The sequence below is a fragment of the Paenibacillus sp. IHB B 3084 genome (genome assembly GCF_001447315.1).
GTDB lineage: Bacteria > Bacillota > Bacilli > Paenibacillales > Paenibacillaceae > Paenibacillus.
Window position 1 is genome coordinate 5146063 of sequence record NZ_CP013203.1, and the last position, 57671, is coordinate 5203733.

Annotated in this window: 47 protein-coding genes and 7 pseudogenes (2 of these 54 only partly in view); 32 read left to right on the plus strand and 22 right to left on the minus strand. The window is 49.1% G+C overall.

The annotated features are described in order from the left end of the window. A protein-coding gene (gene thiD / locus ASL14_RS24145; protein WP_134913948.1) for a bifunctional hydroxymethylpyrimidine kinase/phosphomethylpyrimidine kinase crosses the window boundary here: on the plus strand, positions 1–374 show its end. The gene continues 496 nt to the left of window position 1, outside the view; 374 of the gene's 870 nt are visible here — the last part of the coding sequence; the start codon falls outside the window, past its left edge; it ends in the stop codon at positions 372–374. Further along, a complete protein-coding gene (gene thiE / locus ASL14_RS24150) occupies positions 361–1023 on the plus strand; it encodes a thiamine phosphate synthase (protein WP_134913950.1) in 663 nt (220 codons plus the stop codon). Before thiD ends, thiE begins: the two co-directional genes overlap by 14 nt. Before the next feature lie 360 nt (positions 1024–1383). On the opposite strand, the gene ASL14_RS24160 is transcribed toward thiE, so the two are convergent. The 7 genes from ASL14_RS24160 to ASL14_RS24190 all read right to left on the minus strand — a co-directional run bounded on the left by ASL14_RS24160 (position 1384) and on the right by ASL14_RS24190 (position 8758). Next, entirely contained in the window at positions 1384–2034 is a 651-nt protein-coding gene (locus tag ASL14_RS24160) for a methylthioribulose 1-phosphate dehydratase (protein WP_134913952.1), read from the minus strand. Then, positions 2035–2712, minus strand: a complete 678-nt coding sequence (locus ASL14_RS24165; protein ID WP_134913954.1) for a 2-hydroxy-3-keto-5-methylthiopentenyl-1-phosphate phosphatase — start codon at positions 2710–2712, stop codon at positions 2035–2037. It abuts the gene before it with no gap. Next, positions 2709–3920 (minus strand): 2,3-diketo-5-methylthiopentyl-1-phosphate enolase, encoded by a 1212-nt coding sequence (locus ASL14_RS24170; RefSeq protein ID WP_134913956.1) that lies wholly within the window; start codon positions 3918–3920, stop codon positions 2709–2711. Before ASL14_RS24170 ends, ASL14_RS24165 begins: the two co-directional genes overlap by 4 nt. Continuing rightward, positions 3917–4783 (minus strand): pyrroline-5-carboxylate reductase, encoded by an 867-nt coding sequence (gene proC, locus ASL14_RS24175; RefSeq protein ID WP_134913958.1) that lies wholly within the window; start codon positions 4781–4783, stop codon positions 3917–3919. The genes ASL14_RS24170 and proC overlap by 4 nt, the downstream gene beginning before the upstream one ends. A 39-nt stretch (positions 4784–4822) precedes the next feature. Further along, positions 4823–6115, minus strand: a complete 1293-nt coding sequence (locus ASL14_RS24180; protein ID WP_134913959.1) for a glutamate-5-semialdehyde dehydrogenase — start codon at positions 6113–6115, stop codon at positions 4823–4825. Positions 6116–6133: 18 nt separating this feature from the next. After that, complete coding sequence (proB, locus tag ASL14_RS24185; protein WP_134913961.1) at positions 6134–7234, minus strand: glutamate 5-kinase; 1101 nt, start codon at positions 7232–7234, stop codon at positions 6134–6136. Between the two features lie 342 nt (positions 7235–7576). Then, positions 7577–8758, minus strand: coding sequence for a pyridoxal phosphate-dependent aminotransferase (locus ASL14_RS24190; protein WP_134914623.1), 1182 nt, complete (start codon positions 8756–8758; stop codon positions 7577–7579). A 176-nt stretch (positions 8759–8934) separates the two neighbouring features. Between ASL14_RS24190 and ASL14_RS24195 the strand changes: the two genes are divergently transcribed. Beyond that, complete coding sequence (locus ASL14_RS24195) at positions 8935–9753, plus strand: carbon-nitrogen family hydrolase (RefSeq protein WP_134913963.1); 819 nt, start codon at positions 8935–8937, stop codon at positions 9751–9753. Between the two features lie 79 nt (positions 9754–9832). Continuing rightward, on the plus strand, positions 9833–9973 hold the full coding sequence (locus ASL14_RS27535; protein WP_162833909.1) for a hypothetical protein: 141 nt from the start codon (positions 9833–9835) through the stop codon (positions 9971–9973). 341 nt (positions 9974–10314) lie between these two features. On the opposite strand, the pseudogene ASL14_RS24200 reads toward ASL14_RS27535, so the two are convergent. Then, positions 10315–11228, minus strand: a pseudogene (locus tag ASL14_RS24200) (LysR family transcriptional regulator). A gap of 257 nt (positions 11229–11485) precedes the next feature. On the opposite strand from ASL14_RS24200, the gene ASL14_RS24205 reads away from it, so the two are divergent. The 10 genes from ASL14_RS24205 to hydG all read left to right on the plus strand — a co-directional run bounded on the left by ASL14_RS24205 (position 11486) and on the right by hydG (position 23179). Beyond that, a complete protein-coding gene (locus ASL14_RS24205) occupies positions 11486–13087 on the plus strand; it encodes an ABC transporter substrate-binding protein (RefSeq protein ID WP_134913965.1) in 1602 nt (533 codons plus the stop codon). A 40-nt stretch (positions 13088–13127) separates the two neighbouring features. After that, positions 13128–14090, plus strand: coding sequence for an ABC transporter permease (locus ASL14_RS24210; protein WP_257721134.1), 963 nt, complete (start codon positions 13128–13130; stop codon positions 14088–14090). After that, positions 14087–14953 carry an ABC transporter permease gene (locus tag ASL14_RS24215; protein WP_134913967.1) on the plus strand — a complete coding sequence of 289 codons (867 nt, stop codon included), beginning with the start codon at positions 14087–14089 and terminating at the stop codon, positions 14951–14953. The genes ASL14_RS24210 and ASL14_RS24215 overlap by 4 nt, the downstream gene beginning before the upstream one ends. After that, positions 14938–15711 carry an ABC transporter ATP-binding protein gene (locus tag ASL14_RS24220; RefSeq protein WP_223264106.1) on the plus strand — a complete coding sequence of 258 codons (774 nt, stop codon included), beginning with the start codon at positions 14938–14940 and terminating at the stop codon, positions 15709–15711. The genes ASL14_RS24215 and ASL14_RS24220 overlap by 16 nt, the downstream gene beginning before the upstream one ends. Next, on the plus strand, positions 15708–16490 hold the full coding sequence (locus ASL14_RS24225; RefSeq protein WP_134913969.1) for an ABC transporter ATP-binding protein: 783 nt from the start codon (positions 15708–15710) through the stop codon (positions 16488–16490). Before ASL14_RS24220 ends, ASL14_RS24225 begins: the two co-directional genes overlap by 4 nt. Continuing rightward, positions 16477–17547 (plus strand): pyridoxal-phosphate-dependent aminotransferase family protein, encoded by a 1071-nt coding sequence (locus ASL14_RS24230; RefSeq protein WP_134913971.1) that lies wholly within the window; start codon positions 16477–16479, stop codon positions 17545–17547. Before ASL14_RS24225 ends, ASL14_RS24230 begins: the two co-directional genes overlap by 14 nt. Further along, the gene (locus tag ASL14_RS24235) at positions 17537–18673 is read left to right on the plus strand and encodes an amidohydrolase family protein (protein ID WP_134913973.1); all 1137 of its coding nucleotides are present in this window, start codon (positions 17537–17539) and stop codon (positions 18671–18673) included. Before ASL14_RS24230 ends, ASL14_RS24235 begins: the two co-directional genes overlap by 11 nt. Positions 18674–18794: 121 nt before the next feature. Further along, entirely contained in the window at positions 18795–20414 is a 1620-nt protein-coding gene (locus ASL14_RS24240) for an alkaline phosphatase (protein ID WP_134913975.1), read from the plus strand. 244 nt (positions 20415–20658) lie between these two features. Continuing rightward, the gene (gene hydE / locus ASL14_RS24245; RefSeq protein ID WP_223264385.1) at positions 20659–21702 is read left to right on the plus strand and encodes a [FeFe] hydrogenase H-cluster radical SAM maturase HydE; all 1044 of its coding nucleotides are present in this window, start codon (positions 20659–20661) and stop codon (positions 21700–21702) included. 64 nt (positions 21703–21766) lie between these two features. After that, the gene (gene hydG / locus ASL14_RS24250) at positions 21767–23179 is read left to right on the plus strand and encodes a [FeFe] hydrogenase H-cluster radical SAM maturase HydG (protein ID WP_134913979.1); all 1413 of its coding nucleotides are present in this window, start codon (positions 21767–21769) and stop codon (positions 23177–23179) included. 112 nt (positions 23180–23291) lie between these two features. Here the strand turns inward: hydG and hydF are convergent. From hydF to ASL14_RS24305, 14 genes and pseudogenes are all read right to left on the minus strand, one after another. Next, positions 23292–24543: pseudogene (hydF, locus tag ASL14_RS24255) on the minus strand ([FeFe] hydrogenase H-cluster maturation GTPase HydF). Continuing rightward, the gene (locus tag ASL14_RS24260) at positions 24530–25918 is read right to left on the minus strand and encodes an aspartate ammonia-lyase (RefSeq protein ID WP_134913981.1); all 1389 of its coding nucleotides are present in this window, start codon (positions 25916–25918) and stop codon (positions 24530–24532) included. The pseudogene hydF and the gene ASL14_RS24260 overlap by 14 nt, the downstream one beginning before the upstream one ends. 60 nt (positions 25919–25978) lie before the next feature. Beyond that, positions 25979–26569: a 4Fe-4S dicluster domain-containing protein gene (locus ASL14_RS24265; protein WP_134913983.1), complete on the minus strand. Its 591-nt coding sequence runs from the start codon at positions 26567–26569 to the stop codon at positions 25979–25981. 187 nt (positions 26570–26756) lie between these two features. Beyond that, entirely contained in the window at positions 26757–27278 is a 522-nt protein-coding gene (locus ASL14_RS28950; RefSeq protein ID WP_241270787.1) for a [Fe-Fe] hydrogenase large subunit C-terminal domain-containing protein, read from the minus strand. Between the two features lie 11 nt (positions 27279–27289). Continuing rightward, entirely contained in the window at positions 27290–28261 is a 972-nt protein-coding gene (locus tag ASL14_RS28955; RefSeq protein ID WP_241270788.1) for a [Fe-Fe] hydrogenase large subunit C-terminal domain-containing protein, read from the minus strand. Positions 28262–28294: 33 nt separating this feature from the next. Continuing rightward, complete coding sequence (locus ASL14_RS24275; protein ID WP_134913985.1) at positions 28295–28945, minus strand: 4Fe-4S dicluster domain-containing protein; 651 nt, start codon at positions 28943–28945, stop codon at positions 28295–28297. Continuing rightward, a pseudogene (fdhF, locus tag ASL14_RS28960) lies at positions 28942–31103 on the minus strand (formate dehydrogenase subunit alpha). Before fdhF ends, ASL14_RS24275 begins: the two are co-directional and overlap by 4 nt. A gap of 128 nt (positions 31104–31231) precedes the next feature. Next, complete coding sequence (locus ASL14_RS24285; RefSeq protein ID WP_223264109.1) at positions 31232–31714, minus strand: DUF2294 domain-containing protein; 483 nt, start codon at positions 31712–31714, stop codon at positions 31232–31234. A gap of 232 nt (positions 31715–31946) precedes the next feature. Further along, a pseudogene (locus tag ASL14_RS24290) lies at positions 31947–32327 on the minus strand (VOC family protein). A 151-nt stretch (positions 32328–32478) separates the two neighbouring features. After that, positions 32479–32863: pseudogene (locus tag ASL14_RS24295) on the minus strand (MerR family transcriptional regulator). Positions 32864–32961: 98 nt separating this feature from the next. After that, a complete protein-coding gene (locus tag ASL14_RS29385; RefSeq protein ID WP_335338605.1) occupies positions 32962–33411 on the minus strand; it encodes an aldo/keto reductase in 450 nt (149 codons plus the stop codon). Next, positions 33378–33736: pseudogene (locus ASL14_RS29395) on the minus strand (aldo/keto reductase). Before ASL14_RS29395 ends, ASL14_RS29385 begins: the two are co-directional and overlap by 34 nt. Beyond that, on the minus strand, positions 33718–33939 hold the full coding sequence (locus ASL14_RS29400; protein WP_237171590.1) for a hypothetical protein: 222 nt from the start codon (positions 33937–33939) through the stop codon (positions 33718–33720). Before ASL14_RS29400 ends, ASL14_RS29395 begins: the two are co-directional and overlap by 19 nt. A 487-nt stretch (positions 33940–34426) precedes the next feature. Beyond that, the gene (locus ASL14_RS24305; RefSeq protein ID WP_442953272.1) at positions 34427–35401 is read right to left on the minus strand and encodes a copper amine oxidase N-terminal domain-containing protein; all 975 of its coding nucleotides are present in this window, start codon (positions 35399–35401) and stop codon (positions 34427–34429) included. A gap of 356 nt (positions 35402–35757) precedes the next feature. Between ASL14_RS24305 and leuC the strand changes: the two genes are divergently transcribed. The 18 genes and pseudogenes from leuC to ASL14_RS24395 form a co-directional block, all read left to right on the plus strand. Then, positions 35758–37182 carry a 3-isopropylmalate dehydratase large subunit gene (gene leuC, locus ASL14_RS24310; protein WP_134914627.1) on the plus strand — a complete coding sequence of 475 codons (1425 nt, stop codon included), beginning with the start codon at positions 35758–35760 and terminating at the stop codon, positions 37180–37182. A gap of 21 nt (positions 37183–37203) precedes the next feature. Continuing rightward, positions 37204–37806, plus strand: coding sequence for a 3-isopropylmalate dehydratase small subunit (gene leuD / locus ASL14_RS24315; RefSeq protein ID WP_134913989.1), 603 nt, complete (start codon positions 37204–37206; stop codon positions 37804–37806). A 224-nt stretch (positions 37807–38030) separates the two neighbouring features. Further along, the gene (locus ASL14_RS24320) at positions 38031–39605 is read left to right on the plus strand and encodes an N-acetylmuramoyl-L-alanine amidase family protein (RefSeq protein ID WP_134913991.1); all 1575 of its coding nucleotides are present in this window, start codon (positions 38031–38033) and stop codon (positions 39603–39605) included. A gap of 312 nt (positions 39606–39917) precedes the next feature. Continuing rightward, on the plus strand, positions 39918–41417 hold the full coding sequence (locus ASL14_RS24325; RefSeq protein WP_134913993.1) for an N-acetylmuramoyl-L-alanine amidase family protein: 1500 nt from the start codon (positions 39918–39920) through the stop codon (positions 41415–41417). A gap of 45 nt (positions 41418–41462) precedes the next feature. Then, complete coding sequence (locus tag ASL14_RS24330) at positions 41463–42113, plus strand: GerMN domain-containing protein (RefSeq protein ID WP_134913994.1); 651 nt, start codon at positions 41463–41465, stop codon at positions 42111–42113. Positions 42114–42324: 211 nt separating this feature from the next. After that, on the plus strand, positions 42325–42999 hold the full coding sequence (gene nth, locus ASL14_RS24335; protein ID WP_025683283.1) for an endonuclease III: 675 nt from the start codon (positions 42325–42327) through the stop codon (positions 42997–42999). Between the two features lie 57 nt (positions 43000–43056). Continuing rightward, entirely contained in the window at positions 43057–43329 is a 273-nt protein-coding gene (locus tag ASL14_RS24340; protein WP_025683282.1) for a hypothetical protein, read from the plus strand. Positions 43330–43431: 102 nt separating this feature from the next. Next, positions 43432–43977, plus strand: a complete 546-nt coding sequence (locus ASL14_RS24345) for a glutathione peroxidase (RefSeq protein ID WP_134913996.1) — start codon at positions 43432–43434, stop codon at positions 43975–43977. Between the two features lie 189 nt (positions 43978–44166). Next, positions 44167–47838: a dynamin family protein gene (locus ASL14_RS24350; protein ID WP_134913998.1), complete on the plus strand. Its 3672-nt coding sequence runs from the start codon at positions 44167–44169 to the stop codon at positions 47836–47838. A 266-nt stretch (positions 47839–48104) separates the two neighbouring features. After that, positions 48105–49880 (plus strand): ABC transporter ATP-binding protein, encoded by a 1776-nt coding sequence (locus tag ASL14_RS24355; protein ID WP_134913999.1) that lies wholly within the window; start codon positions 48105–48107, stop codon positions 49878–49880. Then, positions 49877–51714 (plus strand): annotated as a pseudogene (locus tag ASL14_RS24360) (ABC transporter ATP-binding protein). The gene ASL14_RS24355 and the pseudogene ASL14_RS24360 overlap by 4 nt, the downstream one beginning before the upstream one ends. Positions 51715–51843: 129 nt before the next feature. Then, positions 51844–53028, plus strand: coding sequence for a formate-dependent phosphoribosylglycinamide formyltransferase (purT, locus tag ASL14_RS24365; protein WP_134914001.1), 1185 nt, complete (start codon positions 51844–51846; stop codon positions 53026–53028). Beyond that, positions 53021–53482 (plus strand): GNAT family N-acetyltransferase, encoded by a 462-nt coding sequence (locus ASL14_RS24370; protein ID WP_134914003.1) that lies wholly within the window; start codon positions 53021–53023, stop codon positions 53480–53482. The genes purT and ASL14_RS24370 overlap by 8 nt, the downstream gene beginning before the upstream one ends. Positions 53483–53688: 206 nt before the next feature. Continuing rightward, positions 53689–54426 (plus strand): CAP domain-containing protein, encoded by a 738-nt coding sequence (locus ASL14_RS24375; RefSeq protein ID WP_134914005.1) that lies wholly within the window; start codon positions 53689–53691, stop codon positions 54424–54426. A gap of 249 nt (positions 54427–54675) precedes the next feature. Beyond that, positions 54676–55356: a TIGR00266 family protein gene (locus tag ASL14_RS24380; protein WP_134914007.1), complete on the plus strand. Its 681-nt coding sequence runs from the start codon at positions 54676–54678 to the stop codon at positions 55354–55356. Positions 55357–55596: 240 nt separating this feature from the next. Continuing rightward, the gene (locus tag ASL14_RS24385) at positions 55597–56544 is read left to right on the plus strand and encodes a GDSL-type esterase/lipase family protein (protein ID WP_134914009.1); all 948 of its coding nucleotides are present in this window, start codon (positions 55597–55599) and stop codon (positions 56542–56544) included. Further along, entirely contained in the window at positions 56544–57620 is a 1077-nt protein-coding gene (locus ASL14_RS24390) for an ABC transporter ATP-binding protein (protein ID WP_134914011.1), read from the plus strand. Before ASL14_RS24385 ends, ASL14_RS24390 begins: the two co-directional genes overlap by 1 nt. After that, positions 57613–57671, plus strand: the 5' end (the start) of a protein-coding gene (locus tag ASL14_RS24395; protein ID WP_134914013.1) for an ABC transporter permease. It continues 931 nt past the right edge of the window; only the first 59 of its 990 coding nucleotides appear in the window; its start codon is at positions 57613–57615; its stop codon lies beyond the right edge, outside the window. The genes ASL14_RS24390 and ASL14_RS24395 overlap by 8 nt, the downstream gene beginning before the upstream one ends.

The following is a 57671-nucleotide window of genomic DNA, read 5'->3' on the forward strand; positions in this document are numbered from 1 at the left end:
TGGCTGATTTGGGGACCAGCTACGTGATCATCAAGGGAGGGCACAGCGCGGAAGCGGATCGGTCGGTGGATTTGGTGTTCGACGGCCGCAATTTTACCGAACTGGACGGCCCCCGAATTCATACCCCGCATACCCATGGAACGGGCTGCACCTTTTCGGCGGCGCTGGCGGCTGGATTGGCGGCAGGACGAAGTATACCCGTGGCGGCGCAGACGGCCAAGGCTTTTATACAGGCGGCGATTGAGCAGGGCTTAGGTATCGGCAGTGGGCATGGACCGACGAACCATTGGGCATGGAATGCACGCTGGACAGGAGAAGGAGCGTCTGTATGGAGCAGGGCAATGAGGGAGGAACAAAGCGATGCCGAGAGTTGATATAGGGCGTATGCGGGAGCATCTGCGTCTTTATTTGGTCATGGGGAGTGCGAATTGCGGCCGTGATCCGCTGGTGGTTTTGGAGAAAGCGTTGCAGGGAGGTGTGACCCTTTTTCAATTGCGTGAAAAGGGTGCGGGCTGTCTGACGGGAAGTCGCTTGCACGAATTTGCCCAAGCCGCCCGGAGGCTGTGTCATCAGTATGACGTTCCATTTCTCGTCAATGATGATGTCGAGCTTGCTTTGGCTGTGGATGCAGACGGCGTCCATCTTGGACAAGATGACGAGCCTGCAGCCCACGTGCGCTCCCGAATGAGCGATAAAATCATCGGCGTATCGGTACACAGTCTAACAGAAGCGGAGCAGGCGGTACGCGCTGGCGCTGATTATGCGGGCGCAGGGCCAATGTTCCCGACTCGTTCCAAGCCGGATGCACATCCTGTGCAGGGACCGGAGCTGGTCCGCAGGCTACGTGCAGGTGGTGCAAGCCTTCCGCTGGTAGGCATTGGCGGCATTACAGCGGACAATGCCGCCAGCGTCCTACAGGCTGGCGCGGACGGCATAGCGGTCATTTCAGCCATTTCATGGGCAGAAGCCCCCCGTGAGGCTGCACAAAGCCTGAAGAGCATCCTTTCTCGCAGCGTGCTATAATGACGTGAAATGATCAGAGTTTATTAATAGCAGTGCAAAATAATATGCCGGGATTGTGACAGGATATGGTTGTCTGCGACGGCTACCATGCTGGCGTGCTTTTTAATGAGTTACAGCTACGAGCGGATACTTGTGAGCAATGGTTACTAAATAAATAACTAGAGACTCTATCCCGCATGTATAATCAGGTTGATTCCATAATGATACAAAGGCAGTCCGGGACTTTATTTACACGTCCAAGGCTGCCTTTGCATTTAAAAAAGAGCACGCTCCCCCGCTCTCGCTGGGGCTACGTACTCTGTATTCACTTTGCACTTTCTAATTAAAACAGGCGCGCATGTAGCAAGTTGTTCTTCATTATTAAGGTCTCAGCAGGAGGGAGCGGTACGTCGCTTCAAACAAAAATTCAAACGCCTCCAGATGCTTTTTAGCCTCGAACACATCACGCCCCCACGCATAAATGCCGTGGTTGCGCAGCAAGATCCCCGGTACCTGATCATTCAGCACACCCGGCACCAGTTTGGCAATCGCAGCAATATCCGTGTAATTCGGCAGCACGGGAATGTCAATCGCGGCATTTTCCTCCCAAATGTTAAAAGCCTTAATGAGTTCAATGCCTTGCACAGGTACAGAGCCTTGTTCCCCGTAATATTCGGAAATCAGATTGTTGAACACCGTATGCACATGGAAAACGGCTCCGCAGCCTGTCCGGCGGTAAATTTCGCAATGAATCAGCGTTTCGGCGCTCGGCTTGAGGTTCGTGGCTTCTGCCGCTTTTCCGAATTGGTCCACAAACAGAAAATCTTCCGGTGTCCGCTTGGTTTTATCCTTACCGCTGGCAGTAACTGCAAAATAAAATTGTTCAGGATGAAAATCCCCGATCCGTATCGACAAATTGCCGCTCGTGCCGGGGAACCAGTTGCGAGATGCGAATAACTCCTTGACATCAGCGAGTTCTTCCAGTGCGCGGCGTTTTTCTTCCAACGTAATGTCTGCCAGGCTATAGCTCATTTACAGCACCCCTTGCTCCTGTTTTTGCTTTAAATCCTTAATAATGTCGTCAAATGTTTCAAAGGGCACATGGGGTACGCCCAACTCCTGACACTTTAAAGTCAGGTGCGAACGGGAGTACACGAGGTCAGCAATTTTGGCTCCTTCAAAATCCGTCAGGCTGTCCCCGATCAAAATTCGATCGTACTGTTCGGCAGGATATTGGCGAATCACGGTTGTTTTGCACATACCGCAGTCGTTCGTACACGGCTCCTGACAGGGATGAGGCCACGTAATTTCAATATGATCGCCGGAAAAATCGGCTCCATTGCAGTAAACGTGATCCTGTGGAATGTCGAAAGGCTCCAGCAGGGGATCAATAAAGAAATCAATACCGCCGCTGGTGACAAAAAATTCAATACCCTGTTCACGTACATAGTCCAAAAAACGGGCAAAGCCCTCGCGTATACCAGCTTGTCCAAGTACATAAGAGATGATTTCATCTTTTTGCGTCGAGGGCATCAGAGCGAACATCGCACCCACGCCTTCACGAATGGACGTCTGCCCGTTCACAATATTATGCATAATCGGCTCATAGCCCGCAGGCTGAAAATGCTTCATAATGGCGACAATATTGTCGCTGTTCGTAATCGTCCCGTCAAAATCGCAAAAAATGACAGGTTTCTTCGGTGTACTCATCGGTCGCCTCCCCACGTGTCGAGCGCGGATTGCAGCTCGGGGTGCGTGCGGGCGTATTCCGCCAGCGGCACAGCCTGACGCACAGCTTCAATCGCCTGCACAAAGGCGCGCCCACCTGCTTCGGTGCCGAGCGGATGGCCGTGAATGCCGCCCCCGGCGTTCACGACAACATCTGTGCCGAAATCACGCACAATTAACGGCACCAGGCCGGGGTGAATCCCTGCGGATGGCACAGGCATGCTGGCCTTCAGCGGCAGCTCAGGGGTGATCAGCTCATCGCGGATCGCCATGTTTTCCTCCCGTGGCATCGTAACCGAGCCGTAAGGAGAAGGGAAGAGGACGAGGTCGGCTCCTGCCAGTCGCATGAGCTGACCGAGCAGCACCGATGCCGAAATACCATAATGCGGCGAAGGATAAGAAGCACCCGCCAACGAAGGGTGGGCTGCAATCGGCACCGAGATAGCAGGATCGCTGCTCAGTTCATGCAGCACATCGTAGCCGTAGGCCAACACGTTGAACAGCAGGGCATTTGCGCCTGCGTCGATGGCCTTGAGGGCTTGCGCTTTGAGCTGTGAGGTTGGTCCAGTTAAATTAGCGGCGTACAGCAGCTTTTTACCGGTTTCACGCTCAGCAGCTTCGGCGGCTCTGATGCAGACTTCGACGCGTTTTTCAATCGGCGTCAGCGTATTTTCAAATAAAATCTCGTCGTCCTTGATCAGATCGACGCCGCCCAGGGCTTGTCGGGTAAACTGCTCGCTCAACTCGTCCAGATTAAGACCAATCACTGACTTGAAAATGCTCATTAGCAGTGGACGGTCATTTACGCCGAGCTGCTCACGCAAGCCGCTGATACCAAATTTCGGCCCCGGAAAAGCGGAACGGAATGCTTCCGAGAAGCCCAGCTTCGTCAGCTTGATACGGCCGTCCATCGAAATTTTGCCGAAGACCGTCACCAGCAGTGCGGGAATGTCCCGGCTGAAATTGACATCCGGGTAAGCGATGGTCAGGTCGGCATACCGTTCACCGGGCCCTCCATCGTGAATGTCCACGGATTGAACCGAGCCGAGATGCTTTTGCATTGCGTCCCGCTTGGCTTGCGGAAGCTCGGTCCAGCTGCCCACCGTCATGCCGATGGCAATGGATTGGGCCTTTTTGTTAAAATCGGCTTTGTCATCGTATACCCGGTAGGTCGCCAAGCAATAGCTCATTCAATTCCCTCCTTTAGTACAGCTCCCATCTCACGGGATCGTACAGCACAACGCTGTACCGCTGCAATTACCGTTTCGTAGAAATCGCCTTTGTCCAGCGTTTCCAACGCAGCTACCGTGGAGCCGTTGGGTGACATGATTTTGTGGCGCAGGGCAGAAGGCTCCTCCCCGGTTTGCTGTACCATGCGTGCCGCTCCAAGCGCGGTTTGCACCGTCAGTTCGTGCGCTTGCTCAGGAGTCAAGCCGCCACGGATTCCTCCGGCAATCATGGCTTCCATCAAGTAGTAGACATAGGCAGGGCCGCTTCCGGAAATCCCGGTCAAAACATCCATTTTCTCTTCTTCTATAACCGTCACCGTACCCACAGATTCGAATATCGTAAGCACGTTTTTACGCTGGTCTTCGCTAATCTCCTTGGAAAAGCTGATGCCTGTGGCTCCCAATCCAATTGAGCTGGATGTGTTCGGCATCGTCCGGGCGATGGGCTGCTTGCGGCCAAGCAACGTCTGCATCGTACGAATGGATAGTCCTGCGATCACCGAAATGATCAGTTGTCCATCGGACAGGAGCGGACCGAGCTGTCCAAGGGCTTGTGCAGCATCCTTGGGCTTCATAGCAAGCACAATCACCGGAGAACGGCGCAGCAGCTCGGTTTTGGCGGCATCCTCGGTTTGGAACAACACCCCATATTGCTGTTGAAGTTCCTCCAGGCGTGCCTGATTGCTACGGTTGATGACGGTAATACCACCACGTTTGACAACGGAACGGGCCATCATCCCGCGAATAATAGCCTCTGCCATCGAGCCTGCTCCGAAAAACGTAATTTGCTCTTGAATTAAAGCCTTTGTTTGTGATTCACACATGGTTTCATAACCTCCAAGGATACGGATTGATAAATGATATTATTCCCTGATTTGTCCAGTGCCGTACACGCGATACTTGGTTGAAGTTAGCGCAGGCAGTCCCATCGGACCACGGGCATGTAATTTTTGCGTACTGATCCCAATCTCGGCACCAAATCCAAACTCAAAGCCATCCGTGAAACGGGTGGAGGCATTGTGATACACGGCTGCCGCGTCCACTTCTTGCAGAAAACGTTCGGCATGGGCTTCATCTGCGGTCACAATACACTCCGAGTGCATCGTACCGTACCGGGCAATATGCTCCAGCACTTCGTCCAAATGGTCTACTACCTTGACGTTCATAATGTAATCATTATACTCGGTGCCATAATCCTCTTCCGTGGCTGGAACAGCCCAGGGAGCCAGTTTCCGTGTCCGTGCGCAGCCGCGCAGCTCGACCCCGGTCTCACGGAAGTGTTCTGCCAAACTCGTCAGATGTGCCTGTGCATAATCCGAGTGAACGAGCAGGGTTTCCATGGAGTTACATACGGACGGTCTTTGCACCTTGGCGTTCAGCGTAATCGCCTCAGCCATTTGTGTATCTGCCGTAGTGTCCAAATAGATGTGGCACACACCAGCTCCGGTTTCAATGACAGGTACAGTGGAATTCTGAACAACATTTTGAATAAGCGAGCGCCCGCCGCGTGGAATGATCACATCCAGCAAGCCGTTCAGCGTGAGCATTTCATTGACAGAGGCGCGGTCTGAATCTTCAATGAGCTGAAGCGCATCGCGCGGTACAGCAGTTGTATCCAATGCCTGTTGAAGGACTTCAATGATTTTGCGGTTGGAAAATAGAGCAGCCGAGCCACCGCGCAGCACAACCGGATTTCCTGTTTTCAGACATAGGCCTGCAGCATCCACCGTCACATTCGGACGCGCTTCATAGATGATGCCGATGACACCCAGCGGCACGCGTATTTTTTCAATACGAAGGCCGTTTGGACGTTCGATATGCTCCAGCGTGTCACCGACCGGATCAGGCAGCTCCACAATTTGGCGTAAGCCTTCGGCGATGGACCCGATTCGGTCCTCGGTCAGCTTGAGGCGGTCGAGCAGCGATTCCGACGTTCCTAGTTCCCGTCCACGCTCTAAGTCGTTTTTGTTCGCTGCAATCAGCTCTTCCGTATGATGTACCAGTGCTTCAGCCATGGCGAGCAGCGCTTCGTTTTTTTGTGCTGTCGTCAGTCGGTTCATGACCCCGGCGCTTTTTTTGGCCAGAGTCGCTTTGGCGCGTACTTCACTGAACTGGCTTTCATCTGTTGTGGCTGTGTTCGTCGTTAATTCACTCATGTTACGGCCTCCCCGCATTTATAATGTAATCCATTCATCCCTGTGAATCACCTCAAGCCGGTGAATGGGGCCGATCTTGCCCACAACCTCGCCGCTTGGTAATCCTTGTACGCTTCGAAGCTGCCCATCGTCATAATTGACGATGCCGCGCCCCAATACCTTATTTTCCGGACCCAGCACCTCAACGACATCTCCGGCATGAAAGCTGCCTTCCACGCGCCGTACGCCAACGGGAAGCAAGCTATGACCGCCATTCACCAGGGCTTCCTCAGCTCCCTGGTCTACATGCACCGTACCGAGCGGCGTCGACATGAAGCCAAGCCATTGTTTTTTCATCGGCAGGGAAGAGAGGTGGGTGTCAAAATAAGTCCCCGGCCCGTGTCCCTCCACGGCTGCACCTAAATCGCCGTCTGCGTTAACGCGTCCTACAAACACAGGTACACCGCCGCGTGTGGCGACTTTGGCAGCTTCGATCTTGGATCGCATACCGCCAGTCCCTACGGCTGACCCGGAACCTCCAGCCAATGCATAAATTTCCTCGGTAATCTCGTCGATGCGTTCAAAACGTACGGCGTTCGGATGCTTGCGCGGATCTGCCGTATATACGCCATCGGTGTCCGTAATGATAATCAGATGCTGCGCTTTGACCAGATTGGCAACCAGCGCGGACAGCATATCGTTATCGCCGAATTTCAATTCGTCAATCGATACAGTGTCATTTTCGTTAAAGATCGGGATAACCTGCTGGCGCAACAATTCTTCTACGGTCATTCCGGCATTGTTCATTCGTTTGCGGCTCAAAAAGTCACTACGGGTTAGCAGAACCTGCGCGATCACTAGGTCAAAATCTTTAAAAGCCTGCTCATAGGCTTGCATAAGCAGCGCCTGACCTACGGCTGCCGCCGCTTGTTTCTCATGCAGCAGTTTGGGGCGAAACGGGTACCCAATCTCCCGAAACCCGGCGGCGACTGCCCCTGATGTAACCAGCAGCACTTCATGGCCCTTTGAACGAAGTCCGGCGATTTCGCGGGCAAAATAAGCAATGGCTTCCCGATTCAAGCCCCCCTCGACTCCGGTTAAGGAGCTGCTTCCGATTTTAATGACGATTCGTGTTGACAAGACGTCCACTTCCTTAATTTGTACTCTTTTTAATATACAAAAAAACTTTCATCCTTTGTATGCAAAGGACGAAAGTTTGTGCTTCCGCGGTACCACCTTCATTGATGATTCATGATCATCCCACTTGAAACCTGTTAACGGCAGGAACCGCCTGACTGCGCAGGGCGCTCGGGGATAGGAGTTGGGAGAGGGTCCAGGTAAATTCTTGCAGCCTATCGGAATTTACTCTCTGAACAGGACGGGTCTCTCTTAATAGTCCCTTCAACACGCTAAATGATATTGGTAACAGAATACCATGAAAAGGCCAGGTTTGGCAAAGAAGTTGTAGCTGGAAAATACGGCTTAACCAAACAGGCTCAGCTTGCCAATTCGTTCAACCGCCTCGGTCAGTCGAGCTTCCGAGCTTAGCAACCCCGCCCGCACATATCCTTCGCCGCCGTTACCGAAGCCAATCCCTGGAGCAACAGCCACCTTGGCTTCCCGCAGCAGCAGATCGGCAAAGGAAGCTGAGGTATAACCCTGCGGCACGCGCAACCAGCTAAAAAAGGAACCGCTCGGACGCATCGCCTTCCAGCCTATTTGCCCAAGTGCATCATAAAAAGCGTTGCGGCGCGATTCATAACGTGCAACCAGCTCGCCCACGCAGTCCTGCGAGGATGTCAGAGCGGTTGCCGCCGCTGCCTGAATGCCGCCAAACAGGCTTACATAAATATGATCCTGTAGCAGATTAATCATCGAGATTATTTCGGCATTGCCGAGCGCGAAACCGACGCGCCAGCCCGCCATATTGTACGTTTTGGACAGGGTATAAAACTCAATCCCTACGTCCTTGGCACCCTCGGCCTGAAGGAAGCTTACCGGACGTTCGCCGTCAAAACCTATAGCGCCATAGGCAAAATCACTGGCCACCACAATGCCATTACGCTTCGCAAATTCAACCGTTTCCTCATAGAAGGAAAGAGGCGCGGTGGCCGAGGTCGGATTATTCGGATAATTGAGGAACATCAGCTTGGCTCGGCGGCGGTCTTCCTCGGAAATAGCCTCATAATCGGGCAGAAAACGGTTCTCTTCCTTTAATGGGAGAAAGGACATTTCCGCTTTAGCCAGGGCTACGCCAGACCAGTAATCCGGATAGCCAGGATCAGGCACGAGACACACATCGCCGGGATTGAGTAAAATTTGCGGTAGCTGCACCAAGCCTGTTTTTCCGCCAAACAGGATGGCGACCTCAGTTTCCGGGTCAAGTGTCACACCGTAATCCTCCTGATAGCGCTGGGCCACGGCTTCCTTGAGAAAGCTGTAACCGCGAAAAGGCGAATATTTATGATACAGCGGGTTATCCGCTGATTCTTGCAAAGCTTTTACAATATGAGGTGGGGTAGGTGTATCCGGGTTCCCTTGCCCGAGATTAATGACATCATGCCCTGCCGCAATTTCACGGTTTACATTTTGTACGAGTGTGGCAAAAAATTGAGTGGGTAACTGTTTCATCACATCAGCGGAGGGGATGGAAAACTTACTCATCATTTCACACGACCTTTTGGAATAGTTTGAGGATTAATTTATCACGATTTAACCAAGTTGTATAGAGGGGATTGGTCTTATGCGGTTGCGTGGCCGAGCCTGATCGGGCTATGATGGGAGAAAATGCCGGACAAGCGATCACCGGAAGCTCCGGTTCACAGGGAGGATGAACGATTTTGACATATCATGAAGCTCAGCCGTTCAGTGTTGCACTCATACAAGCTCATATTGAGCTGGGGAATCCCCCGGAGAACCGCAGTCATATTCGTACGTTAATGGAACAAGCGATGACAGCCGAATTAAAGCCGGACCTGATTGTACTGCCGGAAATGTGGAACACGGGGTATGCGCTGGACCGCATTCATGAGCTGGCGGACCAGGAAGGAGCGGAAACCCGCGAATGGATATCGGCATTCGCTTCTACTCATCAGGTGAACGTGGTAGCCGGATCTATCGCGGAGAAGAAAAGCGACGGTCATGTGTACAATACGATGCTCGTTTTTGACCGATCCGGTGCAGAGGTTGCTTCGTATTCCAAGATTCATTTGTTCCGGCTTATGGATGAAGAAAAATATTTGCAGCCTGGCGAGGAAAAGGTTTTATTCACGCTGGATGGAGGGATTCAGGCGGGTGCATCAATCTGCTACGACATCCGTTTTCCCGAACTAGCCCGCAGTCTGGCCCTGTCTGGCGCAAATCTGCTTATCGTACCTGCGGAATGGCCACATCCCCGTCTTCATCACTGGCGCACGTTGCTGACTGCACGGGCCATTGAAAATCAAATGTACGTCATCGCCTGTAACCGGGTAGGACGCAGTGGAGATACGGATTTCTTCGGGCATTCTTTCATTATTGATCCGTGGGGAGAAATCATTGCCGAGGGCGGAGAGCAGGAAGACATCATCACAGGAACAATTGAGTCGGCCTTGGTGCAGGACGTGCGTGGGCGTATACCGGTGTTCGAGGACCGTCGTCCTTCTCTGTATGACCGTTAAAAAAATATTACCGTTCCTGTTTCAGATACAGCCCATAGGTGTATTATAATAGTATCCCGACACCAGGAGGTTGATAACGATGGATAACCAAAGTAGATCCGAACTGGCGAATAGGGATGGCCTGTCACGGCCGAGAGGCTTAAATAGACAGGTTGTCGGCAATAATCACGAAATGGGCTATGATCAGGATAAAAGTCCACCAGATTCAGGACGACCCTGATCACGATAAGGCGAGGACAGGCACTTTGGGATCACACAGCACATTGGAACTGAGGTAGGGCATTCTTGGGAAACCAGGGCATGAGACCTTATGGAAAGAAGTGATGCGGGATGGATAAAGTGGAGTTTCCGAGCAAGGTTAAGGTAATCAGGCGAGGCTGACATGGAATTCAAGGGAACATGAAATAAGGTTCGTTGAAACCAGGTGGAGCAGCATAGCAACATTGTAATCGAACCTAATGGAACTGAACATTAAATGTGTAATGTATAGGGGTGTAGCCCCGGGACCGTCTTCTTCTCTGGCTTTGGCTGGGAGGAAGACGGTCCTTTTCACATTCGAAGCTACTTTTGAGAAAGTTGTTTGACCGTTTCTCGGAAGGTATCAATAAAAGCTTCGGCAGCTTTAGACAAATAACGTCCGTTTCGGTAAGCAATGGCCAGGGTACGGCTTGGCGTCGGTTCCGCTAGAGGCAGTAAAGCCGGAACAAACTCGCTGCTGGCGGCCCGGGCGATAAAACGGGGACGAGCGTCACCCCATACCTGTCGCTACGAGCGATTGGAGCGTCTCCATATTAGTGCTCTCAAACACCACATTGGGTTCAAACCCTGCTTGATGACACAAATCCATCGTCAGCTTGCGAAAGCCTTGCCCTTTTTTCAGAACGACAAATGGCTCGTCTTTCAGTTCCTCCATATGCACAGGCTGCGGCTGGTCACCGATTTTGCGCAGAGCCAGCGGGTGACCCGGGGGAACAGCGAGATCAATCCATTCTTCACCGATAGGCACATAGGAAAGTGTCGGCTCTACTAACGGGAGAGAAAGCAGGCTGAGGTCAGTATCGCCGCTGGCTGTTTTTTCTCCAGATTCATGGATGAATCCTCAACCAAAACAATTTCAATGTCCGGATGAGCTTTTTTAAATACAGGCAACACATGTGGCAGCAAATGGGAACCCGTGATAGGCATACTGCCGACGACGACCTTACCTTTGCGCAGCTGAGAAATATCGTCCATTTCCTGCCGGAGCTGCTCGACTGCATCGACGATCTTTTTCGCTTGTTCCACAAAGCTTGCTCCTGCATGCGTTAATTCCACCGCACTTGTATTGCGTTGAAATAACAGGACCCTAGCTCTTTCTCCAGCTTGGACAATTGCTGGCTCAGGGAAGGCTGAGCAATGTGCAGTTTTTCTGCTGCACGTGAGAAGTTTTTTTCCGCTGCAATTTGCAGGGTGTATTGAAGCTGTCTGAATTCCATCGAGTTTCGGACTCCTTTTATCATCGTATCTTATAAGATTTACCTATTACATCATAGAGTGATTATACAATATTTCAATCAAAATCCCAATCCCAATGAACTCCATGTGTTCACAAGCTGGAAAATCCCTATGCTTACTTTTATCTATGAATTTTTAAATTATGGTATTTAATTCTGTTTGACATGGCAAATGGGTTCATCCATAATACTATTCATATTAAAACAATATGTTTTATTGGGGAAAAGGGGAAAATGGGATGTCCAAACTTATTGTATCTTTTAGGAAGCCGTTTTTGGTTGGATCTTTAGTATTTCTTTTATTGGTTCTCGTGGCAGGATGCTCCGGCTCCAAAAATGATGCAGGTAAAAATACAAACGCAACTAACCCAAGCACAACCGCTGATCAACCCGCGGAAGGGGGAACCTTTACATATGGCCGCCCGGCTTCCGTAACCTCGTTTGATTTGCATAATCAGATTACATCCAATAATGCTTTTGCTATCGACAAAGTATTTGAGCCGCTGGTCGCCTTTAACAGTGATGGAAAGATTGTGGATTGGCTTGCAGAGTCGCACAGTATAAGCGCAGATGGTTTAACCTATACTTTTGTTTTGCGCGATGGCTTGAAATTTTCAAACGGAACCGGAGTTACTGCCAAGGACGCGGTTTTTTCAATTCAGCGCCATTTGAATGTAGGAGGTCCTCTTGCAATAGCGGCAAAGGTGGCTTCGCTTTCGGCTAAAGATGAAAAAACACTCGTAATTAAGCTTAAAGCGCCGTATACGCCGTTTATTTCTGAACTTTCAAACTTTTCCAATGGTATCCTTCCAAAGGATTTCGGCGGTGTCTCGGAAAAAGAATTCTTCAAGAATCCGGTCGGTACCGGTCCCTTCGTCGTTAAGAAATGGGATTCTGCCGGTGATCTTACTTTCAGTAAAAATAAATACTATTGGCAGAAAGGTAAGCCCTATATCAATGAACTTGTCTACAAGCTCATTGAAGATGACAGCCAAGCGATTAATCAGTTGAAGGCTGGCGCGATTGATGCTATTGAGTCTGTAGCTCTTGAAAATGTAAATGAATTAAAACAAGGTACGGATACCAAGGTGGCGACCAATGGAAGCTGGGTGACAGAGCAATTGTTCTTCAATACCCTGGACAAACATTTTTCGGATGTGCACGTTCGCCGTGCGCTGGCGTTGGCACTTGACCGTAATGGATTGACCAATGCGGTTACCTTTGGTTTCGCAAAGCCAGCCAATTCGCTTTTGCCGCCAGCCATTCCATACAACACGAACGATACGATTAAAGCGCTCAGCTTTGATACGAACGCTGCCAAAGCAGAGCTTGCAAAATCAAAGTTCCCTAATGGGTTTTCTACAAAATTGCTCATTGCCTCTGGAAACAACTCAAGAACTCAGGAGGCACAGATTATTCAGGCGGCCGCCAAAACGATCGGCATAGACATCCAGATCGAATCTGTTGAGTTGGCCTCATTCCGCGAGCGTTTCTTTGCCTATGATTTTTCGGCAATGATCAACAGCGGACAAGCGGATTCTCCAGAAGCCAACTCGATCCTCGCTTTCCAGACAGACCCGGAAGGCTTTAGCAAGTCGTACTGGACTCATTACACGAACAATGAAGTTACCAAGCTCCTGCACGAGGGGCAAAAAACACCTGATGGGGAAGAACGTGCAGGAATTTACGCCAAGCTTCAACAAATCCTTGCAGATGAAGTGCCTTACATCCCACTTTATTATCCGGATATTCTGAAAGGTGTTCGTTCTTCTATTGATGGCCTGGTCGTGCTTCCCAATAACAGCGTTCGTTTTGAAGATGTACGTGTGAAAGGTAATTAGATCCTTGGCGGCCCACAATATATTTAAAAAGTCCGCCGGATTGTCTGCAAATCTAACTTCCCCACACAGATGGCTTGTGCGCGCTATGATAAGAGCGGCATCAGTAGTCATCTGTGTGGTGGTGGCAGTCTTCTTCATCATAAGGCTGGTGCCGGGAGACCCCGCCAAAATGATTCTGGGGGAATACGCCACAGCTGAGGCTATTGAGAGTATGCGTCATAGGTTGGGGCTGGATCGTTCTCTTTGGGAGCAGTTTATAGGCTTTGTGCACAATTTCTTTACACACGGTGATACCGGGGTTTCGATTGTTTTTGAGACTTCTTCAAGAGAGTTGATTGCAGAGCGGGCCCCCGTGACGCTGCTGCTCATTGCAATGACCTGTCTTTTTGCCATCATTGTTTCGCTGGTGCTGGCCACCCTTGCGGCAACACATAAAGACGGACTGCTTGATCATATGATACGCATCTTGCCTGCTGTAACGCTTGGTATGCCGATTTTTTGGGTTGGACTGCTTCTGATTCTGGTATTTAGCGTTCGGCTTCGCTGGTTTCCCGTCGGGGGAGTCGGCGAGGGTTGGCTTGGAATCTTATACAGTCTCGCGCTACCTGCGATCACTGTCGGATTGTCGCAAATTCCCTCCCTTGTTCGTTCTTTAAGAGCGCAGATGCTGGAAGTGCTGGAATCGGATTTTGTTGTGACCTTGAAGGCTGCGGGAATCCCCGCCCGGGTCATACTGGTGAAGCATGTCCTGCGCAATTCCGCTCTTCCCGCGCTTATGCTTCTTGGCGTAAATATTGCCTACCTGATGGGCGGCACGTTGGTAATTGAACAGGTTTTTGGCCTCAAGGGTATCGGAAGCCTGTTATTCTCAGCCATTTCAAACCGGGATTTTCCTGTGATACAGGGGATTGCTCTTTATTGTGCGATATCTGTGGTCATCATCGGCTTCGTGATTGAGGTTGCTTCTGGGTATCTTGATCCCAGGACGAAAGGAGAACAATGAAACGCACGCAATTAGATCTTCAGATTCAGAAGGCCGGCAGGAGCAACAGCTCATGGGGAAAGATACTAAATACTCCATCTCTTCTATGGGGCGGTATTATGTTTGCGTTACTCATAGGCATTGCAGTGTTTGCACCGGTTATTAGCCCCTACCAGCCTTCTGATCAAAATATTTCGGCAACTTTACAACCCCCGTCCTTCGAACACTGGCTGGGAACCGATCAACTGGGGCGTGATTTGTTTACACGACTGATCTATGCCGCACGGACTGATTTGAAGATCATGGTGCTGGCGGAGATCATCCCTTTTTGTATGGGGGTGTTTCTGGGAATGCTTGCCGGGTATTATGGTAAATGGGTAGACACGGTTATCACGCTTTTGACCGATACGTTTATTGCGTTCCCTTTTTATTTGATTGTCATTATCGTGGCGTTTGCAAGCGGTACGGGTGAACAGGGGATATATATTACGTTTGCTCTCGTTGGCTGGATCGTATACGCTCGTGTGGTCAAGGGTCTTAGCGCATCCTTTCGCAAGCAGGAATGGATAGCCGCTGCCAAGACACTGGGAATCCCGAATATTAAAATCATACTGCGGCATCTTCTGCCGAACGTGTTGCCACAAGCCGTGGTAGTACTTATGACGGATATGGCTGTTCTGCTTGTAGCTATTGTTACGCTAGGTTATCTCGGTATCGGCATTGCACCGCCAACTCCGGATTGGGGAACCATGATTTCTGATGGGCAGCCCTTTATCTCTACAAAGTGGTGGCTTTCAGCCATCCCGGGCTTTGCGGTGGTATATACGGGGATAGCCTTATCCCTTGTGGGCGATGGGCTGGCAGATATATGGAGAAGAAAATGAATGCTATGAATCCAATTTTAGAAGTGGAAAATTTGTCGCTCAGGACGCGGTCGAATCATCAATTGGTCACCGATGTGAGTATTACAGTTGAAGCGGGCGAAAGCATAGGCCTTGTGGGGGAATCCGGATCGGGAAAATCACTCACCCTGCGCTCCATCATAGGGTTGCTTCCCTCCGGTATTGAACAAGTTGGCGGGAATATCAGGAGCAATGGCAGATGTGCAATGATTTTTCAAGACCCGATAGGGGCGCTTGACCCTCTTTGCCCGGTTGCCCGGCAGCTTGCCGAGGTTGTGTACTACAGGCAGAAGGTGAGCCGGAAGGTCGCGCGTACAATAGCTTTGGAATTGCTTGAAATGCTTGGTCTTCCCGATTCCTTAAAGCATACTGACCGTTACCCCCGCCAGCTTTCAGGCGGTCAGTGTCAACGTATTGTTATTGCGATGGCTTTGGCGTGCAAGCCGGGCATCCTTCTTTGTGATGAGCCAACAACAGCGCTTGACGTAACGGTTCAACGGCAAATACTTGACGTTATTTCAAGTCTTCAAAAGGAGCTGGGTTTTGCCATGGTATTTGTTACGCACAATCTTGCCGTAGCTTCCTCGATGTGCTCAAAGCTTTGCGTTATGAAAGAGGGAAGAATCGTAGAGCAGGGAGACACTTTGCCCCTTTTACAAAACCCGCAAAATCCGTATACGCAGATGCTGATAAACTCAGTGCTTCCTCTCCCGGATCTTGAAAGGAGCGTTGATTTATGAAAACAGCCATGCGGATAGAAAATATAACGGTTGCTTATGGTAAGTTTACCGCGCTTGATCAAGTAAGCCTGGAGTTGCAGGAGCGTAGCACGCTTGGTCTTGTGGGAGAATCGGGTTCAGGAAAGTCTACCCTCGCGCGGGTAATAGCCGGGCTGATCGCCCCGGATGAGGGCCGGATCATGCTGGGTTCTCAGGTGCTGGGCAAGCGACGAAGCCGGGAGCAGCATAAAAGAATACAAATGGTTTTTCAAAACCCGGATTCCTCGCTTAATCCAAAGCATACGATCAGGCAAATCCTTGCCGAAGCCTTGCTTTTTCACAAGATTGTTGACCGCGCTCAAGTGGACAAGAGATGTAGGGAACTTCTTACACGTGTTCACATCGATGAAAGAGCCCTTGGCAGATTCCCTCACGAATTTTCCGGTGGTCAACGTCAGCGGATAGCGATTGCCCGCGCATTAAGCGTTGAGCCAAGCATACTTATCGCAGATGAACCAACGAGCGCACTGGATGTTTCGGTACAACGGAGTATGCTGGAACTCTTGAACACGCTCAAATCGGAGCTTAATCTTACGATGCTTTTTATCTCTCATGACCTGGGTGTTATCAATGCGATAAGCGATATTGTTGCTGTAATGCGGCAGGGAAAGCTGGTTGAGATCAGCCCTAAGGAGAAATTCTTTTCTCATCCTGAAACGCCCTATAGCCGTGAGCTTTTGTCCGCTGTACCCAAGATGCCAATATCCAATTCTGCAGGAGGTATTTATGAGTCAAAATAATAAAGGATTTGTGCCTCTTACAATATCGGAGTTTGATACGCTAACTAACTTGCTCTCCAAACTCCTGTCCACCCAAGAATCCCCGGTAATCATACCGGGCGAGGCGATCCTGGGAATTGAAGCCATAGCAGCAGGCATAGCTGCGCCCAACCGTACAATTCTAAACATTGTGACAGGTCCCTATGGAACGATTTTTGGTAACTGGCTTGCGCGTGGCGGAGCAGAAGTCATCGAACTCAAAACATCTTTTGATGAAGTGGTAACCGTAGATGAAGTCGCCGAAGCGATTGAACGATATAACCCATGCGCGCTTTCTTTCGTGCAGGCAGAAGTAGTCACAGGAGGCTCCAATCCAACAAGGGAAATATTGGAGCTTGCGCGCCGGTCAAACCTCATAACCGTGATAGATTCAGTGTCGGCAATCGGGGGCGAACCGGTGCTTATGGACGAGTGGGGAATTGATTTTGTAGCTGTGGGCGCGCAAAAAGCACTATCCGGGCCTAACGGGATCAGCGCTGTGGGGATTTCTCCCCGTGGCTGGGAGTTTCTGGCCTCCAACGAAAATGCGCCGCGCAATTCCATTCTGTCTTTGCTTGACCAAAAGCGTCCTCATGATAGTGCGACTCCCTTACGGGTTCCTCCCAACATCCCTGTTTTGGAAGCCCGGGCGCTTATAGAGGCCTTAAAGCTTATTGAAGAAGAAGGTCTGGAAGCGGTCAACCGCCGTCATCGTTTAACTACGTCCGCTGCAATTGCTGGCATTACAGCCTTGGGCCTTGAACCGTGGCAGCGGAACAAAGACAGCTACTCAACGTTGACTACAACGGTTCGGATTCCTCAAGGCGGCCATTTCAATATCGAACAGCCCATAGGTATTGTCGCTCCCGGAGACGGAGAATTGCATAATAAACTCTTACGCATTAACCATTTTGGAGCGAAGGCAAATCAGCAAAGCGTTGAAGAAGCCATCCTGACGCTTGCAGAGCTTATGCATCAAGATCCTGATCATGCGCTGGCGGCCCAAAGGTCATTCTGGGGGAATAAAGATGGGAAATAACATTCAAAAAGAGCTAACATATCATAATATATTTGTGGCCGGGATTGATGGGAAACGATTCGATATTACGATCAGCAATGGTCGTTTTTCGTCCATAACAGAGTCCGTATCTCCGTACGCGCAACAAAATAGTCCAGATGGCGATTTATGGATCAGCCCCGGCGTAATTGACCTTCATACCCATTTGGCATGGACGGATTTTGATCATTCTGACCAGGAGAAGCGCGATGAACTGGAGATCGAAGTGTTGCAGGCGCAAGCCTTTGAGGCCACTCTCCGGGCTGGTGTGACTTCGGTGCGTGATGCAGGCGGGCTTTTGCCAAGCACTGTTCAGCATATCAGTCAGCATTACAGCCAGCCTTTAAGAGTTTACACCTGTGGTGATATGCTTGGAGTCGGAGATGCACGAGGTCTTAAGCATTTGGAACGGCGGGTAACAGAAATTAAGAATTCCGGGGCAAGCTGGATTAAGATTCTTGCAACGGGGGGGCTAGGGGCGTCGCCAGATACAGTGCTGAACCCGATTTTTTCTGAGGAAGAATTCGCTTTTATTGTGCGCAGCGCCCATGCACGCAACCTGAAAGTCATGGTTCATACCTGGGGCGGACCTACTGTAGACTGGTCTATTGCCGCTGGTGTGGAATCTATAGAGCATGGAATGTATTTGACCGAGGAACAAGCCAACCGACTTGCGCAATCAAGGACAGCCTTTGTGCCTACTGCTTCCATTTATCGTATTGCTGCGGACCCGTCTGGAGTTCTTTCACTCGACAGGGAAATTTGTGATCGCGCCGCCCGCGCCGCCGAAGCCCATCCTAAAGCCGTTAGCTATGCCAAAAGAGCAGGCATACGAATTGCGTTCGGTACAGATTTTGCCACACCTTCGTTACATGGACGCAACCTCGAGGAATTAGACACACTCATAGACTATGGATTAACTCGAAAAGAGGCCTGGCAGGCTGCCACGGAGTTCGCCGCTGAAATTTTGGGATATGGGGACAGATTGGGACGTATAAAAGAAAACTACACAGCAGATGCAATCCTTTTTAATGCTGATCCATACAAGTCACAAAACGCCAAAGCACTGCGTGAAAGTATCGTATCGGTAATTACAGGGGCAATTTGAGTGAGACCAATACTCCAGAGAGCATCTTTAATATAGTTAGACAATCCCCTTAACATCCTCCTGACAAAATATGGTTAATCTTAGTTCTGGTTGCACAATAAAGTTTCTGGGAGGAAATTGAATGTTAAAATGTTGGGGGATACATACGAAAAAATCGGTGGCTGCACTTGTAGCGGCGACTATGATGTTAGCAGTATGCAGCGGAACGGCGATGGCAGTCGAAAAGGACACGTCGATTAAAAATGTAATTATTCTCATTCCGGACGGTATGGCTAATGATGCCACTGCACTGGCTAGATGGTATAAAGGTTCTTCCTTAACGTTAGACAGCATGGCAAGTGGCATGGTGCGCACGCATTCTGCGGATGCTCCGATTGCGGATTCCGCTCCGGCGGGTACTGCTTTTGCCACAGGACACAAATCGCACACGGGCTATGTAGGCGTCCTTCCGGACGAAGCGACCATGCCTGGACAACAAGCGATTGCAGCGGGTGACGCCAAAAAGCCCGTAGCTTCCATTCTAGAGGCTTCCAAGCTGGCAGGGAAATCGACCGGGATTATTGCTACCTCGGAGATTATGCATGCCACTCCGGCCGATTTTACCGCCCACTACCCTGATCGTAAAAATTATGATGCACTCAGCATGCAGCAAGTCTATAACGGGGTTGACGTGGTGTTAGGTGGAGGCGGCAAGTTTTTGGAGGCAGCCGAACGTAAGGACGGCCAAGATTTGGTCGCTCAGATAAAAGACCAGGGCTATGATTATGTCACGACACCTGAAGGATTGAAAAACTCCACTTCCAGCAAGTTGTGGGGTAGCTTCTCTCCAGAAGCCCTCGCGTATAACCTGGATCGTGATGCATCCAAGGAACCTAGTTTGGCCGAAATGACAACCAAAGCGATTGATGTGTTGTCCAAAAACGACAAAGGCTTCTTCCTGATGGTAGAAGGCAGTAAAGTGGACTGGGCGGCACATGCAAATGATCCGACGGGGATTATCAGTGACGTGCTTTCGTTTGACGATGCTGTGAAGGTCGCTTTGGACTACGCCAAGCAAAACCAAAATACCGTTGTTGTAGCAGTAACAGATCACGGAAACGGTGGATTGACGATTGGCAGCAGCAATACAACAGGCAATTATGACAAAACGCCATTAGCTTCTTTTATTGATCCGCTGAAAAAAGCGAAGCTGACAGGTGAAGGCTTGGAAGCCAAGCTGAATGCAGATCGCAGCAACATAAAAGAAGTGCTGTCCACGTATTTTGGCATTACGGATCTGACAGATGAAGAAGTAAAAACGATCAAAGATGCCAAAGAAGGCAGCATGAACTATGCGGTCGGACCGATCATTAGCAAACGCGCAAATATTGGCTGGACTACAGGAGGTCATACGGGTGGTGATGTTGTACTGTACACGTATGCGCCGAACGGAGATCGTCCATCAGGCGTGATCGACAACACGGATGTCAATAAATACATGACACGTGTGCTCGGACTGGATTTGGATACCGTGAGCAAGCAATTGTTTGTTCCTGCAAAAACTGCTTTTGAAGCAAAAGATGCCAAGTTCACTGCGGACACGAAGGTGATTACAGTGACGAAGGGCAGCAACAAGCTGGAGCTTCCGGTATACAAAAATATCGCCATGTTGAATGGTAAAAATACAGCACTGAACGGTGTTGTCGTATATAACGGCGTTGATTACTTTGTACCACAGCAGGCGGTTGATTTGATTCAATAATAAACATGATTAGAGCTGTTTCTTCCATAGAGGAGGAGACAGCTTTTTTGTTGCGGTAAATATGTATTTTTTGCGGCAGATGCTGGAGTTTACATTCAGAAAATGGGATTTTTTGTGAAGCAAGTCACGTTCTATTCCCACCGATGTTGCTAGAATAATACATGTACGGTACAAGCTGCTGACGACGTGGAGTCCAGAGGGACAAGGGAAGAAGGGATGAGTCACGGACGAATTATTACTGCGTCTGGCTGAAGGCAAGGAATGGACGCATACGGAAATGACGGAGCTGCTGGCACGTCTGGAGGAAGAACCGACGGTGCGGGCACAGTTACGAAAATTGGCAGCTCGCATCAAAATGGAGCGTTACGGCAAAGGTGTTTTTTTACGTGGATTAATTGAATTCTCCAGCATATGTCGTCAGGACTGCATGTATTGCGGGCTGCGTGCCTCGAATAAACAGGCGGATCGCTATCGTTTGCGACCGGAAGAAATTTTGGCCTGTTGCGCGGAGGGGTATGAGCTGGGATATCGGACCTTTGTACTGCAAAGCGGCGAAGATTACTGGTTCACGGCAGCACGGCTGGCGAAGCTGATTCGGGAGATCAAAAGCCGTTTTACCGATGTGGCGGTTACATTGTCTATTGGTGAACGGGATGATGAAACCTATGAGCTACTATACGAGGCGGGGGCGGACCGCTTTTTGCTACGGCATGAGACAGCTTCACCGCATTTGTACGCCAAGCTGCATCCGACGATGACGATAGAAAGCAGGCGCAGTCGACTCCTCGCGTTGCAGCGAATCGGATTTCAGATCGGGGCTGGATGTATGGTGGGGTTGCCCGGACAAACGAACAGTGATTTGGCAGACGACTTGGTCTATTTGCACAGTCTATCGCCGGATATGATCGGGATTGGTCCGTTTTTACCGCATAGCAACACGCCGCTCCGGGATGCCGGTCAGGGAAGCATGGAAAAGGCACTGGATATCGTTTCGTTGTCCCGGTTGGTCGTCCCAGACGCGCTAATTCCAGCATCCACGGCGATGGGAACGATTCATCCCCAAGGCCGGGAGAAGGCGCTTCAGGCAGGGGCGAATGTAGTTATGCCCAATTTGTCACCACTCGCGGTGAGGCCGAAGTATGCCATTTATGAAAATAAAATATGTTTGGGCGATGAATCTGCCCAATGCAGACATTGTCTGGAGCTGCGTATCCGTGGAGCGGGGTTTGAAGTCGATATGGGGCGTGGCGATAGTCTGAGGGTACAACGACAGCTCATGAGTCAATAAAAGAAACATAGTTAACCATAAGGATTTTGCGAAATCCTCACCATAATAAGGGAGATGGATCTACGTGAGTGAAGTACGGGAGAAAGTGTCAGCGGATTTCATTAATGAGGCAGAGATTATGGCAGCGGTGGAGCAGGGAAAGCAGGAAGCAACAGATCGCAACCGTATTTTAGACATTTTGGAGAAGGGAAGAGCTTGCCGGGGGTTGAGTGCAACTGAAGCGGCGGCTCTTTTGCATGTGGATGATCCTGAACTGCTGGAGGAAATGTTTAGATCCTCACGGGCGGTGAAAGAGCAGATTTACGGCAATCGGATTGTGCTGTTTGCTCCCCTATACGTAAGTAACCACTGCGTCAATAACTGCGAATACTGTGGCTATAAGCATACCAATGACAGCTTTACCCGCAGCCGTTTGACGCCGGAGGAACTGGTCGAGGAGGTCAGAGTGCTTCAGGAGTTGGGGCATAAGCGCCTCGTACTGGAAGCGGGGGAGGATCCGCTCAATTGTCCGATTGATTATATCGTCGATTGTCTGCGTCAGATCTATGAGGTTAAAGTTGACAATGGCAGCATACGCCGAATCAACGTCAATATTGCTTCCACAACCGAAGAAGACTATCGGAAGCTGGCAGAGGTAGGAATTGGTACGTATATTTTGTTCCAGGAAACGTATCATCGCGAAAGCTACCGCAAATATCATCTTCAAGGGCCAAAACGGAATTATGACTGGCACACGACAGCCATGGACCGCGCTATGCGAGCAGGGATAGACGATGTGGGTATTGGTGTGTTGTATGGTTTATACGATTTTCGTTATGAGACGATAGCTATGCTTAAGCATGCTGAGCATCTGGAGGAAGTGTTTGGCTGTGGTCCTCACACGGTTTCGGTTCCACGGTTACGTCCGGCTGAAAATGTGGATCTGGATCGCTATCCGTATTTGGTCGACGACGAGGATTTTATGAAAATTGTGTCCGTTCTCCGGCTGGCTGTACCTTATGCAGGTATGATTTTGTCTACACGTGAAGAACCGGAATACAGAGACCGTGTTATTGGTCTGGGTGTGTCACAAATTAGTGCAGGTTCAGCTACGGGTGTAGGGGCATATGCAAAACAGGATACGGAAGATAAACCTCAGTTCGAGGTCGGGGATCATCGTTCGCCGATGGAAATCATCAAAAGTCTGTGTCGTGGAGGATATATGCCAAGCTATTGCACAGCCTGCTATCGCGAAGGGAGAACCGGAGATCGGTTCATGGAGCTTGCTAAATCAGGGCAGATACACAATGTATGCCAGCCGAATTCGCTGCTGACCTTTCAGGAATTTTTGTTGGATTATGGAGATGAAGAGGCACGTGAGCTGGGAGCTGAAGCCCTGCGTGATAATTTGGAGCGTATCCCGCGTGAGTCGGCACGCCGCTTGACACTTGATAAGCTGGAACGCTTGGAAGCGGGCGAGCGGGATTTGTATTTTTAGAATATCGACCTTATCTTTGGAATTGGGCAAATAAAAAGCAGCCGCGTGAGAGTCAACGCGGCTGCTTTTGCATGTATGGGGCGGAATTTGTTGCTTCAATGATTCGTCTCATTCAGGAATGGCTGCCAGCACCAACGGCTTGCTCCCATGCCAGCATAGCGGATGGGAAGCATTCGATGGCACGGGGGAAGACTCCCTGAACATAGGCGATGAAAATACCATAGTTCACAATGGGTACCCCGGCGGCTTCCGTTTCTGCCATCCGGTGCAGCATGGTACGCCGATTGAGCATGCAGGCCCCGCAGTGAATAACCAGCGCATATTCGCTCAGATCGGCAGGAAAGCTGGAACCGGATGCGTGCTCGATGATGAGACGTTTGCCTATCGTTTGACGGAGCCAACGGGGATTTTCACACGACCGATATCGTCAGACTGACATTGGTGCGTGCAGGCTTCTGCAATGAGTACGCGGTCGCCATCCTTGAGACGATCAATAGCTCTTGCACCTCGTACGAGTTCGTCAAGGTCACCTTTATGACGGGCGAACAGGATGGAAAAGGAAGTCAGGGGCACATCCTTGGGAGTGTCTGCTGCTACCTTCATAAAAGCCTGTGAATCGGTAATGACCAAGCGGGGCTTGCGCCCCAGTCGCTCCAACGTCAGTCGCAGCTCATGCTCTTTGGTCACTACGGCGATGGCATCGCTCTCTAACGTATCGCGGATCGTCTGCTGCTGTGGCAGAATCAGTCGGCCTTTGGGCGCAGCTTTGTCGATTGGAACGACCAGTACGACAAAATCGCCGGGTGACAGCAGGTCACCAACGATACGGAAACGATCCTCATTTTGGGGAAGGGCATCAATGATGGCCTTTTTCAGTTCCGCGTCTCCCCATAGCTTAGAGGCACTGAAAGGAATGAGGGGTAAATCCAGTTCAGCCTTTAGGGTTGCGGTCATTTTCTCTGCCTCTGCCAAGATGTCCGTCTTGTTTAATACACCAATGACGGGAATCTTCTTGGCATGCAGCTTTTCGAGTAGCCCATGTTCAAATGCGCTAACCCCAACAGTAGCATCGATGATTAGCAGCGCCAGATCCGTGCTATTTAATATTTCTAGCGTTTTGTTGCGGCGCAGCGCTCCGATCTCACCCTCATCGTCCAGTCCGGCGGTATCCACCAGAACAATGGGGCCAGCAGGGAGCAACTCCATCGGCTTGAAAACCGGGTCCGTGGTCGTTCCTCCTACGGGAGATACCACGGCGGCGGGCTGGCCGGTCAGGGTGTTCAAAATGCTGGATTTGCCAGCGTTGCGGCGACCGAGCAGGGCGATATGCGGTCTGTTACTACGGGGGTATCATTCATTCCCATCGTGAATTCCTTCTTCCTGCCCCGGAATTCCGGGCTTGGTTACTGTATAGGGATGACACAATTGCTCAATGCGCGAGCGTGTCAGCAGACCGCGTTCTTCGGCAATATCCTCCGGTGTGCGGCCCTGGGCAATGGCTGCTGAAGCAATGGAGGCAGCTTCATCATAGCCAAGCTCCACGACCAGCGCAGAAGCCATCACAGCGGAGATACGCAGATTAGCTGAACAGCGTTCCTCGCTTACGATCAGACCGCGCACACATCGTTCCTCGAACAGCCGCACCGCGCCGTCCAGAATATGTAGCGATTCCAGCAGCGATTCGGCAATCAGCGGCAGGAACGCGTTCAGCTCTAGCTGCCCGGAAGCAGCCGCCATCGTAATCGCTGCATCTTCGGCTATCACGCGCAACGCCGTTAGTCCGGCCAGTTCAGCCATCACCGGGTTAACCTTGCCGGGCATAATGGATGATCCGGCCTGAACTGGAGGCAGAGTGAACTCGCCAATACCGCCGAGAGGACCGGAGGCCAGCAGGCGAAAATCGCCTGATATTTTGAACAGGTTCACAGCGGCGGCTTTGAGCAGACCGGATACCTCCACAAAGACATCCATATTCTGAATCGGGTCCATCGGGTGGTCACTTCGGGATAGCCCAAAGCCAGTCTCGTCCGCCAGCTTCTCGACCATCCGATAGCTGTAAGCGCGAGGCGCATTCATGCCTGTGCCAATCGCCGTACCACCAATAGGGATTTCCCGCAGCCGTTCCTCGGCTTTGTAAAGCCGCCAGCGGTCACGTGCCACGGCCTTTGCGTAAGCGCCAAAGCCTTGCCCCGCCATCATGGGCAGGGCACCCATTAGCTGTGTGCGACCTAGCTTGAGCAGATCGGCATATTCCGTTTCTTTGTGCTGTAAAGACTCTTGTAACGAAGCCATCGCATCGCATAAGGGGCGAAGCAGTCGAATGGCTGCAATTCGTAATGCTGTGGGATAAACATCGTTCGTGGACTGGCAGCAGTTCACATCATCCAACGGATGTACCAGCTCGTACTGTCCGGGTTTTCCACCAAGCCGCATAATCGTCAAATTAGCAATGACCTCATTGACGTTCATGTTGGTGCTGGTGCCTGCACCGCCCTGCAGGGCATCGACTGCAAACATATCCAGATGCCGTCCGGCGAGCAATTCATCGCAGGCGTCTATCATTGCAGCCGCCCGGTGGGGAGGGAGCCGTTTCTGCTCACAGTTCACCTGAGCGGCTGCCTTTTTTACCAGCACGAGAGCGTGAATCAGCTTCCGGTTCACAGGTCTGCCGCTGACCGCAAAGTTGTTCATCGCACGTGCGGTATGAATGCCGTAATAGGCATTGGCGGGAATCTTCATTTCCCCTAGCGCATCCCGCTCGGTCCGCGTATCCTTTGCAGAGGAAGGGCTTCAGTCATGTCAGAGACCCGTTGCCGGAATGCGCGTCATATGCAGTAACTGGCGTGCGCTCGCAGCTCGCTTTTCCTCAACACGGGCGTGAATCAGATCTGGCTCAACCAGCTTGAGGGCACGTGTTGGGCATTTTCCAATGCAGGCGGGCCCCCCCTCTACGCCTACACACAGATCACATTTGCTGGCAATCATGCGTTCCTTGGGCTGCAAACGCCCTGACACATTGGTGTACAGTCCGTCCTGAACTACAGCTCGCCCGTCCCGATATTCGGGTACCATGGTAATGGCGCCGTAAGGGCAGGCGATCATACAGGTTTTACAACCGATACAGCTCTCGCTGTTAATGAGAATACAGCCGTCCGCGTTTGTAATGGAGCCGTTCGGGCAAGCGTTGGCACAAGGGGCATCCTCACAGTGACGGCATTGGACAGGGGCAGTGACTCCAATGGATTTAATAACCTTTAGACGTGGGTGAAAATGAAATTCGTCATCTGGCGAGATAAAAGGGTTACCTGCTGAATGTGCGATGACACATGCGATTTCACAGGTACGACAACCGATACACTGATCGGGATCAGCTAAAACAAAACGGTTCATACAACTCGACTCCTTTCTAACTAACGACAAAATACAATGGATACCGTATCAAAAAAAGTTTTAAAATGCAGTTTTTGTTGGTTCAGAACATGATGAGCACAGAATGAACATGGATAAGACCCAGTAGCCTCTTATTAAGCATGGAGAGGCAGGATACCGCCATGGTTCACCCTTTTAACTTAACGTGCTAATGAATGGAGTTACCTGTATTCTCTTTAGAGGGAGCATCACAGCTATGGCTTTGCTTGCCTGGTCCGCGCTTTTGGAAGGTCGTGTGCAGCAGATGATGCGATACATGACCAAGCGGCTCACCTAAAAATTCATCGTACAGCTTAATAATGTGAGGATTTTCATGCGATTTTCGCACCTGAAGCCCCGCATCATGTCCATAAATAGAGGATTTGCGTGCACGGTAAGCTTCAATCCGGTGTTTTTCCAGCATGAGCTTGGGTTGACCGCCTCCGCTAATACATCCGGCAGGACAGCCCATTACCTCAATAAAATGATAATCACATTCGCCTGCCTGCACACGATCCAGCAGCTCATAGGCATGTTGTAGCCCCGCGACCACCGCTACCTTAAGTTGTAGCTCGCCCACCTGAACCTCCGCGACTCGAATGCCTTCCTCACCGCGAACAAAATCCAGTTGGAGTTTCGGTAGCTTTTCATTCGTCAGCAGCTCATAACCTGTACGGATGGCGGCTTCCATAACGCCTCCGGTTACACCAAAATGGACCCTGCTCCTGAATAACGTCCTAGCGGTGAATCGAATTCTTCATCTGGCAGATTCATAAAATCAATGCCGCTTTTCTTGATCCAGTATGCCAGTTCACGCGTTGTCAGTACCTCATCCACGTCACGGTACCCGTCGGATTCCATTTCAGGACGATCACATTCGAATTGCTTGCAGGTACAAGGCATGATTGCAACGCTATAAATGTTCGCAGGTTCCACCTCGTCCAGTTGGGCACCATAGGTTTTGACCAGCGAGCCTAGCATTTGCATTGGGGATTTGCAACTGGATAGATGGTCCAACAGATCGGGATATTCAATTTCGGCAAACCGAACCCATGCCGGACAACAGGAGGTAAACATCGGTAGCGGCCCACCTTCGGTTACACGACGAATCAGTTCGGTGCCTTCCTCCATAATGGTGACATCAGCTCCAAAGTTGGTGTCATATACCCGGTCAAAGCCCAGACGGCGCAGAGCTGCGGCCATTTTACCTGGCGTGAGCGTGCCAAATGGCATACCAAATTCCTCCGCGATTGAAACGCGAATGGCTGGAGCACATTGGACGATCCGAAACTGTCCCGGTTTCGTCATCATGTCGGTCACCTTATTCAGGCTACCGCTATAATAGGCAGCGAATAGCGGTTCTCCGATGTCAGCAGGCATATCGCGCTCACGCATACGCTCCTGACGTCTGCTTGCGGCTTCCTGTGGAGATGAATCTGCCCAATCGGATGCGTATACGCTGCATATTTGTACACACTGGCCACAGATCACGCAACGGTCTGCATTCACGGTTTGCGGCTCTCCGGGCTGTCCTTCTATGGCATCTACCGGACAAACCCCTGCACAGCGTCTACACCCGGTACACATACTGGGGTCAATATGAATAATGGGGTTGGTGCAATCTGTCGTCTCCATACAAGGAGCCGAAGAGGCATTGTTAGTTGTTATGGACATCTTATTTCTACCTTTCTGCGGCTGATTTTGGCCTTACAGGCGAGGGAAGAAGACTTCCCGCCGACGCTCGGGAAGCGGATCGGACTCGACTATAGCCAGCCGTAGGACATCGTTTGGACAGGCTTCTACACATGCAGGCTGTCCTCCGTTTGTGTCTGCGCACAGGTCGCATTTGCCCGCCGCGGTCCGGGGGAGAGCCTTGTGAGCGGCACGGTCGGTCAAGCCGGGTTGCGTCATGACTCGTCCTTCCCGGTAGACGGTAGATACCTCAATGGCCCCGAAGGGACAGGCCAATACACAAGAGGTACAGCCGATGCACAGTTCCTCATCAATCATGACCACACCGTTCTCCTGTCGAATGGCCTGAACCGGACAGGCATGTGCGCAGGGCGCATTTTCACAATGCCGGCATTGAATTGGCACATATGTGCTTCCGCTACGCACCACATACACCTTGGGCACTACCGGCACGTTGACAGTACCAATAGAAGCGCCCACGTTGTTACTCTGTCCGTGGACGGCGAAGCAAGCCAGCTCGCACGCTTTGCAGCCGATGCAGTGTCTGGCATCTGCGACTACAAAGGAAGAAGCGACAGCGTTTGTTCTACTGGCTGCTCCCATCCTACTCGTCAAAGCTGACCGGGTATTTGCCGAACTGTGCAGCATGTTCCGCGTGCCGCTCATCTCGTCACCCTATCAGCTAAAACGGCTTCCTGGACGTTCATCTGTTTACGAATCCGTTGGTAAGATTCATGTACATCACGTTCGGCCTGCGCTTGGTCGGCGATCCGTTCCAGCCGGATGGCGCAGTATTTTAATTCCGGTGTTTTGGACACCGGATCAAGAAAATCGGCGGTCAGCTCGTTACATGCTCCAACCCACCAGTGATAGGTCATGTAGGTCGCACCTTGTTGCACACGGTCACTGATTTGTGCCCGTGCCATGATGCGTCCCCGACGGGAGGATATGGCAACAATCTCGCCATCCAGAATGTTCAGATCTACTCCGTCTTCCGGGCTAATCTGAATAAAGCCAGGCTCATCAGACAGTTGGCGTAGCGCACGGCAATTGCCAGTCATGGTACGCACGGAGTAATGGCCTACCTCACGAACTGTAGATAAGACAAGCGGGAATTTCTCATCCGGCTGTTCTTGCGGCGGACGCCATTCGCAGGCGAATAATCGGCCTTTGCCACTAGGTGTAGAAAATTGATTCCCTTTGTACAAATACGGTGTACCTGGGTGATCCTCTGTAGGGCAGGGCCATTGCACGCCGCCTTGCTCCTCCATTTTTTGGTAGCTTGCACCAGCGAATAACGGGCAGAGGCTTCGCATTTCATCCCAAATTTCCTCTGTGTTTGCATAGGACATAGGGTAGCCCATAGCGGTAGCAACCTCGCTAATAATGGCCCAGTCCGGCTTTACGTCACCTTGCGGCTCGACCGCTTTGCGAATGCGCTGAAAGCCGCGGTCTGCCGAGGAATACACACCATCATGCTCGCCCCAGGAGGTAGAAGGGAGGATGACATCGGCGTGCAGCGCCGTTTTATTCATGAAAATATCCTGCACCACGACAAATTCCAATTGGTCTAGCGCTTCACGTAACTCGGCGGCGTTCGGATCACTTTGTACAGGGTCCTCGCCGAAAATATAATAAGCTTTCAGTTTGTTCTCCTTCAGGACGAGGTGTGGCACCTCCGTAAGGGATATCCTTTTTTACGCGGCAGCTCAACACCGTATGCTTTTTCAAACTTTTTGCGAACCGCGCTATCCGTTACATCCTGATAACCAGGATATACATTCGGCAATGCGCCCATGTCGCAGGAGCCCTGGACATTGTTTTGCCCCCGCACAGGCCCAATCCCCACATTCGGCTTGCCCAGATTTCCGGTCAACAGTGCAAGAGAGGCGAGTCCCTTTACCACGTCAACGGCCTGTGAAAATTGACATACGCCCATTCCATACAGAATTGTAGCGGTAGGGGCCTTTGCATATTCCCTCATAGCTGCTCGAATGTCAGCCGCCTTGACCCCCGTAATGCCTTCTGCATATTCGGGCGTATATTTTTTAATGCTTTCTACGTATTCGGCAAAGCCTTCTGTGTTTGCTTCCACATATCGTTTGTCGTACAGTCCTTCATGTACAAGCACATGACCAAAAGCATTCACCAAAGCCATGTTCGAACCGCCTTTTAGAGGTAGCCACATATCTGAAATGCGTCCAGTTTCAGTCATGCGCGGATCGCATACAATAATTTTGGCACCTCTTTGCTTGGCAGCTACAATGCGTCTTGCGACGATCGGATGTGTTTCGGGTGCATTATACCCAAACACGAAAATAAGATCAGAGTGTTCAATTTCAGGAATTGAGTTGGACATGGCCCCGTCCCCGAGTGAGTATGTCAAACCAGCCACAGAAGGGCCATGGCATACACGAGCGCAATGGTCAATATTGTTCGTGCCAATGACTGCCCGCATGAACTTTTGCATGACATAATTCGCTTCGTTTCCCGGACCGCGTGCGGAGCCTGTTCCCATAATGGAATCGGGTCCGTATTTTTCCTTGATTGCTAAAAGGCGTTCAGCGGTATACTGGATGGCTTCTTCCCATTCTACTTCCTCCATAACCCCATTTTTGCGAATCAGGGGCTTGCGCAAGCGTGCAGTCAGAATTTGTGGGTCATTCAGAAAATCCCATCCATAGTGTCCTTTCAGACACAGTGTTCCTTCATTTGTACGACCACCAGCCGGCTCTGCGCCAATTACCTGTCCCTTGTCTACCAGCAAATGAAGCTGGCAACCGCTTCCGCAGTAGGGACATACGGTCAATACCTTGTCTGCCATGTGTGCAGCACCTCTTTTTATATGAAATAGATGAAACTCGTAACATAAAAAAAGCCAATACAAAAATGCCGCTTTACGCTGCATCCTGTACTGGCTTATCCGCGAGCGAGGAGACAAGCTCCTTCCCGCTAATCCAACCGGTGTATGTGTTGTAGTTCAAGAATAATGATAATATGTCCGTCTCCATGGACGGAGGGGCAGACCTCCCAGGTGTAAGTGAAGGGACTGCCGAGTGTTTTTTCCGCTTCGCTCATAAACTCCTTTTCCAGATAAGGACGAAGAACGCTCCAATATTCCCTGACCTTGTCCTCGGCCCCTTCATGAACGAGAATTTCAGACAGGTTGGACAAGGTGCCTCGAATTTCTACCGTAATCCGGAGCGGCGACTCCAGTGAGACCTTGACGTTGTCCGGTCCTTTTCCCCGGTAATGCTTGACAATACAGACGGCCAGCTTTCTGATGCGCTCACGGTATTCCCATTCGGTATTCAACATCTGGACAACTCCGCTTCGAATCAAAATAAAAGCGTGCTTGCCGCACATGCCAGACAGCCTGTGTAGCTGATTTGCAGCAGAACGCACCCGTCCCGCCCAAGATGGTCTGCCTAGCACGGCGTATCACCCTTCTATGGTAGAACAGGTTGACCCGGAAAGATGTGAAATTAATTACACTGAGCCAGAATTTTACATAGTTTAGATTGGAGTGGACCAGATTGGCGGTTAGTGAGGTCAATCGAATGATTTTAGTTTGCGGCCAGCATATATGAAAAAGCCCTCTTAAACGGAGGGCTTTTACTCTTTTATAAAGGGGGATGATTGATCGTTATTCCATTTTTATCGTAATTTACTTTTTTTCCATTACAGCAAAGTAATTTTCTTCATTATCTGCAAAGTTAAATACTCTGCCTGAAGGCATATTTACAATTTCTCCGACTTTGACATTTTTATTGGATAAGTCGCCATGTAACTGATCGAGATTTTCCGAAAAAAACATTAAAGAAGGTGTACCGAGATTTAATTCAGGTGACATTTTAGCAACGAATTCCTTATTATGGAGAATGATACTTGTTTCTGCACCCTTTTCAGGAGCAATTTCAATCTATCTCATTCCTTGACCATTATTTTCTTCAGAAATTACATTAAATCCTACTTTTCCTGTCCAAAAATCCAGTGACTCATCTTGGTTATTTACATACAACATAATTTGACCGACTTTACTAATCATTGATTTTTCACTCCTTTGTATAAGTAATTACCCAACTCGATGATCCTAATCCTTACTATAGGTACAAGTTTCTTTACTGAACCAGACGCCAATATTACTACTGTAGACAGACCTGACTTATGGAATGATTTTCACATGGTCATTCAAAAGACTAATTTTGCGGTCTATTTAGTGTTTTTTCTTTTTCAACTATTGTCTGTTCATATCTTGCAATTTTATAATCCATGCGTTCCAACACGTTCTTCATGTCTTCCATTCTTGTTTTGAGCTGCTTACGTTGCTTGATTAGGAGTTCTTTTCTAGCATCCATGGTTTCATCACCCTGTTGAAACAACCCAACATACTCAATCAAAATTTCAACTGGAAGACCTACGGCTCGCATACATTTGATGTATTCAACCCACTGCAGTCTTCTTCCGTATAATCCCTGATTCCGCTTTTATTGCGGTTCACACGTGGAATAAGTCCGATGCGTTCATAATAGCGTAGTGTATCCTGTGATAGATCAAATTTTTACTTACTTCTGCTATCAACATGCAGATTTCACCTCCCGATTTTCGCACAAGAACGCCCCAAGTAAATAGATAGGGCGTTCTTGTCGTTTCTTATATCAAAACGGTCATCGCATCAAAATTTACTGAGCGCCAATTACCGGATGAGGAACATACGGATCTTCCAGCAACGCAATTTCTTCAGGTGTTAACGTAATCGAGAGCGCAGCTACCGCTTCTTCGAGATGAGACGTTTTCGTAGCACCGATAATGGGAGCTGTTACCGGTTCTTTCTGCAGCAACCAGGCAAGTGCGATTTGGACACGGGGAACTCCACGTTGTTCTGCGATTGCCGCAACCTGATCCACGATCAATCGATCGGTATGTGCAGTCGCATCATATTTAGATTTCGCAACTTGATCGGTTTCGGAACGATGTGTTGTTTCCTGCGCATTACGCGTCAATCTTCCTCCTGCAAGAGGGCTGTATGGAACCACACCGATTTTTTCTTCCTTACAAAGCGGCAGCATCTCCCTCTCTTCTTCACGATATAAGAGGTTTAAATGATTCTGCATCGATACAACCGGGTCCATCCATTTTTCTCAGCTACATGTAACGCTTTCAGAAACTGCCATGCGTACATGGCAGAAGCACCAATATATCTTGCCTTCCCGGCCTTCACCACATCATGTAATGCTTCCATTGTCTCTTCGATGGAGTATTATAATCCCAGCGGTGAATTTGGTACAGATCCACATAATCTGTTCCCAGTCTCTTAAGGCTCTTATCTATTTCACTCATGATTGCCTTTTGGGAAAGTCCCGCACCGTTGGGACCTTGATGCATACGGAAATGAACCTTCGTCGCGAGGACAATTTCATCTCGATTCGCATAATCCTTTAAAGCCCGCCCAACAATTTCCTCGCTTGTTCCGTCTGAATATACATTCGCAGTATCAAAAAATTGATACCAAGCTCCAGGGCTTTTTTTATAATTGGACGACTGCGTTCTTCATCAAGTATCCATGGATGAATCCACCGCTCTGCAACACCAAAGCCCATACAGCCAAGACAAAGCCGAGATACATCCAAGCCGGTATTTCCAAGTTTCACATATTCCATTTGTTTGTTCCTCGCTTTCCTAGATATTGTTTCATTCAAATGCAGTTTACTCTGATTACCCTCCACCTATTTACATCCGATATTATTGCATTTGGAGTTAACTCCAAGTCAAGCGATTTTTTACTACGCAGTGCATCAAAAATCGGCCGAATCTGTTGACAATATGATCTACGAACCCAGAGGTTAACATCATCGTGTATAGAGTAATGTTTTGTCAAATACGGGGTATTGGGGAATAGGAAGTGGAATTGTCGATGAATATAGCTGGGTGATTTTAAATATGTTAGATACTGTGATAATAACCAGGGAGCTGGACCACGGGTAAGTCGTCAGTTAGATAGTAAGCTGATGGGACAAAAGTAGGGTTCATAGTGAAATAGTAAAAAGCTCTGCTGACCTTAAAGGGCCGGCAGAGCTTATAGCGATCTTCGAAGCACTCGATAAAATCAATTACACTGTCGTGTTGATTCTCTGAAAAAATCTAATATTATCTTTGGGATACCAAAATATCTAATTGAGGATATTCAGAATGCATACTTTTGTACAATCGAATATAATAAGAATTTCGACCGACATTGTAGTAATCGGTTAATGAGAGATTACCTAAAGACAGGTCTTCCGCCCATTTACTCTGATCTTTTCCTCGTGGTCGCTCCGTTTCAACTGGTGTACCGTATGCCAATTGCATTTTAGAACTAATTTTAAAGAATCGATCTATATAGTTTTGCATGTTACTAAATTTTTCAGGAAATACAATCTGGCCGTCATACAGTTTAGTGTTGTTCTTATCCTTCCCAGTTAGGATATAAGTGTAAACTGCTTTGTACCCGTTGTATTCACCTTTGTAGTCCAAATAAGTATAGTACATATTACTCATGCCGTAATCATCCAATTCAGTGACAGCATTGATGAGAGGCAGTGTCTCGGATCTTTTAATTTGCTGAACTGTCATACCCCATACAGCATTTCTAAAATCTTTCCCTTGCAATTCTGGGGGGATACTTTGGTTTTTACTCGGTGCAGCTCCAATCCAGGCGTACTGTTCTGTTGGGTTACTGCCAAATGGTTTCCCGAGCGCTTGCGAAATTGCCCGCAGAGGAAGGTAAGTTACTCCATTGTATGATTTAGAGCTAATAGGCATACGAATTTCTTTTCCGTTGATATACATATTTTTAGCACCAATTACAAAGGTAATCGAATTATTCGAATTTGTTATTTTTACACGATCAGGAATATCGGGATCTACAGCAGTTGTATAGCCTAATTTTTTTAACAACGGGACAACTGGAACCATAAGGGTGTTACTTTCAATGCGAGGGGCAAATTGAAGTGTCCAATCTTTCCATCCAAAAAAATACGATAATTCGACGGATTTGCATGAATTGTTGGAATCGTTCCAAAATAGACAACAAAAATTAACAATAAGGTAAGTAGGCGCTTCATAATAATCTCCTCTTTTAATATTTCAGGACTTTGCAAAATCCTCATTTTACAAGTAGTCTATCAGACCTAGGAATATTTTTCTATCTGTAAATTTATTAAACAGAACATATGTTCTGTTTATGATTTGTACACGTTGTTACCTCAATAAACACAAGCAGATGTGAAGTAAAGCTGTCTCGTTGGGAAATGTTCATGGCATATTTATACCAATATCTATCCCATGTTGCCTTAACCCGCCTTATAGCCTTAACCTATCACTTCTATAGATATCATATCTTAGACCAATCAGACATCCCGTGGTATATTGTTGACATCCAAGAGAAAGCCGTACAGCCTTCTCTACACTAGGTTCGAAAAACACAGGGGTGAATTATGATGAGCAAAAAGACCATGTTCGAGAAAATTTGGGATAACCATGTCATCTATCAGGAAGAGGGAAAGCCGAGTATTTTGTACATTGACCTTCACTTGGTACATGAGGTAACCTCGCCACAGGCGTTTGAGGGGCTTCGTCTGAGCGGACGCAAGGTGCGTCGTCCAGAGCTTACGTTTGCGACAATGGATCATAACGTGCCGACAAAGGATCGCTACAATATTACGGACCCGATTTCCAAGCAGCAGATTGATACGTTGACTCAAAATTGTCGTGATTTCGGTGTCACACTGTATGATCTGGATACGATTGATCAAGGTGTCGTTCACGTTATGGGACCAGAGCTTGGTCTGACTCATCCGGGTAAAACCATTGTTTGTGGTGACAGCCACACCTCCACTCATGGCGCGTTCGGAGCGCTCGCTTTTGGTATCGGAACCAGCGAAGTAGAGCACGTCATGGCAACGCAATGTCTCCAGCAAACAAAAGCAAAAACAATGGAAGTTCGCTTTGTGGGCCGCCGCAAGCCGGGTGTGACAGCAAAGGATATGATTTTGGGTGTCATCGCCAAATACGGCACGGATTTCGCTACCGGTTATGTTATTGAGTATACAGGGGAATCCATCCGCGAATTGAGCATGGAAGAGCGCATGACCGTGTGCAATATGTCCATTGAAGGCGGAGCCAGAGCCGGTATGATTGCACCGGACGAAACAACCTTTAACTACTTGCGTGGACGTGAGCATGTAGCGCAAGGAGCTGCTTTCGAGCAGGCGGTTGCCGAGTGGAAAGAGCTTGTAACAGATGAAGGTGCTGAGTTTGATGTTGTGCTGGAATTTGATGTGGATTCTCTTATTCCGCAAGTAACCTGGGGTACTAGCCCAGGCATGGGTACAGATATCTCTGCCACAGTACCGATTCCGGCAGAACTGCCGACAGAGAATGAACGTAAAGCTGCTGAAAAAGCGCTTGAATATATGGATTTGAAGCCAGGCACACCGATCACAGATATTGCTATTGATTATGTATTTATTGGCTCGTGTACCAACGGGCGGATTGAAGATTTGCGCGCTGCGGCCGAGGTAGCCAAGGGCTACCAGGTATCCGACAGGGTAACGGCAATCGTCGTACCAGGCTCAGGACGTGTGAAAATTCAGGCCGAGCAAGAAGGACTGGACGTCATTTTCAAGGAAGCAGGCTTTGAGTGGCGTGAAGCGGGATGCAGCATGTGTCTTGCAATGAATCCGGACGTGCTTCAACCGGGACAGCGCTGTGCGTCGACCTCCAACCGTAACTTTGAAGGACGTCAGGGACGCGGAGGACGGACTCACCTCGTATCTCCTGCAATGGCAGTCGCTGCGGCGATTCATGGACATTTTGTCGATGTGCGTGACTGGAAGTTCAAGCAGGAAGCAGTAGTCCAATAGGATACCGAGGAGGAATTTACAATGGAAGCATTCACAACTTTAAAAGGGATTGTAGCACCTGTGGATCGGGTGAACGTAGATACAGATGCTATTATCCCCAAGCAGTTTTTGAAACGAATTGAGCGCACAGGGTTTGGACAGTTTCTGTTTTACGAGTGGCGCTTTGATGAAGCGGGAAATATAAATCCTGAATTTGAACCGAACAAGCCTCGCTATGCAGGGGCATCTGTTCTGATCTCCCGTGCCAACTTTGGCTGTGGCTCCTCACGTGAGCATGCGCCGTGGGCGATCATGGATTATGGATTCCGTTGCGTAATCGCACCGTCTTATGCGGATATCTTCTATAATAACTGTTTTAAAAATGGTATTTTGCCGATCAAGCTGTCTGAGGAGCAGGTAGAGGATTTGTTCCAGCGCACGGCAAAGAATGATAACTACCAATTGAACGTAGACTTGGACGCAAAAACAGTTACCGACGATTATGGTCTGCATATTGATTTTGATCTGGATGAGCACCGCCGTCAATTTTTGCTGCAAGGTCTGGATGACATTGGCCTGACGCTCCAGCATGAGTCGGAAATTCTGGCTTTTGAACAGAAGCGTGCTGCGAAGCAAGGCGCATAATTCCAGCTCTGTATGAGTTTGTAGCATTAAAATGAACTGGTTTGTTGGACAGAAAGCCCGTATTGGCAACTCTTTTGCCTGCGGGCTTTTGTCATGTCATAAGATAAATTGGTAAATAAGGGGTTGACGGTTCGTCTCAGCATGGTATGGTAAATGTAAAATGGTTGAAGGACTATGGCTATGCAGTAGCACAAAAAATACATATAAAAGTTAGGGGAATGAGGATGAAGAAATATGGTTGGTTGATACTGGTGGCTATTCTAATAGGGTTGTGGCCGTCCGCCTCTCATGTGAATGCGGCTGGAGCAGATTTGTTTTTAGATGGAAAAAGGATAGAGGCGCCCGCAGATGCCAAGCCTGAAATGGTCAATGGAAAAGTGATGGTTCCGCTGCGAGTCGTTGGTGAACAGCTTGGATACCAATTTAAATGGGAGCCGCAAGCCTATAAAATCTCAATCCAAAAAAACAGCACAGATATGTCCATGTATGTGGGCCGTACGTCGGCTGACGTAAATGGAAAAACAGTTAATTTGGATGCACCTCCTGTGCTGCGTGGTAACTCCACCATGGTTCCACTGCGTTTTGTCGGGGAGCAAATGGGGCTGAAGGTGGATTGGAATAATAAAAATAAATCCGTAAATCTCAGTCAGAAAGTGACAGCCCAGCAGACAGAAAAACAGCCTCAATCCCAAAAATCGTCACCAACGCAGGTAAAAAACACAAGCACACCAAAATCGTCTACGTCAACGACGACAATTACCAATCTCACTGGATCAGACAAGCTTACACAGGATGTACTCGCATCATCCAAGCAGCAGGATACAGAACAGCTAAAAGCAAATACGCTACTGGTGCAAAACATTACCTTTCAAGATGAAGCATTACAGATTTCATTGAACAGAGATGTAACGCCCAAAGTGACCAAAATGACGGGACCTGACCGCATCGTTGTAGATCTGGCAGAAGCGGCGCTGACGACAGAGCTTTCTCAGCAGTTTCCGGTTCGTAGCGATGGATTACGAGTGCTTACGAATATTGACAGCGGGGATGTGCAGGAAGTCAGGTTTGCCCCCGCCGATGGACAAAAGGGCGGCGTCCGTATTGTAATTGCTTTAAACCAGGTACGTGATTACGAGCTTTCAACTAACAGCACAGGTGAAATCACACTTCAGTTGCGTGAACGCAATGTTGATCAGGCTGTGACACCAACCAATAGCGGCGGACGGAAAATTGTCGTCATTGATCCAGGGCATGGTGGCAAGGACCCTGGAGCAGGCAGTATCACTGGAAGACACGAAAAGGAGTTTGCACTGGCTGTAGGGTTAAAGGTCAAGCAGCTTTTGCAAAACGATCCTGACATTCAGGTAGTCATGACCCGAGATGGAGATACGTATCCTACGCTGGATGAACGTCCCCAGCTAGCAAACGAACAGCAGGCAAGCGTGTTTGTTTCGATCCATGGAAACAGTATGCTGGCCTCCAATAAAGGAAAAGCCAACGGTTCTGAAACCTACTATGCACGTCAGGAAAGTCTGGGACTGGCAACAACGATGCATAAGCATCTTGTAGCAGCTACCGGATTTAAGGATAACGGGATTAAGGTGGCGAATCATATCGTGACGAGAAAGGCGCAAATGCCAGCCGTGCTACTGGAATGCGGCTACCTTAGTAATCTGTCTGATGAAGCGGCCATGTTCTCGGAAGAAACACAGGAAAGGATTGCGGAAGGGATTGTGGGCGGTCTAAAGGAATATCTCGGGACTGTGACTAGCAATGACACGAGTGAATCTATTAATTGATAAAAAATTTTAAATTAGATCGTATGAAACTCACCAAAAAGTTGCTTTTCATCCCTAGCTATGTTTAGGGAGAAAGCAGCTTTTTTTTTGTAATCGGGCAATGACTTTAGCCGCAAAGCGAATGAACTATATTTTTAGTCGAAATTCGACAAAACTAGTTCTTTGGCACGTATATTTCTGTTATGATGGAATATATTCGCAACTTTTGGTGTGGAATTACGTCTAAAAGGTTGTCTGATATTACATAAGCGCGTATATCAGTTCGCCGCACCGGAGCATGTGGCAAAAAAATTATGAATGGAAGGGTGACGAATGAAGAAATTTGGTTTTTTGTTGTTATTATTTGTCTTCATGTGGGCGGTTCCGGGTTATGGACATGCGGCTTCGAGTGGAACACAAATCTATCTCGATGATCAACAGTTAAGTGTCCCGAGCGGTGCTAAGGCACAAGTAATTAGTGGAAATACAATGGTTCCGCTACGCGTAATTTCTGAAAATTTAGGTTATGACGTGACATGGAAGCAGCAGGCGCGAACCATAACGATTGAGAAGGACAGTACCTCGATCCGAATGATAATCGGAAGCAAGACGGCGACTGTCAATGGAAGCGACATTAGTCTGGATGCTTCGCCTCTGCTGCGTTCCAATTATGCCCTTGTACCGCTTCGCTTTATCGGCGAGCAAATGGGACTGGACGTAAAATGGGACAGTAGCTCCAAGTCCGTAAAATTATATACCCGCAGCAGCGGGTCGGGAAACGGGGAATTTACTCCTCCAAAATCCGGGAATAGCAGCATAGATACAGGAAGTGTAACTGTACCAACGAATAATGCCAGTTCAGGTGTAATGCAGGTGCAGGGGATCAGTTTCAGTCAAAACCGCTTAACCATTACGACTACGGGTGCGGTAAAACCAAAAGCGTTTACAATGACAACCCCTGATCGGGTGGTTGTGGATTTGCCGGCTACTGCGTTTGCTGACAACTTTGGGGATCAGCAAAAACTGGACAGCAACTTGAATGGTTCACTGGATATTCAGGATGAAGCGGATGTATCCAGTATCCGCTATGCTTTATTCCAAAAGGAACCTTCAACGGTTCGCGTTGTGATTGATCTGAAGCATGCCATGAATTACACCGCATACAATGACGGCTCGAATCGTGTAATCGTCGATCTGGCATCGAAGGATTCAGTTAATACAACACCTGACTCTACTTTACCAGATGGCTCACAGCCGGATAATACACAGAACTCACCAGTTAACAGCAATGGCAAAAAAGTCGTTGTTATTGATGCCGGTCATGGAGCGAAGGATTCCGGAGCCGTTGGGATTTCGAGAAAAAATTACGAAAAGACCTTCAACTTGGCTATGGCTCTGAAAGTAGAAAGCATTTTGAAGCAGAACCCTAAACTTGAGGTTGTGTTGACACGCAGCGATGATACGTTTTTGGAGCTTAAACAGCGCGTAAAAGTGGCTGAAAATCTCAATGCCAACGTATTCGTGTCCATTCACGCCAACAGCAGCGGCAGCTCGGCTTCCAACGGTACAGAGACGTATTACCAGCGTAGTGCAAGCAAAGCGTTCGCCAACGTCATGCATAAGTACTTTGCTCCAGCGACAGGTTTGACAGACCGGGGCATCCGTTATGGCAATTTCCATGTCATTCGGGAAACGACGATGCCTGCTGTTTTGCTTGAGGTAGGATATCTCAGTAATGCGAAAGAGGAAGCCACACTGTTTGATGAAGATTTCCAAAACCGGGTAGCTCAAGGGATTGCAGATGGCATCACAGAGTATCTTGGTGTAAAATAAATCTTCAACAAATCGCTTGCCAACGTCAAGCAAGGAGGGGGACATATGAACAAGAAAATCGTAATCGCAGGTCTGCTGGCAATGTTTGCTATTGCAGGTGCAGGTTGCGCCTCCAAGCAGACAGCCGCTCCTGCGGCTCCATCTCAGGAAGCAAAAACGTCTGCGGCGCAAAATAGCACGCCAGAACAAACGGCCCCTGATTCATCGACTCAGACTGTTGAGAGTAACGGAGCGAGTCAAACACCTGCATCCTCGTCAACGGAGCCTACAAACACCAAGACGAATACGGAAAAAACAGGAGACCGCCAATCTCAGCAGATTACGGTGTACTACACCGATACACAAGAGACAGGCTTGAAGGAACAGAAAAAGGAAATTACCTACCCAAGCGAGCTGGAAAAATTCCAAAAGACGTTTGAAGCTCTGCAAAAAAGTGGGGATTCTGCTCTGATACCGTTATGGTCCGACAAAATTTCCGTGCACAAGATCAAATTGGACAATGGAGCTTTGACGTTTGATATTTCCCTGCCGGACGAGGCCCGTCTGGGTGCTGGCGGCGAGGAATTGGCTATCGACGCTTTGAAGAAAACGATGTTCCAGTTCAAGGAAGTCAAAACGCTGGATTTGCTCGTAGATGGTCAATCCCTGGAATCCTTAATGGGACATGTAGACCTGGATCATCCGATGAACCGTTAACAGATCAGATTGTATGAAAAATTCTTGGGAATTACACACTTTTCACGTGCAATCTGTGACAGTTAATGATAATATAGGAGTGTATTTCTCGCCTATGCAGGCAGTCATGCACAAATAGTATTCGTTTCTTTCCGGATGATTATTTAGAGTGACCGTCTTGATGCGGGCTATCCCGTATCAAGACGTTTTTTTTGGTAGGAGGTAGGATTCCGTGAATGCAGCAACCGCACGTCATATATTGGACACCATCGGTACAATGTTTCCGGATGCCCATTGTGAGCTGAACCATGATAATGCTTTTGAATTAACGATTGCTGTGTTATTGTCCGCTCAATGCTCCGATCAGATGGTGAATAAAGTAACGGCAGACCTGTTTCAAAAATACAAGACACCCGAGGATTATTTGGCTGTTCCCATTGAAGAGCTGGAGCAGGATATCCGCAGAATCGGCTTGTACCGAAACAAGGCTAAGCATATTCATAACCTGTGCCGTATATTGATAGACCAGTACGGGGGAGAAATACCGTCTGAGCATGATGAGTTGGTCAAGCTTCCCGGTGTTGGGCGCAAGACGGCTAATGTCGTTGTGTCCACCGCTTTTAATGTACCTGCCATTGCGGTAGATACGCATGTAGAGCGTGTTTCCAAACGACTCGGCTTTGCGGGATGGGACGATTCAGTGCTTGAGGTTGAAAAAAAACTGATGAAAAGGGTGCCAAGGGACGAATGGTCCTTGACCCATCACAGAATCATTTTTTTCGGTCGCTATCACTGTAAAGCGCAAAATCCTCAATGTCAGGTATGTCCGTTGCTCGATGTATGCAGGGAAGGCAAGAAACGTATGAAAACGTCCCGGATCAGGAAAGATAAGGAACGTAGAGCTTAAAGACCCGACAGAGATTACGAGGGTTTAACCATTTAAGTGTAGAAAAGGATGAAGAGTATGAAATGCATTTCGGTATATACAGACAATTTTGAGGCTTTTTCCGATATTTTTGAGCAAATCGTAACATCGGAGTTTGCTGAAAATGAAGAACGCGAGCTTGAAGGAATTACGGTTAGCCATTCTGGTGATGTACCCGAGCATTATCTGGAGCGTATGTCTCAGAAGCCGGAAGTAGTCGTAATGAAGGACAAATCCCGCGGAATTACGATTTTGCAGCATGGTCAAGTCTTTGAAATTTTGCTGCCAGTGCTTGAGGCGGCAACCAATTAAGTTCAATTAGCGGGCATGCTTGCATGTTCCGCCGTAGGCGGCTCGGCTGGTCTAACCAGCCTGAGGGCGCATGGTGTATAACTTACAGAGGAGTTATTCTTAATGAGCATTTATGATTATTCAGCCGTTGCAATGAACGGAAAGGAAATCGCCCTTAGAGATTTTAAAGATAAGGTGGTGTTGATTGTAAATACGGCCAGCCAATGCGGGTTTACATTTCAATATCAGGATTTGCAGCGTCTGTATGATCACTATAAGGATAGAGGTTTGGTAATTCTCGGCTTTCCGTGCAATCAGTTTGCGGATCAGGAGCCAGATTCCAATGACAGCGTGCATACATTTTGTACCTTGAATTATGGGGTCGCATTCCCGATGTTCCAAAAGGTGAATGTACGTGACAAGCAGGCTCACCCGTTGTTTACATATCTTGCTTCGTCGTTGCCCTTTGAGGGCTTTGATGAAACGCATTCGGTTGCCAAAATACTTATTCCTTTAATTCACGAGCGTCATCCTGAATACTTGGCGGGAGATTCGATCAAATGGAATTTTACGAAATTCCTGATTGATCGGAACGGGAAAGTGGTCAAACGCTTTGAAGCGACGACTGATCCTCTGGATATGGAAGAGGATATTGAAGCTTTATTATAATGACCGTTTTGGACAGAATGAGATGAACTTATTGACTATTGATAAAAAGGCGGTTTCCCAAAGTCATGTACATGGCGGGGAGCGCCTTTTTTTACAACTTTTTAATTGTGATGATTCTCACAGCGACTTAGGAATGCTACAATAAAGCTATTTGAGGCAGCTAAGAGACAAGGAGTGGAACTGTAGCTTATGATGCAAACGATTACAGGAGATACCGGGGAAGAATGGAATACGATAGAACGGCTGCGGGATTTTTGCGCACAGCTGGGGATGGGAAGGAGCAAAGCTGTAGCTGAATTGCTGGAAAAGGCGGAAGCAGAGGAACTGACCATTGCATTTTGTGGACATTTTTCGGCTGGGAAGTCGAGTTTAATCAACAGTTTGTGCGGCAAAACAGTACTGCCGTCCGGGCCGATTCCTACGAGTGCTAATGTAGTGTCCATCCGTTACGGACGTTCGAGAGCGCTCATTCATCCGGCCAAAACATTAGAAAACCCGGAGCCGGAGGTACTGGAAACCTCTCTGTTCGAGCTGGCTGAATATTGTAAAAATGGCGGAGCTTATGAATCGGTTCAGGTATGGGAGGATGTCCCGATGTTGGCTGGCGGAGGGGTATTGATGGATACGCCTGGTGTTGACTCTACGGACCACGGTCATGCGCTTGCGACACATTCAGCTTTACACTGGGCGGATATTGTTTTTTATGTGATGGATTATAACCATGTCCAATCGGAAAATAATTTGTCCTTTGCCAAAAGCCTGTCAGATTGGGGCAAGCCGTTATATTTGATTATTAACCAAATAGATAAGCATCGAGAGCGAGAGCTTTCATTTACACATTATCGTAGTGAGGTGGAAGCCAGCTTTCATGCATGGCAGGTTAATTACACGGATATACTGTTCACTTCCTTGAAAGAGCAAAACCATCCTTGGAACCAATGGAAAGGGCTGCCATTGCTGATAAAAGCACTGCTGGAGCGAAAAACAGAGCTATTGTTGTACAGTTTGGTTTCCTCAATGCGCCATTTGGCGGATCAACATGTGGAAGCTGTACAGGCTGCTGCGGAAGAGGAACTGAACACGTTGCTGGAAGAGGCAGGCGGGGAGGAAGCCATTTCGCGTCTGGATACGGAACTGGAAATCTTGCAGCAAGAGGACGAACACTGGCAAATGCTGCCGGAGCAGGAGTATAAACGGCTGCGGCAAGAGCTGGATCATGTACTGGAGCATGCCCATTTGACACCTGCTGAGCTGCGAGAGGCGGCGGGCGAATATCTGGAGAGCCGCAGGCCGGGTTTCAAGACCGGGTTGTGGTTCGCTGGAGGTAAGACGGAGCGAGAGAAGGAGGTACGTTTGGAACGACTGACTGGTATGTTGGCTGATCAGGTAGAGGGGCAGTTGCTCCCCCACGTTCGAGAGCTGCTGCGTTCCTGGGGGGACGGGCATGGTTTGTGGTCGGCTGCGCTGGAGCAGGAGCTGGAGAAAATTCGTCCTGTGACGGATCGACAACTGGTTGAGCAGACGGTGAAAGAAGCAGCGTTGTCGCCAGAGTATACGCTGAACTATTGCAAGGATTTGCGCAGTACCGTCACGGCAGATTGCCGCCGCAAGGCGCTGGCGCTGGCAGACCGCCTGCTGGCGCAGTTGGCTGCGCAGGCCGAAGCTCGCCGTGCGGCTCTCGCATCCGCGCGCACCGAGCTGCTGGCGCAGGCGGACGCGGCAGGCCGTTACCGCGCCCGCCTAAGCGCCTCGGCTGCGCACGCCACCGCGCTGCGCAGTCTGCTGCCGCAAGCTGCTGTGCCCGGCGCGTTGCCTCGCGCGGCAACGCCTGCGCCTGAGGCGGAAACCGCCGCCGCGGCTTCGGCCGCGCCAGCGGGCGCTGCGCGTACTGCCGCCGCTGGCGCACACGCCGCAGCGGCGCAGCCGCTTGCAGGCACGGCGGTAGCACAGCCCGCCGCCGGAGGCCGCCGCACGCGGCTGGATGCAGCAGCGTCCCGGTTGGAGGCCGCCGCTGCATTAGTGAGTCCGTACCCTGCCATGCAGGCGGTGGTACGGGATTTACACGCCCGCGCCGCTGCGCTGGAGGGCGGGCGGTTCACGCTGGCGCTGTTCGGAGCGTTCAGCGCCGGGAAGTCCAGCTTCGCCAACGCTTTGCTGGGCGAGGCGGTGTTGCCCGTATCGCCGCATCCGACGACAGCGGCGATTAACCGGATTATGGTGCCCGCAAGCCAGGAGCGCCATGCTACAGCCGACGTCCAAATGAAATCCGTGGACGCTTTGCGTGAAGACCTTAAATACTCGTTCCGTCTGCTAGGACTGGGAGAACCGGGTGTAGAGGGATGGCAGGATGCCGTACATGCGTTGTCGCCGGAAGGTATTCACCCTGCCGGACGGCCCCATTACAGCTTTTTGAAGGCCGCCGCAGCCGGGTGGGCAGAAGCTGAAAGCTTGCTGGGCCAGCAGCTTCAAGTAAATCTGGAGCAATATCGGGACTTTGTTGCCTCCGAGCATAAGTCATGCTTTGTAGAGCATATTGACCTTTATTATGACTGCCCTTTGACCCGTCAGGGGATCGTGCTGGTGGATACGCCCGGAGCGGATTCAGTAAATGCGCGCCACACAGGCGTAACCTTCAATTATATGAAGCATGCGGACGCTCTTGTATTTGTCACCTACTATAATCATGCGTTTACCCAGGGAGATCGTCAATTTTTGAATCAATTGGGTCGGGTGAAAGAGACGTTGGCGTTGGATCAGCCCTTTTTTATCGTCAATGCAGCGGATCTCGCTTCGTCCGAAGAAGAGCTACTATCCGTGACCAAACATGTGCAAGAGCAACTGCAAGCAAACGGGATTCGTAAGCCGCGTATTTATCCGCTGTCAAGTATGCTGGCGCTGGAAGCAGCCGAGCAGAGAGAGGCTTCGCTGCGTGCGGCTTCACGTTTTGATGCGTTTGAAAATGATTTTTCAGCATTCGCAGCCGAAGAACTGGCCGGATTGTCCATTGCGTCCGCCATGCAGGAGCTGGCGCGGCTGCGGAGCCGGATAGAGCAACACGCCGTCGATGCCAGGTATAGCGTGGAGGAACGCGAAGGGCGGTTGGAGCGATTAACCCATATCCGCGAAGAACTGGAGCAAACCCTCTTGAGTCTGTCTGACAGCAGCGGTACAGCCGTGTTGTCTGGGGAAACCGATGAACTGCTGTTTCACGTACGCCAACGGCTTGCTTATCGGACTGGAGAGTTTATGGCGGAGGCGTTTCATCCGTCTGTCCTGCGGGAAGGCGTGGGCGATCTTCGCTCAGCCTTTGCATCCTGTGGCCGTGAACTAATGCGCCTGATCGAACTGGAGCTGTCACAGGAATTGCTGGCAACCACGCTCAGGCTGGAAAAAACGGGACAAAGCTTGGTACGCAAGGCTGTACAACGGTGCGTAGAGGATATGAACCATCAACTGGAAGGACTGGATTGCACGGTTCCTGAACCCCGAGAGTGGGCTGTTCCCGAACTGATTGAAAATTCCTTGCAGGAGTCCATCCATTGGAAGGAATATTGGAACAGCTTTAAAAATCCAAAGCTATTTTTTGAAGGAGCGGGTCGCGCGGGTCTGCAAACCAAACTGGAGCCGGTGCTGCGCGAGCGAATCGGGGAAGCTGTAGAGCAACAGCGAGAACAACTATCCTCTTTTTACATTACGCTGGTGCAGGAGGAACAAACGCGGCAGACGGCTCTGCTTCGGGAGCAGATGCTGGAGACGATTCGTGGTATGGAGCATGCACTTACGGGTGGTGAGCAGCCACAGGTTTGGGAAGAGCTTGCTAGCCGGATCGCCGCCTTAGAGAAGGAAGAATCTCTGAGATAAAGTATATAAATATGCACACAAGCATAGCTTTCATTAGGACACCGGGTTGCGGGACAACCCGGTGTCCTACGCATACTCCAAAAAGAAAGCAATGTTGAGCAATCAGCCATATTCAATGATAAGAAAGCGATTTAATTTGCCTAATCACCCGCCAATTGCGAACCTGCCTGAAAACGGCCAGTTATCCACTTTGCCGCCTTGGAATGCGAATGGTAAACTTCACTAAGCCATATAACAACGTCGTGCAACTAATGGAGGGACTTGACATGGATGTGCTCAGGCAATTGCAGGGCTTTTTTCGTGAGAGGAGACATTATTTGTTTCTTTCCATTCTATGCCTTGCGATAGCGACGGCCCTGGGACTGGTGTATCCAAACCTGCTCCAAAGGCTAATTGATAACGCTATCATCCCCGGTGACTTCGGGAAAGTCCCGGCACTGGCTCTAACTGTGCTGGGAGTAGTGATCGTCAAAGGCTTTATGCAATTTTTACACGGGTTTTTTGGTGGACGGCTGGGTAACTATCTGGCATACCGACTCCGCAATGCTTGTTATGAAAAACTGCAATTTTTGTCCTTCAGATATTATGACACTGCCAAAACGGGGGATCTCATGTCCCGTTTGACGGGTGATCTGGAGGCGATTCGCAACTTCATCGGGTTTGGTTTTGCCCAAATCCTCAATGTGGTACTGATGGTCGTATTCGGATCTATGATGATGCTGTATATCAACTGGCAACTCACCCTCTTTACGATGATCAGCATGCCTTTGCTGCTCTTCGTCACGTTTAAGTTCGAATCCCGAATTCACCCCACCTTTCAGGAAATGCGGCTTGCGCTCAGCGCCTTGACGACAGCGGTGCAGGAAAATATAACAGGCGTGCGCACCGTCAAATCATTTGCCCGCGAATCATATGAGGTTGAAAAATTTTCAGTGCGAAATGAGCAGTACAAAAGTAATCAAATTCAAGCTGCTTCCCTGTGGAGCCGTTTCTTCCCCGCCATGGAGCTGATTGCTTCAGTCAGTGTGGTTCTTCTACTGGGCATGGGGGGCTATCTGGTTATTGAAAAGTCGCTGACCCTGGGTCAGCTTGTCGCTTTTTTTAGCTTAATTTGGTACATTATCGGCCCCATCTGGAACATTGGCTTTCATATCAATAACTATACGCAGTCCAAAGCTTCAGGTGAACGGGTCTTGGAGCTTCTGAATCAACCGGTGGATGTTACCGATGGAGCTGACGCGCTGACACTTGATGCTGATGAGGTAGAGGGTCATGTTACATTTGAACATGTCACTTTTGCTTACGGGAATAAGCTACCTGCTGTGGTTGACATTAACCTGGATGCGCCCCCGGGATCAGTTATCGGTATTCTGGGCGGAACGGGATCAGGTAAATCCACTATTATTCAACTGCTTATGCGGGCTTACAATGTGAACGCAGGCAGCATCAAGCTGGATGGAATGGATATACGCCATTTGAGAATCCGTGATTTACGTGCTCAAATTTCTTCTGTGTTTCAGGAGACATTCCTGTTCTCATCATCCATTCGTAACAACATCGCCTATGGACTAAGCCATGTCAGCATTGATGACATTATACGCGTATCCAAGCTGGCTCAGGCACATGAATTTATTACCGAGCTGCCATTGGGTTATGACACTGTCGTCGGTGAACGGGGACTGGGGCTGTCCGGCGGGCAAAAACAGCGGATTGCCATCGCACGGGCCTTACTCAAAAATCCGAAAATTCTGGTGCTTGACGATGCGACCAGCGCGGTCGACATGGAGACGGAGCATGAAATCCAGACCGGTTTTCAAGAGGTTATGCGGGGACGGACGACCTTTATTATTGCTCACCGTATTTCTTCACTTCGTCATGCTAATGAAATCGTAGTGCTGGAGGAAGGACGCATAGTTCAGCGAGGAACGCATGAACAGCTCATTGCGACCCCAGGTCCATATCAGGATGTGTATCATATTCAATACGCCGACTACATAGCCCAAACTCCTGACGGTGTATCCGAAAGGCAGGTGAGACCATGAATCTACCCGCTGAAAAAGCCAAACCGCTTCAAAAACCAATGAATGAGCGATTTGTGTACCAGGATGATAATATCATCGACAAACCGTTTAACTGGTCGGAATTCAAACGGTTGCTCGCTTACATGAAGCCTTATGCCCGGCAGATTCTGCCGATTCTGCTGGTTATGATGATTCTCGGTACCATCACCAAGCTGACCGTTCCCTATCTGATCAGTCTGGCCATTGACAAGGCGATTGCTCCCGCTTGGCCTGCACTGCCCAGTGTAAAGCTATTGCTGCTGATAACCGGAGCCGTGCTGCTGCTATATTTGATTCAGTGGGCAGCCAGCACGTACCGCATTAAATTCACCAATATTATCGGTCAACGTGTCATTTATGATCTGCGTGAGGATCTGTTCAAGCATATTCAGAAGCTTTCCTTCAACTTCTTTGATAAAAGACCGGCTGGCTCTGTCTTGGTACGCGTTACGAATGACATCAACTCACTTCAGGATCTATTTACGAATGGTGCGGTGAATGTCCTGATTGACTGCGTACAGCTCACTGGGATCATTGTCATTTTGCTACTGATTAACTGGAAACTTGGTCTGGCAGTGATTGTGACTGTTCCAATCATGTTTTTGATCTCTACCAAGCTGCGTGTGCGCATCCGTCGTGCCTGGCAGGAAGTACGTATGAAGAATTCCCGTATCAACTCCCATCTGAATGAGTCCATTCAGGGTATCCGTGTGACACAGGCGTACACGCAGGAGCAGGAAAACATGGCTTATTTCGATAATATGAACAGCTCCAGCAAACGGTCTTGGGATAAAGCATCGGCCATGAATCAGGTTTTTGGCCCGCTCATTGATATTACCGGAGGCTTGGGCACGCTTGTGCTGTTCTGGTTCGGGGCGCATCTGATTCAGACGGATCAACTTACGGTAGGTCTGCTGGTTGCGTTTGCCAACTATGTGGGGAACTTTTGGGACCCGATTAATCGACTGGGGCAAATGTACAACCAGTTGCTGGTTGCGATGGCTTCGTCGGAAAGAATTTTGAGTTTATGGATGAACAGCCGAATATTGCGAATAAGCCGGGAGCCAAAGACCTGCCGTCCATTCGCGGCGATATTCATTTTGAAGAAGTTGTTTTTGAATATGAAAAGGGACGTCAGGCGCTTAAAGGCATTAATCTTTCTGTCGAGGCGGGTCAATCCATTGCGCTTGTCGGGCATACCGGATCTGGTAAAAGCACCATCATTAATCTGCTCAGCCGGTTTTATGACATTACATCAGGGCGACTTACGATTGACGGCCATGATGTGCGTGATGTAACGGTGGAGAGCTTGCGTAGTCAAATTAGCATCGTACTTCAGGATACGTTTATTTTTTCAGGTACGATTCGCGATAATATTCGATTCGGTCGCCTGGATGCAACGGATGAGGAAATTGAAGCGGCTGCGAAGGCAGTTAATGCTCATGAATTCATCGTTCATTTGCCGGGTGGTTATGAAACGGAGGTCGAGGAGCGGGGCGGTATGCTGTCTATGGGCCAGCGCCAACTGTTATCCTTTGCCCGCGCATTGCTCGCTAATCCGCGAATTCTTATTTTGGATGAAGCCACAGCGAGTATAGATACAGAAACAGAGCTCAAAATTCAGGAGGCTCTTCAGGTGCTGCTGGATGGCAGAACCTCCTTCATGGTTGCTCACCGTTTGTCCACGATTCGGAATGCCGATCATATCGTCGTGCTGGATCATGGGCAGATCCAAGAAAGTGGGAATCATGAACAATTGATGAAAAAACATGGAATTTATCGGGGGCTGGTGGAAGCACAGTTCAGATTTTTGTAAAAAAAAGATCAAAAAATCGCGGTTTTTGTAAATTTAAATGCGGAGCGCTATTGCAATCTTGGAGCTAAACCCTGAAAATAAAGATGAAAAGAGATCAGAGCAATATCGTCAGAGGGGGAAGAGTTCAAGATGTGGGGTGCTCCTTTTTCTGCCGGGGCTAAAAAGATGCTGCTGCTGGGTAGCGGCGAATTGGGAAAAGAAGTCATTATTGAAGCTCAGCGGCTTGGCGTGGAATGCATTGCTGTAGACCGTTATGAACTGGCCCCAGCAATGCAGGTTGCCCATCGTTCTCATTGTTTGGATATGCAGGATGCTGAGGCGTTGAAGGCACTGATTCGCAAGGAAAAGCCCGACATAATTGTACCTGAAATCGAAGCTATTGCTACGGGTGCTTTGGAAGAATTGGAGCAAGAGGGATTTCACGTAGTTCCAACGGCCCGGGCCGCCCGTCTTACGATGGACCGGGAGGGTATTCGCAGACTTGCTGCCGAGAAGTTGCAACTTCCGACTGCCGCCTACCGCTTTGCAGATGATTTTGAGCAATTGCGGTCAGCGGTTCATGAGCTGGGCACGCCATGCGTGGTCAAGCCCTTGATGAGTTCGTCGGGGAAAGGGCAGTCTGTATGCCGGACACCCGAAGACGCTGAATCCTGTTGGAATACGGCGCTGGAAGGCGCACGTGCCAAAACAACACGTGTCATTGTTGAAGCTTTTGTTCCGTTTGAGAGTGAAATTACGTTATTGACCGTCAGATCAGTATCGGGTACGACTTTTTGCCCACCGATTGGCCATATTCAGAAGGATGGGGATTATGTCGAATCTTGGCAACCTCATGGTATGACGGACAAGCAGCTCTCGGACGCGCAGGACATTGCCCGTACGATTACGGATGAATTGGGTGGTTACGGATTGTTTGGCGTAGAGCTGTTTTTAACGGCTGATGGCGTCGTATTCAGTGAAGTATCCCCCCGTCCGCATGATACAGGAATGGTGACGATGATTACGCAGGATTTGTCGGAATTTGCGCTTCATGTGCGGGCCATTCTCGGATTTCCGATACCGTCGGTCACACTGCTAACCCCTGGGGCTTCGGCTACCTTGAAGGCAGAACGAGCTACACGAGATTTTGTAATCGGTGGTCTGCATGAAGCATTATTGCTACCCCGGACACAGGTGCGAGTGTTCGGGAAGCCTGAAACCAAGCCGGGACGCCGGATGGCTGTAGCGCTTAGCGCTGCGGGAGATGTGGAAACAGCACGGAAGACGGCCAAAGAAGCTGCCAATATGCTGAAAGTGGAGGTAAATCATGTCTAACAATGTGATGATTCCAGTACTGACAATTCGTTCCGTAGAGCTTGGCGATTGCGAAGCCGTAACAGGACTGCTAAGAGAAGTCGGATATCCGATGACTTGTGGTGTGATGAAAGAAGTTATGGGAACTACGCAGGAGGACTGTCAAGCGAATATGATGGTCGCAGAAATGGATGGTCGTGTTGTAGGCGTAATCGGCATGCATACGGCTCAAAGCCTGGCTTATCCTGATCCTGCCGTACAAATCACCATGCTGGTCGTGAGCAAGGAGTATCGCGGCGAGGGCATCGGCAAGCGCCTGGTGGCCTGTGGTGAGGAGTGGGGACGTGCGCAAGGAAGCTTCCATTTGTTCATTACCGGAGCGAATAACCGCATCAAACAAGTAGAGGCCCAAGCATTCTACAACCGAATCGGCTTTGAAAAGCAAGGCTACCGTTTCAGCAAAAAGCTTAAATAAAAGTCCTGACAAGCCCGGATTATATTCAGAGCCTCATTAACCCATAGATCAGTCCCGTTTAGGCTATTGCCGAGCGGGGCTATTTTTTTTCCAAATTTTATACCATTGATCCTGCTATGAAACATGATATACTGCTAGAGTAAAGATTACAAAGTTGTAACCAGGCGCGTTCACAACAAGACATTATACAACAAGGAGATGACGAAATGAAGAATATGTTGAAAAAAACACTGGTGATGGGAAGTTTAACCGCTATGTTATCCGCAGGATTCATCGTTCCGGCATCAGCTTCACCAGCCGACGATTTGTCTGCCCAACTACAACAATGGTTCCAAGATAACGGATATACGGTGAATACCTCTAACGGAACGACTACGATTACGAAGACCGTAATTCAGGATTTGTCCGGACAGGATAAAGCAAAGACAAAGACAACGAATCCTTCTTCCGACAAGCAAGTAGCAAAGCCAGCTAACCAAAAAGGTTCACAGCCTGCTACGAACAAACAGTCGAAAGCACAAAATACGAACTCAGGAGCGGCTCAGTCTGCCGGGTCGTCTGCACAGCTCAGCAAGTCCCAATTTGCTGCAGAAGTAGTCAAGCTGGTGAATAACGAGCGTAGCCAAAAAGGTTTGAGCCCACTCGCTTCTAACGCGAAGCTTACCGAGGTGGCCTTGGCCAAGGCAAAAGATATGAGCACGAACAATTACTTTTCCCATACATCTCCGACGTATGGCTCACCGTTTGATATGATGAAGAAATTCGGTGTAAGTTATACGTATGCGGGTGAAAATATTGCGATGGGACAACAAACACCGCAAGAAGTTATGAAAGCCTGGATGAACAGTCAAGGACACCGTGAAAATATTTTGAAGGCAGAATATACACAAATCGGTGTAGCTTACTACAATGGATATTGGGTACAGGAATTTACACGTAACTAAAAGACGATAATAAAAAGCGCTTCAAACGTCATTATGGTTTTCATGTATACTATTATACTGACGATTAAAGCTAATTTTAGGAGCCTGCTGACACATTCAGCGGGCTTTTTACGTTGTTTGGCCGCTAATATGCTCTTACGTTATCACCTTTACTTATATGCAAGAACAGGCATAAGTGCAGCAAGTATAGTATGATAGCACCAAGCTATATTGATAACTAATAAACTTATAGGAAAGTCAGGTGAACGAATGAGCTATGAAATTGTGCATGAGGGTGCTTTTGCTATGCTCAAGGTGCAATTGAACCCCGGGGAAACGATTAAAGCGGAGATGGGAGCCATGGTTTCCATGTCGTCCAGCGTGGATATAAAGGGGACTGTCGATGGTGGGTTATTGCGCGGTTTAGGCCGGATGCTGAGCGGGGAGAAATTCTTTTTTCAGGAGCTGAGAGCAGCTCGGGGGCCGGCTGAAGTGCTGCTTGCTCCGGCAAGTATAGGTGATGTGCAAGCGGTGGAATTGGACGGTAGTTATAGACTTTTGGTGCAAAAGGATGGCTTCCTGGCATGTACGGAGGGCATTGAGGTCAGCACCAAAATGCAAAATCTGATGAAAGGATTGTTCTCGGGCGAAGGTTTTTTTATCGTTGAAATCAGCGGTCGCGGAACAGTGTTTTTGTCCTCTTATGGAGCTATTCATCCTATTTATATAGCCCCTGGAGAGGAACGTATTATTGATAATGCTCATCTGGTGGCATGGCCGGACTATATGGATTACAAAATTGAAAAAGCGTCCAAAGGCTGGTTGTCCAGTGTAACGAGCGGAGAAGCACTTGTATGCCGTTTTCGCGGCGAGGGGACGGTATTGATCCAAAGTAGAAATCCGGGCAGCTTTGGACAATGGATCAAAAGCTTTATACCTGACAGCAAGTAGTTTTTTCGTCTGTGTAGAGGCTAAGGATGAGCTGTTTGAACCAAAAAGATGTAATAAAAAGGATGGCTCTATGCCATCTTTTTTAACATTATTATGTAAAAAAAGAATTAAAATGGTATATATTTTTATAAAAAAAATGCGTTTATTTCGATTTTAAAAGTATAACTTTTTGCTTTCTTTTGATATGTATGCTTCATAATACTCAGAACTGTTTATTTGCAAAATGATATGAGAAGCTTTATGTTTATTTCACCAAGTGATCAGGAGGGAACACGAGTGAATTCATCAAAATGGATCTGGCGGTCTGTCGGTTCCGTGTCCATCGCCGCCACACTGCTATTATTGTACGGATTTATTGCCGCAGTACAAAGCATTACGGCTCCAGAGCCGCTCGCTAGCACCAAACCTGCAAATTCGGGTTCATCACAAATACAAAATGCGCCATCCGCTGCAACTCAGGCGGGGGAGTTTAGGGTAGCTGCCATAGGAGATTCGCTGGCAAAAGGAACCGGCGATGACTCGGGCAGTGGTTTTGTACGACGGTCGGTAACCTTGTTAAATGATCAGGAAGGCCATACGGCTCAGCTCATTAATAACCTTGGCATTAACGGGCTGACGACTCAAGGACTTTTGACCAAACTGGATGAGCCCGGCGTGGCTTATGTGTTGAAAAAGGCTAATGTTATTATTGTGTCCATTGGCGGAAATGATTTGTTTCAGGGGGCACAAGCTGCCCAAACTGGCAAAGAGCCACCTACGCTTAATGGCTTGCGCAAGGCTCTGCCTGATGCAGCCAAGCGTTTGCAAAAAGTGCTGACAAAAGTCGGAAAAATCAATCCGAAGGCTAAAATTATATACGTTGGACTATATAATCCATTCAGTGACCTGCAGGAAATGAAAATTCCGGGAAATCTCGTCGTGACGGAATGGAATCTGGCTGCTATGGCGATTACCAATCAAAACAGTAATATGACGCTGATTCCAACCTTCGATTTATTTCAGCAAAATTTGCCGGTTTATTTATCCTCTGATCATTTTCATCCTAACGGACAGGGCTATCAGGCAATTGCTGAGCGTATCGCACAAGGGTTTGCGGTAGCAGCGGCCAAGGAAGGCGACAATACGGGGGATGGACAACAGTCCACGAGCAGCCAACCCGCTGATATGAAGAAGGGAGGGAACAAGTGATGGGTATCCAATCTGCTGACAAGACCGAGACCGATGTAGCAAGGGCTTCGACAACCACAGATGGAGCATCCGTCTATCATCCCGACAATCAGATCCGCAGTGCAGACGGAGGCAGAAGCGACAACGAAACGGTTCTCTCTGTTCAGCACGTCAAAAAGCGTATCGGACGCAAAATGATCATTCATGATGTAACCTTCGACGTACGTGCGGGTGAAATTTTTGGCTTTCTTGGTCCCAATGGAGCCGGAAAAACAACGACCATCCGTATGCTGGTCGATCTGATCAAGCCTACCGAGGGCACCATTACCGTATGTGGTCATAATGTAAACCGTGATCCGGAGCAGGCTTTGCGGCATATCGGTTCTATTGTGGAAAATCCGGAGGTGTACGGTTACCTGACAGGGTGGGAGAATCTGGAGCATTTTGCCCGGATGCAGCCTGGTGTGGATGAACAGCGTATTCGTGAAGTGGTGGAGCTGGTGCGGCTGGATCGCCGTATTCATGATAAAGTAAGTACGTATTCTCTCGGGATGCGTCAGCGTCTCGGTATTGCCCAGGCCTTGCTTGGCAAACCCAAGCTGCTTATTCTGGACGAACCGACTAACGGGCTGGACCCCAAAGGGATCAAGGAGATGAGAACTTTTATCCGTCTGTTGGCGGCAGAGGGCATGGCTGTATTTGTTTCCAGTCATTTGCTTAGTGAAATCCAGTTGTTGTGTGATCGTGTTGCGATTATTAGCCGGGGACGGGTGCTTGCTGTTGGCGGTGTGCGGGAATTGGTTGAAACGCATTCGCGTATGGCCGTATGGCAACTGGAGCCTCATGATCAGGGTCTTGCCCTGTTGGAAAGATCTCCGCATGTACAAATCATTACGAACGCCGATGAACTGATTGATGACAGCATTGTTGCAGGCAGCGGAGCGGATGCCATTTTTACTGAAATGGACGAAGAACATATCGCGGAGCTGGTCGTACAAATGACGGCTTCCGGCATTTCCGTTAAAGGTGTAAGCAAAATCAACCCTACACTGGAGCAGCTATTCCTGAAAATGACGGAAGGTGAGATTCTTGAATAACATTTTACCGCTCGTACAAAATGAAACGCTCAAAATCATCAAGAAGAAACG

What these genes read in the sequence shown, in the direction of transcription:
- ASL14_RS24340 (WP_025683282.1), top strand. Translation starts at nt 43,057, where the DNA reads ATGAAATGCATTTCGGTATATACAGACAATTTTGAGGCTTTTTCCGAT.
- purT (WP_134914001.1), top strand. Translation starts at nt 51,844, where the DNA reads ATGTGGGGTGCTCCTTTTTCTGCCGGGGCTAAAAAGATGCTGCTGCTG.
- ASL14_RS24230 (WP_134913971.1), top strand. Translation starts at nt 16,477, where the DNA reads ATGAGTCAAAATAATAAAGGATTTGTGCCTCTTACAATATCGGAGTTT.
- ASL14_RS24350 (WP_134913998.1), top strand. Translation starts at nt 44,167, where the DNA reads ATGATGCAAACGATTACAGGAGATACCGGGGAAGAATGGAATACGATA.
- ASL14_RS24215 (WP_134913967.1), top strand. Translation starts at nt 14,087, where the DNA reads ATGAAACGCACGCAATTAGATCTTCAGATTCAGAAGGCCGGCAGGAGC.
- ASL14_RS24375 (WP_134914005.1), top strand. Translation starts at nt 53,689, where the DNA reads ATGAAGAATATGTTGAAAAAAACACTGGTGATGGGAAGTTTAACCGCT.
- ASL14_RS24220 (WP_223264106.1), top strand. Translation starts at nt 14,938, where the DNA reads ATGGAGAAGAAAATGAATGCTATGAATCCAATTTTAGAAGTGGAAAAT.
- ASL14_RS24355 (WP_134913999.1), top strand. Translation starts at nt 48,105, where the DNA reads ATGGATGTGCTCAGGCAATTGCAGGGCTTTTTTCGTGAGAGGAGACAT.
- ASL14_RS27535 (WP_162833909.1), top strand. Translation starts at nt 9,833, where the DNA reads ATGGATAACCAAAGTAGATCCGAACTGGCGAATAGGGATGGCCTGTCA.
- proC (WP_134913958.1), bottom strand. Translation starts at nt 4,783, where the DNA reads ATGTGTGAATCACAAACAAAGGCTTTAATTCAAGAGCAAATTACGTTT.
- ASL14_RS24225 (WP_134913969.1), top strand. Translation starts at nt 15,708, where the DNA reads ATGAAAACAGCCATGCGGATAGAAAATATAACGGTTGCTTATGGTAAG.
- ASL14_RS24170 (WP_134913956.1), bottom strand. Translation starts at nt 3,920, where the DNA reads ATGAGCTATTGCTTGGCGACCTACCGGGTATACGATGACAAAGCCGAT.
- ASL14_RS29385 (WP_335338605.1), bottom strand. Translation starts at nt 33,411, where the DNA reads ATGGACCCGGTTGTATCGATGCAGAATCATTTAAACCTCTTATATCGT.
- ASL14_RS28955 (WP_241270788.1), bottom strand. Translation starts at nt 28,261, where the DNA reads ATGTCCATAACAACTAACAATGCCTCTTCGGCTCCTTGTATGGAGACG.
- leuC (WP_134914627.1), top strand. Translation starts at nt 35,758, where the DNA reads ATGAGCAAAAAGACCATGTTCGAGAAAATTTGGGATAACCATGTCATC.
- leuD (WP_134913989.1), top strand. Translation starts at nt 37,204, where the DNA reads ATGGAAGCATTCACAACTTTAAAAGGGATTGTAGCACCTGTGGATCGG.
- ASL14_RS24180 (WP_134913959.1), bottom strand. Translation starts at nt 6,115, where the DNA reads ATGAGTGAATTAACGACGAACACAGCCACAACAGATGAAAGCCAGTTC.
- ASL14_RS24265 (WP_134913983.1), bottom strand. Translation starts at nt 26,569, where the DNA reads ATGAACCGTTTTGTTTTAGCTGATCCCGATCAGTGTATCGGTTGTCGT.
- ASL14_RS24385 (WP_134914009.1), top strand. Translation starts at nt 55,597, where the DNA reads ATGTTTATTTCACCAAGTGATCAGGAGGGAACACGAGTGAATTCATCA.
- ASL14_RS24390 (WP_134914011.1), top strand. Translation starts at nt 56,544, where the DNA reads ATGGGTATCCAATCTGCTGACAAGACCGAGACCGATGTAGCAAGGGCT.
- ASL14_RS24370 (WP_134914003.1), top strand. Translation starts at nt 53,021, where the DNA reads ATGTCTAACAATGTGATGATTCCAGTACTGACAATTCGTTCCGTAGAG.
- ASL14_RS24325 (WP_134913993.1), top strand. Translation starts at nt 39,918, where the DNA reads ATGAAGAAATTTGGTTTTTTGTTGTTATTATTTGTCTTCATGTGGGCG.
- ASL14_RS24165 (WP_134913954.1), bottom strand. Translation starts at nt 2,712, where the DNA reads ATGAGTACACCGAAGAAACCTGTCATTTTTTGCGATTTTGACGGGACG.
- ASL14_RS24345 (WP_134913996.1), top strand. Translation starts at nt 43,432, where the DNA reads ATGAGCATTTATGATTATTCAGCCGTTGCAATGAACGGAAAGGAAATC.
- ASL14_RS24260 (WP_134913981.1), bottom strand. Translation starts at nt 25,918, where the DNA reads ATGAAGATTCCCGCCAATGCCTATTACGGCATTCATACCGCACGTGCG.
- ASL14_RS24235 (WP_134913973.1), top strand. Translation starts at nt 17,537, where the DNA reads ATGGGAAATAACATTCAAAAAGAGCTAACATATCATAATATATTTGTG.
- ASL14_RS24205 (WP_134913965.1), top strand. Translation starts at nt 11,486, where the DNA reads ATGTCCAAACTTATTGTATCTTTTAGGAAGCCGTTTTTGGTTGGATCT.
- thiE (WP_134913950.1), top strand. Translation starts at nt 361, where the DNA reads ATGCCGAGAGTTGATATAGGGCGTATGCGGGAGCATCTGCGTCTTTAT.
- ASL14_RS24240 (WP_134913975.1), top strand. Translation starts at nt 18,795, where the DNA reads ATGTTAAAATGTTGGGGGATACATACGAAAAAATCGGTGGCTGCACTT.
- ASL14_RS24190 (WP_134914623.1), bottom strand. Translation starts at nt 8,758, where the DNA reads ATGAGTAAGTTTTCCATCCCCTCCGCTGATGTGATGAAACAGTTACCC.
- ASL14_RS28950 (WP_241270787.1), bottom strand. Translation starts at nt 27,278, where the DNA reads ATGGAAGCCGCCATCCGTACAGGTTATGAGCTGCTGACGAATGAAAAG.
- ASL14_RS24380 (WP_134914007.1), top strand. Translation starts at nt 54,676, where the DNA reads ATGAGCTATGAAATTGTGCATGAGGGTGCTTTTGCTATGCTCAAGGTG.
- ASL14_RS24275 (WP_134913985.1), bottom strand. Translation starts at nt 28,945, where the DNA reads ATGAGCGGCACGCGGAACATGCTGCACAGTTCGGCAAATACCCGGTCA.
- ASL14_RS24320 (WP_134913991.1), top strand. Translation starts at nt 38,031, where the DNA reads ATGAAGAAATATGGTTGGTTGATACTGGTGGCTATTCTAATAGGGTTG.
- ASL14_RS29400 (WP_237171590.1), bottom strand. Translation starts at nt 33,939, where the DNA reads ATGGAATATGTGAAACTTGGAAATACCGGCTTGGATGTATCTCGGCTT.
- ASL14_RS24330 (WP_134913994.1), top strand. Translation starts at nt 41,463, where the DNA reads ATGAACAAGAAAATCGTAATCGCAGGTCTGCTGGCAATGTTTGCTATT.
- ASL14_RS24160 (WP_134913952.1), bottom strand. Translation starts at nt 2,034, where the DNA reads ATGAGCTATAGCCTGGCAGACATTACGTTGGAAGAAAAACGCCGCGCA.